50 protein-coding genes and 1 other RNA gene (1 of these 51 only partly in view) are annotated in these 56,193 nt (G+C 65.2%); 31 read left to right on the top strand and 20 right to left on the bottom strand.

Features of this window, described 5'->3' with window-relative positions; translation table 11 throughout:
• Both E3U47_RS00255 and E3U47_RS00245 read right to left on the bottom strand, forming a co-directional pair.
• Nucleotides 1-336 carry the beginning of an SfnB family sulfur acquisition oxidoreductase gene (locus E3U47_RS00255; RefSeq protein ID WP_134688947.1) on the bottom strand. It extends 906 nt beyond the left edge of the window, so the window shows 336 of its 1,242 coding nt (coding positions 1-336); its start codon is at nt 334-336; its stop codon lies beyond the left edge, outside the window.
• A 250-nt stretch (nt 337-586) separates the two neighbouring features.
• A complete protein-coding gene (locus tag E3U47_RS00245) occupies nt 587-1,567 on the bottom strand; it encodes an NADPH:quinone oxidoreductase family protein (protein WP_134688945.1) in 981 nt (326 codons plus the stop codon).
• Nucleotides 1,568-1,724: 157 nt separating this feature from the next.
• Here E3U47_RS00245 and E3U47_RS00240 point away from each other — a divergent pair, with 157 nt between their 5' ends.
• A complete protein-coding gene (locus E3U47_RS00240; protein WP_134688944.1) occupies nt 1,725-2,126 on the top strand; it encodes a flagellar basal body-associated protein FliL in 402 nt (133 codons plus the stop codon).
• On the opposite strand, the gene E3U47_RS00235 is transcribed toward E3U47_RS00240, so the two are convergent.
• The 4 genes from E3U47_RS00235 to E3U47_RS00220 form a co-directional block, all read right to left on the bottom strand.
• Nucleotides 2,127-3,236: an ABC transporter permease gene (locus E3U47_RS00235; protein WP_134688943.1), complete on the bottom strand. Its 1,110-nt coding sequence runs from the start codon at nt 3,234-3,236 to the stop codon at nt 2,127-2,129.
• 1 nt (nt 3,237) lies between these two features.
• Nucleotides 3,238-5,961 (bottom strand): ribosome-associated ATPase/putative transporter RbbA, encoded by a 2,724-nt coding sequence (gene rbbA, locus E3U47_RS00230; protein WP_134688942.1) that lies wholly within the window; start codon nt 5,959-5,961, stop codon nt 3,238-3,240.
• Nucleotides 5,958-6,917, bottom strand: coding sequence for an HlyD family secretion protein (locus E3U47_RS00225; protein ID WP_134688941.1), 960 nt, complete (start codon nt 6,915-6,917; stop codon nt 5,958-5,960). The genes rbbA and E3U47_RS00225 overlap by 4 nt, the downstream gene beginning before the upstream one ends.
• 94 nt (nt 6,918-7,011) lie before the next feature.
• Nucleotides 7,012-7,461, bottom strand: a complete 450-nt coding sequence (locus E3U47_RS00220) for an EVE domain-containing protein (RefSeq protein ID WP_134688940.1) — start codon at nt 7,459-7,461, stop codon at nt 7,012-7,014.
• Between the two features lie 176 nt (nt 7,462-7,637).
• Here E3U47_RS00220 and E3U47_RS24850 point away from each other — a divergent pair, with 176 nt between their 5' ends.
• A complete protein-coding gene (locus E3U47_RS24850) occupies nt 7,638-7,793 on the top strand; it encodes a hypothetical protein (protein WP_167659415.1) in 156 nt (51 codons plus the stop codon).
• An 18-nt stretch (nt 7,794-7,811) separates the two neighbouring features.
• Here the strand turns inward: E3U47_RS24850 and E3U47_RS00215 are convergent, their stop codons facing one another.
• From E3U47_RS00215 to E3U47_RS00200, 4 genes are all read right to left on the bottom strand, one after another.
• On the bottom strand, nt 7,812-8,420 hold the full coding sequence (locus E3U47_RS00215) for a 5-formyltetrahydrofolate cyclo-ligase (protein ID WP_134688939.1): 609 nt from the start codon (nt 8,418-8,420) through the stop codon (nt 7,812-7,814).
• 60 nt (nt 8,421-8,480) lie between these two features.
• Nucleotides 8,481-8,660: non-coding RNA, 6S RNA (gene ssrS / locus E3U47_RS00210), on the bottom strand.
• 17 nt (nt 8,661-8,677) lie between these two features.
• A complete protein-coding gene (locus E3U47_RS00205) occupies nt 8,678-8,995 on the bottom strand; it encodes a cell division protein ZapA (RefSeq protein WP_134688938.1) in 318 nt (105 codons plus the stop codon).
• The gene (locus E3U47_RS00200; RefSeq protein ID WP_134688937.1) at nt 8,992-9,201 is read right to left on the bottom strand and encodes a TIGR02449 family protein; all 210 of its coding nucleotides are present in this window, start codon (nt 9,199-9,201) and stop codon (nt 8,992-8,994) included. Before E3U47_RS00200 ends, E3U47_RS00205 begins: the two co-directional genes overlap by 4 nt.
• Before the next feature lie 153 nt (nt 9,202-9,354).
• On the opposite strand from E3U47_RS00200, the gene E3U47_RS00195 reads away from it, so the two are divergent.
• The 10 genes from E3U47_RS00195 (at nt 9,355) to gcvP (ending at nt 21,810) form a co-directional block, all read left to right on the top strand.
• Nucleotides 9,355-9,909 (top strand): YecA family protein, encoded by a 555-nt coding sequence (locus E3U47_RS00195; RefSeq protein WP_134688936.1) that lies wholly within the window; start codon nt 9,355-9,357, stop codon nt 9,907-9,909.
• Nucleotides 9,910-9,930: 21 nt separating this feature from the next.
• Nucleotides 9,931-11,265: a Xaa-Pro aminopeptidase gene (gene pepP, locus E3U47_RS00190; protein ID WP_134688935.1), complete on the top strand. Its 1,335-nt coding sequence runs from the start codon at nt 9,931-9,933 to the stop codon at nt 11,263-11,265.
• Nucleotides 11,262-12,461: a 2-octaprenyl-6-methoxyphenyl hydroxylase gene (gene ubiH, locus E3U47_RS00185; RefSeq protein ID WP_134688934.1), complete on the top strand. Its 1,200-nt coding sequence runs from the start codon at nt 11,262-11,264 to the stop codon at nt 12,459-12,461. The genes pepP and ubiH overlap by 4 nt, the downstream gene beginning before the upstream one ends.
• Nucleotides 12,458-12,940 (top strand): DUF4442 domain-containing protein, encoded by a 483-nt coding sequence (locus E3U47_RS00180; RefSeq protein WP_134688933.1) that lies wholly within the window; start codon nt 12,458-12,460, stop codon nt 12,938-12,940. The genes ubiH and E3U47_RS00180 overlap by 4 nt, the downstream gene beginning before the upstream one ends.
• A gap of 3 nt (nt 12,941-12,943) precedes the next feature.
• A complete protein-coding gene (locus tag E3U47_RS00175; protein ID WP_134688932.1) occupies nt 12,944-14,167 on the top strand; it encodes a 2-octaprenyl-3-methyl-6-methoxy-1,4-benzoquinol hydroxylase in 1,224 nt (407 codons plus the stop codon).
• A 184-nt stretch (nt 14,168-14,351) separates the two neighbouring features.
• Complete coding sequence (locus E3U47_RS00170; protein WP_134688931.1) at nt 14,352-15,353, top strand: extracellular solute-binding protein; 1,002 nt, start codon at nt 14,352-14,354, stop codon at nt 15,351-15,353.
• A gap of 160 nt (nt 15,354-15,513) precedes the next feature.
• On the top strand, nt 15,514-17,136 hold the full coding sequence (locus tag E3U47_RS00165) for an iron ABC transporter permease (RefSeq protein ID WP_134688930.1): 1,623 nt from the start codon (nt 15,514-15,516) through the stop codon (nt 17,134-17,136).
• A 124-nt stretch (nt 17,137-17,260) separates the two neighbouring features.
• Nucleotides 17,261-18,343 (top strand): glycine cleavage system aminomethyltransferase GcvT, encoded by a 1,083-nt coding sequence (gene gcvT / locus E3U47_RS00160; protein WP_134688929.1) that lies wholly within the window; start codon nt 17,261-17,263, stop codon nt 18,341-18,343.
• Nucleotides 18,344-18,392: 49 nt separating this feature from the next.
• Complete coding sequence (gene gcvH, locus E3U47_RS00155; RefSeq protein ID WP_134688928.1) at nt 18,393-18,776, top strand: glycine cleavage system protein GcvH; 384 nt, start codon at nt 18,393-18,395, stop codon at nt 18,774-18,776.
• 160 nt (nt 18,777-18,936) lie between these two features.
• Complete coding sequence (gcvP, locus tag E3U47_RS00150; RefSeq protein ID WP_134688927.1) at nt 18,937-21,810, top strand: aminomethyl-transferring glycine dehydrogenase; 2,874 nt, start codon at nt 18,937-18,939, stop codon at nt 21,808-21,810.
• Between the two features lie 85 nt (nt 21,811-21,895).
• On the opposite strand, the gene E3U47_RS00145 is transcribed toward gcvP, so the two are convergent.
• The 3 genes from E3U47_RS00145 to E3U47_RS00135 form a co-directional block, all read right to left on the bottom strand.
• Complete coding sequence (locus E3U47_RS00145) at nt 21,896-22,210, bottom strand: DUF2388 domain-containing protein (protein ID WP_134688926.1); 315 nt, start codon at nt 22,208-22,210, stop codon at nt 21,896-21,898.
• Nucleotides 22,211-22,302: 92 nt separating this feature from the next.
• The gene (locus E3U47_RS00140) at nt 22,303-23,985 is read right to left on the bottom strand and encodes a GspE/PulE family protein (protein WP_134688925.1); all 1,683 of its coding nucleotides are present in this window, start codon (nt 23,983-23,985) and stop codon (nt 22,303-22,305) included.
• 97 nt (nt 23,986-24,082) lie between these two features.
• The gene (locus tag E3U47_RS00135; protein ID WP_134688924.1) at nt 24,083-24,409 is read right to left on the bottom strand and encodes a hypothetical protein; all 327 of its coding nucleotides are present in this window, start codon (nt 24,407-24,409) and stop codon (nt 24,083-24,085) included.
• 126 nt (nt 24,410-24,535) lie between these two features.
• Between E3U47_RS00135 and E3U47_RS00130 the strand changes: the two genes are divergently transcribed.
• The gene (locus tag E3U47_RS00130) at nt 24,536-25,006 is read left to right on the top strand and encodes an Lrp/AsnC family transcriptional regulator (RefSeq protein ID WP_134688923.1); all 471 of its coding nucleotides are present in this window, start codon (nt 24,536-24,538) and stop codon (nt 25,004-25,006) included.
• Nucleotides 25,007-25,152: 146 nt separating this feature from the next.
• Here E3U47_RS00130 and E3U47_RS00125 read toward each other — a convergent pair whose 3' ends face one another.
• On the bottom strand, nt 25,153-26,532 hold the full coding sequence (locus E3U47_RS00125; RefSeq protein WP_134688922.1) for an inorganic triphosphatase: 1,380 nt from the start codon (nt 26,530-26,532) through the stop codon (nt 25,153-25,155).
• A gap of 128 nt (nt 26,533-26,660) precedes the next feature.
• Between E3U47_RS00125 and argE the strand changes: the two genes are divergently transcribed.
• Both argE and argA read left to right on the top strand, forming a co-directional pair.
• Nucleotides 26,661-27,803: an acetylornithine deacetylase gene (argE, locus tag E3U47_RS00120; RefSeq protein WP_134688921.1), complete on the top strand. Its 1,143-nt coding sequence runs from the start codon at nt 26,661-26,663 to the stop codon at nt 27,801-27,803.
• A gap of 125 nt (nt 27,804-27,928) precedes the next feature.
• Entirely contained in the window at nt 27,929-29,227 is a 1,299-nt protein-coding gene (argA, locus tag E3U47_RS00115; RefSeq protein WP_134688920.1) for an amino-acid N-acetyltransferase, read from the top strand.
• Between the two features lie 193 nt (nt 29,228-29,420).
• On the opposite strand, the gene E3U47_RS00110 is transcribed toward argA, so the two are convergent.
• Nucleotides 29,421-30,797: a glutamine synthetase family protein gene (locus tag E3U47_RS00110; RefSeq protein WP_134688919.1), complete on the bottom strand. Its 1,377-nt coding sequence runs from the start codon at nt 30,795-30,797 to the stop codon at nt 29,421-29,423.
• Nucleotides 30,798-31,464: 667 nt separating this feature from the next.
• Between E3U47_RS00110 and E3U47_RS00105 the strand changes: the two genes are divergently transcribed.
• The 7 genes from E3U47_RS00105 (at nt 31,465) to E3U47_RS00075 (ending at nt 39,763) form a co-directional block, all read left to right on the top strand.
• Nucleotides 31,465-32,823: a glutamine synthetase family protein gene (locus E3U47_RS00105; RefSeq protein WP_134688918.1), complete on the top strand. Its 1,359-nt coding sequence runs from the start codon at nt 31,465-31,467 to the stop codon at nt 32,821-32,823.
• Between the two features lie 48 nt (nt 32,824-32,871).
• Nucleotides 32,872-34,233: an aspartate aminotransferase family protein gene (locus E3U47_RS00100; RefSeq protein ID WP_134688917.1), complete on the top strand. Its 1,362-nt coding sequence runs from the start codon at nt 32,872-32,874 to the stop codon at nt 34,231-34,233.
• A 169-nt stretch (nt 34,234-34,402) separates the two neighbouring features.
• Nucleotides 34,403-35,500 (top strand): polyamine ABC transporter substrate-binding protein, encoded by a 1,098-nt coding sequence (locus E3U47_RS00095; protein WP_134688916.1) that lies wholly within the window; start codon nt 34,403-34,405, stop codon nt 35,498-35,500.
• 161 nt (nt 35,501-35,661) lie between these two features.
• Nucleotides 35,662-36,756 carry a polyamine ABC transporter substrate-binding protein gene (locus tag E3U47_RS00090; RefSeq protein WP_134688915.1) on the top strand — a complete coding sequence of 365 codons (1,095 nt, stop codon included), beginning with the start codon at nt 35,662-35,664 and terminating at the stop codon, nt 36,754-36,756.
• A 57-nt stretch (nt 36,757-36,813) separates the two neighbouring features.
• Nucleotides 36,814-37,956, top strand: coding sequence for a polyamine ABC transporter ATP-binding protein (gene potA, locus E3U47_RS00085; RefSeq protein WP_134688914.1), 1,143 nt, complete (start codon nt 36,814-36,816; stop codon nt 37,954-37,956).
• A 35-nt stretch (nt 37,957-37,991) separates the two neighbouring features.
• Nucleotides 37,992-38,873 carry an ABC transporter permease subunit gene (locus E3U47_RS00080; protein ID WP_177414182.1) on the top strand — a complete coding sequence of 294 codons (882 nt, stop codon included), beginning with the start codon at nt 37,992-37,994 and terminating at the stop codon, nt 38,871-38,873.
• Nucleotides 38,870-39,763 carry an ABC transporter permease subunit gene (locus tag E3U47_RS00075; RefSeq protein WP_134688912.1) on the top strand — a complete coding sequence of 298 codons (894 nt, stop codon included), beginning with the start codon at nt 38,870-38,872 and terminating at the stop codon, nt 39,761-39,763. The genes E3U47_RS00080 and E3U47_RS00075 overlap by 4 nt, the downstream gene beginning before the upstream one ends.
• Nucleotides 39,764-39,874: 111 nt before the next feature.
• Here the strand turns inward: E3U47_RS00075 and E3U47_RS00070 are convergent, their stop codons facing one another.
• Nucleotides 39,875-41,041: an AAA family ATPase gene (locus E3U47_RS00070; RefSeq protein WP_134688911.1), complete on the bottom strand. Its 1,167-nt coding sequence runs from the start codon at nt 41,039-41,041 to the stop codon at nt 39,875-39,877.
• A 139-nt stretch (nt 41,042-41,180) separates the two neighbouring features.
• Between E3U47_RS00070 and E3U47_RS00065 the strand changes: the two genes are divergently transcribed.
• The 9 genes from E3U47_RS00065 to E3U47_RS00025 all read left to right on the top strand — a co-directional run bounded on the left by E3U47_RS00065 (nt 41,181) and on the right by E3U47_RS00025 (nt 51,276).
• The gene (locus tag E3U47_RS00065) at nt 41,181-42,269 is read left to right on the top strand and encodes an efflux RND transporter periplasmic adaptor subunit (protein ID WP_134688910.1); all 1,089 of its coding nucleotides are present in this window, start codon (nt 41,181-41,183) and stop codon (nt 42,267-42,269) included.
• Nucleotides 42,266-43,333 (top strand): efflux RND transporter periplasmic adaptor subunit, encoded by a 1,068-nt coding sequence (locus E3U47_RS00060; RefSeq protein WP_134688909.1) that lies wholly within the window; start codon nt 42,266-42,268, stop codon nt 43,331-43,333. The genes E3U47_RS00065 and E3U47_RS00060 overlap by 4 nt, the downstream gene beginning before the upstream one ends.
• Nucleotides 43,330-46,395, top strand: a complete 3,066-nt coding sequence (locus E3U47_RS00055; RefSeq protein WP_134688908.1) for an efflux RND transporter permease subunit — start codon at nt 43,330-43,332, stop codon at nt 46,393-46,395. The genes E3U47_RS00060 and E3U47_RS00055 overlap by 4 nt, the downstream gene beginning before the upstream one ends.
• Before the next feature lie 263 nt (nt 46,396-46,658).
• Entirely contained in the window at nt 46,659-46,841 is a 183-nt protein-coding gene (gene oscA / locus E3U47_RS00050; protein WP_134688907.1) for a sulfur starvation response protein OscA, read from the top strand.
• A 47-nt stretch (nt 46,842-46,888) separates the two neighbouring features.
• Nucleotides 46,889-47,896: a sulfate ABC transporter substrate-binding protein gene (locus E3U47_RS00045; protein WP_134688906.1), complete on the top strand. Its 1,008-nt coding sequence runs from the start codon at nt 46,889-46,891 to the stop codon at nt 47,894-47,896.
• Between the two features lie 182 nt (nt 47,897-48,078).
• The gene (gene cysT / locus E3U47_RS00040) at nt 48,079-48,897 is read left to right on the top strand and encodes a sulfate ABC transporter permease subunit CysT (protein WP_134688905.1); all 819 of its coding nucleotides are present in this window, start codon (nt 48,079-48,081) and stop codon (nt 48,895-48,897) included.
• A 14-nt stretch (nt 48,898-48,911) separates the two neighbouring features.
• Nucleotides 48,912-49,784 (top strand): sulfate ABC transporter permease subunit CysW, encoded by an 873-nt coding sequence (cysW, locus tag E3U47_RS00035; protein ID WP_134688904.1) that lies wholly within the window; start codon nt 48,912-48,914, stop codon nt 49,782-49,784.
• Between the two features lie 3 nt (nt 49,785-49,787).
• Nucleotides 49,788-50,777 carry a sulfate/molybdate ABC transporter ATP-binding protein gene (locus E3U47_RS00030; RefSeq protein ID WP_134688903.1) on the top strand — a complete coding sequence of 330 codons (990 nt, stop codon included), beginning with the start codon at nt 49,788-49,790 and terminating at the stop codon, nt 50,775-50,777.
• A gap of 64 nt (nt 50,778-50,841) precedes the next feature.
• Nucleotides 50,842-51,276 (top strand): thioesterase family protein, encoded by a 435-nt coding sequence (locus E3U47_RS00025; RefSeq protein ID WP_134688902.1) that lies wholly within the window; start codon nt 50,842-50,844, stop codon nt 51,274-51,276.
• Here E3U47_RS00025 and E3U47_RS00020 read toward each other — a convergent pair.
• From E3U47_RS00020 to E3U47_RS00005, 4 genes are all read right to left on the bottom strand, one after another.
• Complete coding sequence (locus E3U47_RS00020; RefSeq protein WP_134688901.1) at nt 51,266-51,922, bottom strand: response regulator transcription factor; 657 nt, start codon at nt 51,920-51,922, stop codon at nt 51,266-51,268. The genes E3U47_RS00025 and E3U47_RS00020 overlap by 11 nt on opposite strands.
• Before the next feature lie 118 nt (nt 51,923-52,040).
• Nucleotides 52,041-52,850, bottom strand: a complete 810-nt coding sequence (locus E3U47_RS00015) for a protein-glutamate O-methyltransferase CheR (RefSeq protein ID WP_134688900.1) — start codon at nt 52,848-52,850, stop codon at nt 52,041-52,043.
• A 210-nt stretch (nt 52,851-53,060) separates the two neighbouring features.
• Nucleotides 53,061-53,540, bottom strand: a complete 480-nt coding sequence (locus tag E3U47_RS00010; RefSeq protein WP_134688899.1) for a glycine zipper domain-containing protein — start codon at nt 53,538-53,540, stop codon at nt 53,061-53,063.
• A 419-nt stretch (nt 53,541-53,959) separates the two neighbouring features.
• Nucleotides 53,960-56,173, bottom strand: a complete 2,214-nt coding sequence (locus E3U47_RS00005) for an FdhF/YdeP family oxidoreductase (RefSeq protein ID WP_256660211.1) — start codon at nt 56,171-56,173, stop codon at nt 53,960-53,962.
• Nucleotides 56,174-56,193 lie beyond the last annotated feature (20 nt).

Raw genomic sequence — 56,193 nt, 5'->3', positions numbered from 1 at the left:
CAGGATGCCGAACTGGTTTTGCGGAATCTGCCCCAGCGCCGGGTCGGCGGCGCTGATCAGGCGGAACACTTCGGCGATGGTGACGAACGACACCTCGGGGCCACCATAGGCCTTGGGCACGCTGATGCTGCCCAGGCCGCTGCGGGTGAACCGTTCGATCTCGGCCCAGGGCAGCTTGCGTTGCTGGTCACGCCTGGCCGCTTGCTCGCGGGCCACCTCGGCCAGTTCGCGGGCGGCCTGCAGGGCCTCTTCGTCGTTGCGCAGCACCTTGGCCGGCAGCAACGGCGGCGAGCTGTCGATATCGCTGTGGTATCGGGTAGTTGGCTGGCTGGACATCAGTACCGCTCCTTGGCTGCACTCAATGCCCTGGCGTTGGCCACTGGGGTGATTGTGATCCTGACCATTCCTTACCTCACAAAGTGGAAAGCGTCGCCTCAGCTGACGGCGACAGACATTTGCTGGTCCGGTGGTCCGGTCGATATACCCTATTCGTTTAGAAAAAGTTTATGAACTACCGTTTAGGAATATGAATAGAAGAACTACGGGGTCGGCCCTGGCACTGTGAGCCAGTGACAGGGCCGAAAGGTCAGCGCTGAACCGTTACCACCAGCTTGCCCGCTGCCTGGCGTTGCGCCAGACGTTCGATCGCGGCGCCGCCCTCGGCCAGCGCGTAGGTCTGCGACACCAGCGGTTTCAGCTTGCCCTCGGCATGCCAGGCGAACAACTGGCGGAAGTTGGCGGCGTTGTCCTCCGGCTGGCGCTGGGCAAAGGCGCCCCAGAACACCCCGACTACCGCCGCGCCCTTGAGCAGCGCGAGGTTCACCGGCAACTGCGGGATCGTCCCGCTGGCGAACCCCACCACCAGCAACCGGCCGTTCCACGCCAGCCCACGCATAGCCTGGTCGAACAACTCGCCACCGACCGGATCGTAGATCACATCCACGCCCTGGCCGCCGGTCAGGCGCTTGATCTCGTCCTTGAGGCTGGCCTGGCTGTAGTCGACCAGCTCGTCGGCCCCGGCCGCCTTGGCGATCGCCAGCTTCTCGGCACTGCTGGCCGCCGCAATCACCCGTGCCCCGAGGGCCTTGCCGATTTCCACCGCCGCCAGGCCGACGCCGCCGGAGGCGCCGAGCACCAGCAGGGTCTCGCTGGCCTTGAGCTGGCCGCGCTGGGTCAGGGCGTGCATCGAGGTGCCGTAGGTCATGCCGAACGCGGCGGCAGTGGTGAAGTCCATGCCCGCCGGGATCGGCAGCACGTTGTAGAACGGCACCGCCACTTGCTCGGCGAAAGCGCCCCAGCCGCTCAGGGCCATGACCCGGTCGCCGACCTTGAACGCGCCGGCCTTCTCGCCAACCGCGGCCACCACGCCGGCGGCTTCCGCCCCAGGCGAGAACGGCAGCGGTGGCTTGAACTGGTACTTGCCCTCGATGATCAGGGTATCGGGGAAGTTGACCCCGGCGGCGTGCACGTCGAGGAGGATCTCGTTCTTCTTCGGCACGGGGCTGGCGACCTCTTCCAGGACCAGGTCCCGCGCCGGGCCCAGGGCTTTGCACAACAAGGCTTTCATCAGGGCTATTCCTTTGCGTGTGGTGGCCGATAAGTGTAGGAGGGCTGCCCCCCGGGTCAACGAGCATGGCCCGCCCTGATGCACCGGCATAAGCCCGGGCTTGGGTTTGGCCGGTGCGCTGGGTAAGCTGGCGGCAACTGTATTGAGGAGCGAATTCGTGAAAGCGTGGATCTTGATGGTGCTGGCGCTGATGCTGCCAGCGGCGGCGATGGCCGAGGAAAAGGAAGGCGAGCCCAAGGTGGCCTATATCACCCTCAGCCCGCCCTTCGTTGGCAACTACGCCCTTGACGGCAATCCCAAGCTGCGGGTGTACAAGGCCGATGTCGCCCTGCGCGTGACCGGCGACAGCGCCGCCGCCGCGGTCAAGCACCATGAGCCGCTGATCCGCAACCAGCTGGTGGCGCTGTTCACCCAGCAAGGCGTGGACAACATGAGCAACGTCGAGGCCAAGGAAAAACTGCGCCAGGAAGCCCTGAAGCAGGTGCAGCAGGTGATGGAGTCCGAAGAGGGCAAGCCGATCGTCGAGGACCTGCTGTTCAACAACCTGATCGTGCAGTGATCAGGAGGCGAGGCTGCGGCGAAAGCGCGCCAGGGCCACGCCGAAGAACACCAGGCCGATCGCCGCCAGGGCTGCAATGTCCGGCCAGACCACCGCCAGCCCGGCGTCGCGGAACAGGATCGCGGCGCCGAGGCTGACGAAGTGGGTCGAGGGCGAACCCTGCATGACCCACTGCAGCCACTGTGGCATGCTGTCCAGCGGTGTGCTGCCCCCCGACAGCAGCAGCATCGGGATGATCACCGGGATCGCCAGCAGGCCGAACTGCGGTGTCGAGCGCGCCAGGGTGGCGAGGAAGATGCCCAGTGCCGTGCTGGCGAACAGGTACAGCGCAGTCACCCCCAGGAACAGCCCCATCGAGCCCGCCAGCGGCACGCCCAGGGCGCCCTTGACCACCACTTCCAGCGATATCCAGGTACAGGCCACCACCACCAGGGCGTTGCTGGCGATCTTCGCCAGCATGATTTCCAGTGCCGTCAGCGGCAGCACCAGCAGGTGGTCCAGGGTGCCGTGCTCGCGCTCGCGCAGCAACGCGGTGCCGGTAAGGATGATGGCCAGGATGGTGATGTTGTTGACGATCTGGATCACCGCCAGGAACCAGCCCCCTTCGAGGTTGGGGTTGAACAGTGCCTTCGGGTTGAGCAGTGCCGGGCTGCTGGTGCCGCGGCCTGCGTACTCGAGCAGCTCGCGTTCGAAGATCCGCCCGATGTAGCCGGCCCCCATGAAGGCCTGGCTCATGGCGGTGGCATCGACGTTGACCTGCAGCTCTGGCGAGCGCCCGGCCAGCAGGTCGGCTTGGAAATTCACCGGCAGGTTGATCACGAAGGTGTACTGGCCGCTGTCCATGGCCTGGTCCAGACGATTCGCCGGCAGTGCCACGGCGGGCTGGAACTCGGGCGGTTGCAGCGACTCGGCGAGCTTGCGCGAGAGGGTGCTGTGGTCCTCGTCGACCACCGCGACACTGGCGTTGTGCACGCCTATTACCGAGCCTGCGGCGGGCATGTAGATCGCCACGCTGAACGCGTACAGCAGGAACAGCAACAACACGCTGTCGTGGCGCAGGCTGGTGAGCTCCTTAAGACCCAGGCGCAGGGTGTGGGAGAGCCGGCTCATTTCAGGCCTCCTGCTTTTTCAGCATGATCAGGCTCAGCCCGCTGAAGGCGGCGAAGAAACCCAGCAGCGCCAGGCACTGCGGCCACAGCTCACGCAGGCCCAGTGCCTTGGTGAAGGTGCCGACGGCGATGTCGAGGAAATAGCCAGCCGGGAACAACTGGCCCATCAACGCCGCCGCGCCGTCCAGCGATGAGCGCGGCACGATCAGCCCGGAGAACTGGATGGTCGGCAGGCTGGTGAGAATCATGGTGCCGAGGATCGCGGCAATTTGCGTGCGGGTAAATGCCGAGATCAGCAAACCCAGGCTGGTGGTCGCCAGCAGGTAGGCCAGGCCGCCGCAGGCCAGGGCCAGCGGGCTGCCCTTGAGCGGCACGCCGAATAGCCAGCGGTTCATCGCCACCAGCAGCGCCAGGTTGACCAGGCTCACCGCCAGGTACGGCGCCTGCTTGCCGAGCAGGAACTCCAGGCGGGTCAGGGGCGTTGCGTAGAAGTTGGTGATCGAGCCCAGCTCCTTTTCCCGCACGATGCCCAGCGCGGTGAGCATGGCCGGGATGAAGGCCAGGATCAGCGCCATGACGCCGGGGCCGATGGCGTTCACGCTGACCACGTCCTGGTTGTAGCGAAAGCGCGTTTCCAGGCGTACCGGCTGTTGGCGCGAGACAGGATTCGGGCCGAGGGCCGCGAGCTGTTCGAGGTTGGCCTGGTGCACGGCCTCGACATAGTTGCGGCTGGTCTCGGCGCGAAACGGCATGCCACCGTCAAGCCAGGCCGCAACCACCGGCTGGCGCCCAGCGTGCAGGTCGCGGCCAAAGCCCGGCGGGATCTCCAGGGCCAGCTTGATCTCCGAGCGCTGCAAGCGCTGATGCAGCTGGCGGGCATCGCGGATCGGCGGCCGCTCGGCGAAGTAGCGCGAGCCACGGAAAGCCTCCAGGTAGGCGCGGCTCTGCGGGCTCTGGTCCTGGTCATAGACGGCGAAGGCGAGGTTCTCGACATCCAGCGAGATGCCATAGCCGAAGATCACCATCATGAACAATGCCCCCGCCAGGGCGAACGCCAGACGCACCTTGTCGCGCAGCAGCTCCTTGCCTTCGCGGCTGGCGACGGCCAGCAGGCGGCGCAGACTGAAGGCTTGGCGCAGGGCGGGCGCTGGAGCAGCGGCCTGCTCCAGCGTGGCGTCGGCTTGTGTCTGGATGGGCGCGTCCTGGGCCTGTTCGAGGCAACGCACGAAAGCGTCTTCCAAGGTGTCGCCGCCGAACTGGCTTTGCAGGGCCCGCGGGGTGTCGCAGGCCAGCACCCGGCCGGCATGCATCAGCGAGATGCGATCGCAGCGCAGGGCCTCGTTCATGAAGTGGGTGGACAGGAAGATGGTCACGCCCTGCTCGCGGGACAGCTCCACCAACAGCCGCCAGAAATCGTCGCGGGCTGCCGGGTCGACGCCCGAGGTCGGTTCGTCGAGGATCAGCACCTCCGGGCGGTGCAGTACCGCCACGGCCAGCGACAGGCGCTGGCGCAGGCCCAGGGGCAGCGCGCCGGAGGGTTGATCGGCGATGGCGCCGAGGTCGAAGCGCTCGAGCAGTTCGGCGATGCGTGGCGCGCTGTCGGGCTTGGCCAGGTCGAACAGGCGCGCGTGCAGTTCGAGGTTCTGTCGGGCGCTCAGTTCGCCATAAAGGGAAAAGCTCTGGGACATGAAGCCGACCCGCTTGCGCGTGGCCAGGTCGCCTGCGTCCACCGGGCGGCCAAGCAGGTTGGCGCTACCCTCGCTGGCCGGCATCAGCCCAGTAAGCACCTTCATGGTGGTGGTCTTGCCGCAGCCGTTGGAGCCGAGGAAACCGAAGATCTCGCCACGGCCAATGGCGAAGCTGACCTTGTTCACCGCGGTGAAGTCGCCGAAGCGCAGGGTCAGGTCGTGGGCTTCGATGGCGATCGGGCCATCGTTGGCCGGGCGCGGCGGGATGCGCAGCGGCTCGGGTTGCTCGCGGCCGGCGCCCTGGAAGTGGGTGAAGGCATCGTCGAGCTTGCCACTGGGCGTGGCCGCTACCAGCTCACGGCTCAGGCCCGCAGCCAGCAGGCGGCCGGCATCAAGCATCAGGCAGTGCTCGAACTGCTCGGCTTCTTCCATGTAGGCGGTGGCCACCAGCAGGGTCAGTTGCGGGCGCTGGGCGCGCACCTGCTCGACCAGTTCCCAGAAGCGCCGCCGCGACAGTGGGTCGACGCCGGTGGTCGGCTCGTCGAGGATCAGCAGGTCTGGCTCGTGGATCAGCGCGCAACACAACCCCAGCTTCTGCTTCATGCCGCCCGACAGCTTGCCAGCCGGGCGCTCGGCGAAGCGCGCCAGGTCGGTGGCTTGCAGCAGGCTGGCCATGCGCTGCTCGCACTCGGCGCGGTCGAGACCGAACAGGGTGGCGAAGAAGCGGATGTTCTCGGCGATCGACAGCTCCGGGTACAGGTTGTTGCCCAGCCCCTGGGGCATGAACGCGACCTTGGGGTACAGCGCGGTTCGGTGGCGACGCTGGCGAATCGAGCCACCCAGCACTTGCAGCTCGCCCTGTTGCAGGCGCTTGACCCCGGCGATCAGGCCGAGCAGGGTCGACTTGCCGGCGCCGTCCGGGCCGATCAGGCCGCAGCGAGTCCCGGCGGGCAGGCTGAAGGCCACATCCGCCAGGGCCTGGTACTTGCCGTAGCGGTGGTGGATGCCGGCGGCTAGCAGCGCGGGGGCGATGGTCATTGCAGGTTGGCCGGCCAGTCCACCTCGGCGGTGCGCACGTACCCGGCGCCGGGCATGCCCGGCTTGGCCTGGGGCACGGCGCTCGGCTCGGTCAGGCGCAGCTTGACCCGGAACACCAGCTTTTGCCGTTCGTCACGGGTCTCGACCTGTTTCGGGGTGAACTGCGCCTTGGCCGCGACAAAGGCGATCTTCGCCGGCAGGGCCTGCTCGGGCAGGGCGTCGAGCACGATCCGCGCCTGGTCGCCCACGGTCAGCCGACCGGTGGTGGCGGCGGGCAGGTAGAGATTCATGTACTGGTCGCTGGGGTCGATCAGCATCAGCACCCGGCCACCGGCACCGAGCACCTCGCCAGGCTCGGCCAGGCGCAGTTGGATGATGCCGTCGATGGGGGCACGCAGGCTGCTGTCGTCGATTTCGCTGATGAGCTGGGCGACCTGGGCCTCGGCCGCGCCAATGGCGGCCTTGATCGCCGCCAACTGGGCGCGGGCGGCGACCACGGCAGAGGTGGCGGTGTCGTAGCGAGACTGCTGCTGGTCGAGCAACTGCTGGCTGGCGAACTTGCGCTGGTAGATTTCGCGCACGCGCTTGAGCTCCTGGCTGGCCAGCAGCAGTTCGCTCTGGCGCAGCTGCACGCTGGCCTGGGCGGCGGCGTAGTTCTCGCGGGCGCGCAGCACCTCGGCCTCGGCCTGGCTGCGCTGGGCCTCCATGGTACGGGTGTCGATGCGCGCGAGCAGTTGGCCGCGGGTGACCTTGTCACCTTCGTCGACCAGCACCTCGGCCAGGCGGCCTGGGACCTTGGTGGCAATTTGCACTTCGGTGGATTCGAGGCGCCCGTTGCCCATGCTCAGGCCCTCGGGCAGGCGGTCGTGCAGGGACTTCCAGTAGCCCAGTCCACCTGCCGCCAACAGCAGTAAAACCAGGGCACAAGCGAAAATTCTGGGGGCTTTGCGGTTCATTCGGTCTGCATCCTGGGGCTTGCACGCCTTATCCTGGCGCGACGCGCTTCCTTGCGCGTTGATATTGGTCAAACCCCTGACAATAGACGCACAATCAGCTCAGCGCGAGGATCGCCGCCCATTGTTCTGCGGTCACCGGCATCACCGACAGGCGGCTGCCCTTGTGCACCAGTGGCAGTTCCTCCAGTGCCGCCTGCTGCTTGAGCAGGCCCAGGCCGAGTACCTGGCGGAAGGTCTTCACGTGCTCCACGTCCACCGCGCTCCAGGGGTTCTTCTCGGCGCTGGCCTTGGCGTCGTGGTAGTGGCTGCTCGGGTCCAGGGCCGTGGGGTCGGGATAGGCCGCGGCGCGGATGCGGGCAATGCCGGCGATCCCCGGTTGCGGGCAGCTGGAGTGGTAGAAGAAGAACTCATCGCCTACGCTCATGGCCCGCAGGAAGTTGCGCGCCTGGTAATTGCGCACCCCGTCCCAACGGGTGTTGCCCAGGCGTGCCAAGGCTTCGATGGAGAGCTCGTCGGGCTCGGATTTCATCAGCCAGTAGGCCATGGGTGCTGCTCCTGAAAAGGTTTGAAATAACTCGTAGCATGAAACCGACGGTCGGTTGGCGCCAAGGTTTGCGTGTCGCCTCATGTTGTCGGAAAATGCGCCGATTTTAAGCTATACGCTCCGGCAGCCATCAAGAAAGCCGCCGAGCCTGGACCTTTTGCCTAGGGGGGCAATCGATGAAACAACGTAAACCGGACCTGCTCTGGATTCTGGCCTTCATTTTCGGGCTGGGCGTGGTCACTACCGGTTACGCGCAAGGCTTGTGGGAGCGCAAGCTGGATGCTGCCTACCAGCAGGCGCCCGTCGATCCGGCGCAACAGCGGCAGCGCTGATCCCCTTCGCGCGCCGGCTCATTTCGGCGCCAGGTACCAGCCACGGTCCGAGACCGTGCCTTGCAAGGGTACATCCCAGCTCGCCTGGTTCAGTCGCTCGACTTTCTGGCACTCATGGGCCAGCCCCAGCAGCAGCGGTTTTTTCCAGGCCTTGCGCCGGCTCTGATAGGCCAGGCTGCGGTCATAGAAACCGCCCCCCATGCCCAGGCGTCCCCCCACTTCATCGAAACCGACCAGCGGCAGCAGGATCAGGTCCAGCGCCCAGATCGGCCGTTGGCGCTTGCGCTCGACCACCGGTTCGGCAATGCCGAACCGGTTGGGGCGCAGTTTTTCGCCGGCCTCGAAACGCTGGAACACCATGCGCGTGCGCGGCCAGGCGTGCAGCACCGGCAGGTAGACGCGCTTGCCGCGTTTGTGCGCCTCGCGCAGCAGCAACCGCGGATCGATCTCGCCATCGTTGGGCAGGTACAAGGCGATGTGCCGGGCGCGGCGGAACAAAGGGTCCTGCGCCAGTTGGCGATAAAGACCTTCGGCGGCCTGGCGTTGCTGGGCGGGGCTAAGGGCGCGACGAGCGTTGCGCAGGAGGCGGCGAAGCTGGGGGCGGGTAAGCGGCGCGGTGTCGGTCATGGCACGGGCGATCCCAGAGAAAACGAAATGCCCGCCGTGGCAGGCGGGCAGTTCTGAAGCAGGCTCCCCGACAAGACCGCTATCGGTGTAGCCCTTGAACCCGAAAGTTCAAGGTGGAGATTGCAGGGGGCGTTAAGGCTTTCCGTCGGGCGGACATGCACACCGGCCCCAGCGTGCAACCCCCGTGGTTGTGCGTATCGGCTCAGGGACATAACCGACTGGCGCATCCCCCAGGGAGTGGCGCCAGTATACCAATCTCAGTCGTTTTTGCTAACCGGATCGTCGGACAGCGCCTGATCCACGCGTTCGAGCAGTTCGCGTACCTGCTCGCGGGTGGCGCCACCGCTGGTGGCTTCCGGGCGCTCCTGGCGGTGCAGCAGCTCGTGGGTGATGTTCAGCGCGGCCATCACGGCGATGCGGTCGGCGCCGATCACCTTGCCGCTGCTGCGGATCTCGCGCATCTTGCCATCCAGGTAACGCGCGGCACCGACCAGGTTGTTGCGTTCCTCCGGTGGGCAGATGATCGAGTATTCCTTGTCGAGGATCTGCACGGTGACGCTATTGCTTGAACTCATGAGTCTTGCTCCAGGGCCTTGAGGCGCAGGATCATCGATTCGATCTTGCGTTTGGCGATCTCGTTCTTGTCGATGAGGTGGGCGCGCTCCTCGCGCCAGGACTTTTCCTGAGCTACTAAGAGTGCGTTTTGCCGTTTTAGTTGCTCGACGCGCTCGATCAGCGACTCGAACCGGCTCATCAGCGCTTGCAGGTCGTTCTCTTGCATGGGTTGCACTCGATTCGCTCCATCGTTACGCACCTGCCGATCATGCCTGCCTCGGGCCCCCGGCGGCCAGTGCTGATGGTCTTGGCGCGCCTGCCGGTGCTAGGATACAAGGTCTTCATTCTAGTCATTGCGCCGCCTGGCGCCTAGCAGACCATGCCCAATACCCAATCGCCCTACGTCGCCTTCGCCATGCTGCTGTCGAGCAATGGCCATCCTGTCACCCCCGCCGAGCTGCATGGCCTGCTGATCGGCCGCAGCTGCGCCGGCGCCGGCTTCGATGCCGATGCCTGGCTGGCCGACGCCGCCCAGCTGCTCGAGACCGAGCCCGGTGACACTGTCCGCAACGCCCTGGTCGGCCTGCAAGAGATGGTCAAGGCCGAGCTCACCGGCGAGGACGTCGCCATCGTCCTGCTGCTGCCTTCCGATGATGCCGCACTCAGCGACCGCGCCACCGCGCTGGGCCAGTGGTGCCAGGGCTTCATCACCGGTTTCGGCCTGAACGCCGGTGGCAAGGACCTGTCCACCGATGCCAAGGAGGTCCTGCAGGACCTGGTGGCCATCTCGCAGGTCCAGGAAGCGCTGGAAGAGTCCGAGGACGGCGAGAGCGACTACATGGAAGTCATGGAGTACCTGCGCGTCGCCCCGCTGCTGCTGTACACCGAGCTGGCCAAGCCCGAAGCGCCTGCGCCAAAGCCATCGCTGCACTGATCTGATCGGGGTCGTTTGCCCATGAGCCACATACCCAAGGCGGAGTACGCCCGTCGGCGCAAGGCGCTGATGGCGCAGATGGTCCCCAACAGCATCGCCATCCTGCCCGCCGCCGCGGTCGCCATCCGCAACCGCGACGTCGAGCACGTCTACCGCCAGGACAGCGATTTCCAGTACCTGAGCGGCTTCCCCGAGCCCGAGGCGGTGATCGCGCTGATCCCTGGCCGCGAGCATGGCGAGTACGTGTTGTTCTGCCGCGAGCGCAACCCCGAGCGCGAGCAGTGGGATGGCCTGCGGGCCGGCCAGGACGGCGCGGTGCGTGATTTCGGCGCTGACGATGCCTTCCCCATCAGCGATATCGACGAGATCCTCCCCGGCCTGATCGAAGGCCGCGAGCGGGTCTACAGCAACATGGGCGGCAACCCCGAATTCGACCGCCGGCTGATGGACTGGATCAACGTGATCCGCTCCAAGGCGCGCCTGGGCGCGCAGCCGCCGAACGAGTTCGTTGCCCTGGATCATCTGCTGCACGACATGCGCCTGTATAAATCGGCGGCGGAAGTGAAGGTGATGCGCGCAGCCGCGGCGATTTCCGCCCGTGCCCATGTGCGGGCCATGCAGGCCTGCCGCGCCGGGCTGCACGAATACAGCCTGGAAGCCGAGCTGGACTACGTGTTCCGCCAGGGCGGGGCGAAGATGCCGGCCTACGGCTCGATCGTCGCCGCCGGGCGCAATGGCTGCATCCTGCATTACCAGCAGAACGACGCGCCGCTCAGGGACGGCGACCTGGTGCTGATCGACGCCGGTTGCGAGATCGATTGCTATGCCAGCGACATCACCCGCACCTTCCCGGTCAGCGGGCGCTTCTCGCCAGAGCAGAAGGCCATCTACGAGCTGGTGCTCGCCGCCCAGGCCGCCGCGTTCGCCGAGATCGCCCCAGGCAAGCACTGGAACCACGCCCACGAGGCCACCGTGCGGGTGATCACCGCCGGCCTGGTGGAGCTGGGGCTGCTCAAGGGCGAGGTGCAGGCGCTGATCGACAGCGAGGCCTACCGCGCCTTCTACATGCACCGCGCCGGGCACTGGCTGGGCATGGACGTGCACGATGTCGGCGAATACAAGGTCGGCGGCCAGTGGCGCGTGCTCGAGCCGGGCATGGCGCTGACCGTGGAACCGGGCATCTACATTGGCGCCGACAACACCAGCGTCGCGAAGAAGTGGCGCGGTATTGGCGTAAGGATCGAGGACGACGTGGTAGTGACCAGACAAGGCTGTGAAATCCTCACTTCAGGCGTGCCGCGCACGGTCGCCGAAATCGAGGCGCTGATGCTTGCCGCTCGCAAGGACGCCGCATGAACCGGGTCAACCTGGCGATCATCGGTGGCGGCCTGGTCGGGGCCAGCCTGGCCCTCACGCTGCAGGGCGCGGCCAAGGCCCGCGGCTGGAAGATCCTGCTGATCGAGCCGTTCGCCCCAGGCGACAGCTTCCAGCCCAGCTATGACGCCCGCTCGTCGGCGCTGTCCTACGGTACCCGGCAGATCTACGAGCACCTGGGCCTGTGGCAAACCATCAGCCGCCGCGCCGAGCCGATCTTGCAGATCCAGGTGTCCGACCGCGGCCGCTTCGGCGCCACCCGCCTGGAAGCCCAGGAAGAAGGCGTGCCGGCGCTGGGTTACGTGGTGGAAAACGCCTGGCTCGGCCAGTGCCTGTGGCAGGCGATCGACAGCGATGTCATCCAGTGGCGCTGCCCAGCCGAGGTCAAGGCGATGCAGGCCATTGCCGGGGGCTACCGCCTGCAACTGGATGACGACACCTCGCTGGAGTGCGACCTGGCGGTATTGGCCGACGGCGGGCGTTCTGGCCTGCGCGAGCAGTTGGGCATCCATGTGCGGCGCACGCCCTACGACCAGAGCGCGTTGATCGCCAACATCACCCCCGGCGAGGCCCATGCCGGACAAGCCTTCGAACGCTTCACCGAACAAGGCCCAATGGCCTTGCTGCCGCTGCCGGAAAATCGCTGCGCGCTGGTCTGGACCCGTCAGGGGATGGACGCCAAGCGCCTGGCCGAGCTGGACGAACGCAGTTTCCTGGGCGAGCTGCAGGACGCCTTCGGCTATCGCCTCGGCGCCTTGCGCCAGGTCGGCGCCCGGCATCTCTACCCCTTGTCGCTGGTCGAGGCCGAGGAACAGGTGCGCCCGCACCTGGTGGTGCTCGGCAACGCCGCTCACAGCCTGCACCCGATCGCCGGACAGGGGTTCAACCTGTCGCTGCGCGACGTGCAATCGCTGGCCGAGGCGCTGCTGGCCGGCCCGGCGCTCCCCGGCGACCTGGCGACCCTGCAGGCCTATCACCAGCGCCAGCGCCTCGACCAGGCCCTGACCATCGGCTTCTCCGACCAGGTCACCCGCCTGTTCGGCAGCGCCCAGCCGCTGCTGGCGGCCGGACGCAACCTGGGCCTGCTCGGCCTGGACCTGCTGCCGCCGGCCAGAAGCTGGTTCGCCCGCCAGGCCATGGGCCTGGGCACCCGCCCTGACCCGCGAGGCCGGGCATGAGCGATTCGCGCAGGCTTGCGCGCCGCGCCCGAATGCTGCGCTGGCTGCTGAACCTCTACCCGCCCTACCTGGGGGCCGGCATTCATATCCAGGAAATCAGCCCGGACATGCGTAGCGTCAAGGTGCGCATGAAGCTGACGCGGTGGAATCGCAACTACGTCGGCACCCAGTTCGGCGGCAGCCTGTATGCCATGGTCGACCCGTTCTACATGCTGCTGCTCATCGAGCAACTGGGGCGCGACTACATCGTCTGGGACAAGGCCGCCAGCATCGATTTCATCGCTCCGGGCAAGGGCCCGGTGTATGCCCAATTCCACGTCGACGACGCGCTGCTGGACGAGATCCGCCAGCAGACCGCCAGCGGCAAGAAGTACCTGCCCCGGTTGCAGGTGGAGATCCGCGACGGTGCCGGCGAGCTGGTGGCGCGGGTCGACAAAACCCTATATGTGCGGCTCAAGCCGCAAGCGAGGCAGGCGTAAGGCATGGAAACGCGCGCAGATCTGTTGATTGTCGGTGCCGGTATGGTCGGCAGCGCCCTGGCGTTGGCCCTGCGTCACAGCGGCCTGGAAGTGGTCCTGCTCGATGGCGGGCCGCTGACGGTCAAGCCTTTTGACCACGAGGCGCCGTTCGAGCCGCGGGTCAGTGCCCTGTCGGCGGCCAGCCAGCGCATCCTCGAGCGCCTGGGGGCCTGGGAAGGCATCGCCCGGCGGCGGGTGTCGCCGTATTCGGACATGCAGGTCTGGGATGGCAGCGGCACCGGCGAGATCCACTTCTCGGCGGCCAGTGTGCATGCCCAGGTGCTGGGCCATATCGTCGAGAACCGGGTGGTCCAGGACGGCTTGCTGGAGCGCCTGCACGACAGCGATGTCGGCTTGCTGCCCAATGCCCGCCTGGAGCAGTTGCGCCGCTCCGGCGATGACTGGCTGCTGACCCTGGCCGACGGCCGCAAGCTGCGCGCGCCTTTGGTGATCGCCGCCGATGGCGCCAACTCGGCGGTGCGACGTCTGGCTGGTTGCCAGACCCGCGAATGGGATTACCTGCACCACGCCATCGTCACCAGCGTGCGTTGCAGCCAGGCGCACCAGGCCACCGCCTGGCAGCGTTTCACCGATGAAGGGCCGCTGGCGTTCCTGCCGTTGCGCCGCGATGGCGGCCAGGACTGGTGCTCGATCGTCTGGTCGACCACGCCGGAGCAGGCAGAACAGGCCATGGCGCTGGACGATGCGGCGTTCTGCGCGGCGCTCGAACGGGCCTTCGAAGGGCGCCTGGGCGAGGTGCTCGAGGCCGATCCGAGGGTCTGTGTGCCGCTGCGTCAACGGCATGCCAAGCGATACGTGCAGGAAGGGCTGGCGCTGATCGGCGATGCGGCCCATACCATCCATCCATTGGCGGGGCAGGGCGTCAACCTGGGCTTTCTCGATGCCGCGGTGCTGGCCGAGGAACTGGTCCGTGCCTGCGAGCGCGGCGAGCGCCTGGCGGATGTGAAGGTGCTGAGCCGCTTCGAGCGCCGGCGCATGCCGCACAACCTGGCGTTGATGGCGGCGATGGAGGGCTTCGAGCGCTTGTTCCAGGCCAATCCGCTGCCGTTGCGCTGGTTGCGCAACAGCGGCTTGAAGCTGGTGGAGCAGTTGCCCGAGGCCAAGGCGGTGTTCGTGCGTCAGGCGTTGGGGTTGTCCGGGGACCTGCCGGAGCTGGCCCGGGCTTGAGATGGCGGGGCCGCTATGCGGCCCTTTCGCGACACAGGTACTGTGCAATCCCTGTAGGAGCGGCCTTGTGTCGCGAAAGGACTGCGTAGCAGTCCCTGCAACATCTGGTAACTGCTCGGCAGATGAGTCGCAAAATGGGATTCACTACCATTTGCACCTCTAAACTCAGCGAGGAGTACCCCCGATGTTGCCCCGCAAGCCCCTTCTGGCCGCCCTGGCCCTTACTCTGTTCGGCGGTACCGCCCAGGCGGCGGACGAAGTGGTGGTGTATTCCTCGCGCATCGACGAGCTGATCAAGCCGGTGTTCGACGCCTATACCGCCAAGACCGGCGTCAAGATCAAGTTCATTACCGACAAGGAAGCGCCTTTGATGCAGCGCATCAAGGCCGAGGGCCAGAACGGCGTCGCCGACCTGCTGCTCACCGTCGATGCCGGCAACCTCTGGCAGGCCGAGCAGATGGGTATCCTGCAACCGATCAAGTCGAGCGTGATCGAGCAGAACATCCCCGCGCAGTACCGCGCCTCGTCCCACGATTGGACCGGCCTGAGCCTGCGCGCGCGGACCATCGCCTACTCCACCGAGCGGGTCAAACCGCAGGAACTGAGCACCTACGAGGCCCTGGCCGACAAGCATTGGGAAGGCCGCCTGTGCCTGCGCACGGCGAAGAAGGTCTACAACCAGTCGCTCACCGCCACCCTGATCGAGAACCACGGCGAAGCCGAGACCGAAAAGCTGGTCAAGGGCTGGGTCAACAACCTGTCCACCGACGTGTTCTCCGACGACACCGCGGTACTCCAGGCCATCGCCGCCGGTCAGTGCGACGTGGGCATCGTCAACACCTACTACTACGGCCGTCTGCACAAGGAAAAACCTGACCTGCCGGTGAAGCTGTTCTGGCCCAACCAGGGCGACCGTGGCGTGCACGTGAACCTGTCGGGCATTGGCCTGACCAAGCACGCGCCGCATCCAGAGGCGGCCAAGAAGCTGGTGGAGTGGATGACCGGCGAAGAGGCGCAAAAGCTGTTCGCCGATATCAACCAGGAGTTCCCGGCCAACCCGAAGGTGAAACCCTCGGCGGAAGTGGCGGCCTGGGGTAGCTTCAAGGCCGACAGCATCCCGGTGGAAGTCGCTGGCAAGCGCCAGGCCGAAGCCATTCGCTTGATGGATCGGGCTGGCTGGAACTGAGTTTCACCGCTTATTCTGTCGGGGCCCTCCAGGGCCCCTTCGCGGCTGAAGCCGCTCCTACAGGTTTTGTGTTGTCCGTGGTATTGCACGGTGCCTGTAGAAGCGGCTTTAGCCGCGAACGACCGCGCAGCGGTCGCCACCTGCTACCGAGACTCCAGCATTGCCCCATACCCCTCAACGCCGCTGGTACCTGCCGGTCTTCCTGGTCGCCGCCCTGGTCTTGCTGCCGCTCAGCGTCTTGCTGTTGTCATGGCAGTCGGTCGACACCCAGATCTGGTCGCACCTGCTCGACACCCAGATGAGTCGCCTGCTGGGCAATACCCTGACCCTGGTGCTGGGCGTCGGTATCGGCGTGACCGTGCTGGGGGTGAGCCTGGCGTGGCTCACCAGCCTCTGCGAATTCCCTGGCCGGCGTTGGCTGGATTGGGCGCTGATGCTGCCGTTCGCCATCCCGGCCTATGTGCTGGCGTTCGTCTTCGTCGGCCTGCTCGATTTTGCAGGCCCCGTGCAGACCGCGCTGCGCGAGGTGTTCGGGCCCATGCGCCTGCCCAGGGTGCGCTCCACCGGTGGCGTGATCACGGTACTGGTGCTGGTGTTCTACCCCTATGTCTACCTGTTGGCGCGTAGCGCCTTCCTGGCCCAGGGCAAGGGCCTGATGGAGGCGGCGCGGGTGTTGGGGCTGTCACCGTTGCAGGCCTTCTGGCGGGTGGCCTTGCCCATGGCGCGGCCGGCCATCGGCGCCGGCATCGCCCTGGCATTGATGGAGACCCTGGCCGATTTCGGCGCGGTGGCGGTGTTCAACTTCGACACCTTCACCACGGCCATCTACAAGACCTGGTACGGCTTCTTCAGCCTGTCTAGCGCGGCGCAGCTGGCCAGCCTGCTACTGCTGGCGGTGATGCTGGTGCTGTATGGCGAGCGCCGGGCCCGCGGCGCCAGCCGCAGCGGCAATGAGCGCCCGAGGGCGCAGGCGCTTTATCACTTGCGGGGTATCAAGGCGTTGGCTGCCAGTGGCTGGTGCCTGCTGGTGTTCGCCTGTGCCTTCGTCATTCCGATGCTGCAGTTGCTGGCGTGGTTCTGGCAGCGCGGGCGGCACGACCTCGACGAGCGCTATGTCGGCCTGGTCATGCACACTCTGTACCTAGGGGCCATGGCGGCGCTGATCACGGTCAGCGTGGCCATGCTTCTGGCGTTCGCCAGACGGCAGGCCCCGACTGCCGGTATCCGTGCCGGGGTCGGCCTGGCCAACCTGGGCTATGCGCTGCCCGGCTCGGTGCTGGCGGTGTCGATCATGCTGGCGTTCAGCTACCTGGACAACCAGTTGGTGATCCCGTTGTCGCAGTGGCTGGGCGGCGCGGGCAAGCCGCTGCTGCTGGGCAGTCTGTCGGCCTTGCTGCTGGCCTACCTGGTGCGCTTCATTGCCGTGGCCTACGGCCCGCTGGAAAGCAGCCTGGAGCGCATCCGTCCGTCGCTGCCGGAGGCTTCGCGCAGCCTCGGGGTCGGTGGCCCACGATTGTTTTTCAAGGTGTATCTGCCGTTGCTGGTGCCCGGTGCCCTGAGCGCCGCGTTGCTGGTGTTCGTCGACGTGCTCAAGGAAATGCCGGCCACCCTGCTGATGCGGCCGTTCGGCTGGGACACCCTGGCCGTGCGCGTGTTCGAGATGACCAGCGAGGGCGAATGGGCGCGTGCTTCGCTGCCGGCGCTGACCTTGGTGCTGGTCGGCCTGCTGCCGGTGATCGGCCTGATTCGCCGTTCGGCTCAACGCCCGGGGCAACCGCGCTGAGGGTGCCACGCGGCGCCCTTGCGGCTACAATGCGCGGCATTCGCAGCGACGGGTCCTACAAGAACAGGTGATGCTTGAACATCGCCGACCGTCGCCGCCTCGCCACGCCCGGAAGGAGAAACCCATGGGACAGCGTACGCCTCTGTATGACCTGCACCTGGCGCTTGGCGCCAAGACGGTCGATTTCGGCGGATGGGACATGCCCCTGCACTACGGCTCGCAAGTCGAGGAGCACCACCAGGTGCGCAGTGACTGCGGGGTGTTCGATGTTTCCCACATGACCGTCGTCGACATCGACGGCTGCGCCGCCACGCCCTGGCTGCAACACCTGCTGGCCAATGACGTGACGCGTCTGGAAAGCCCCGGCAAGGCCCTCTACAGCCCGCTGCTCAACGACCAGGGCGGGGTCATCGACGACCTGATCGCCTACCGCACCGAGGATGGCTACCGCCTGGTGGCCAACGCCGCCACTCGCGACAAAGTGCTGGCCTGGTTGCAGACCCGCAGCGAAGGCTTCAAGGTGAGCTTCAAGGCGCGGCCTGAGCTGGCCATTCTCGCCATCCAGGGGCCGCATGCCCGAGAAAAGGTCGCAGCTCTGCTCAGCGCCTCGCGGGCCGCGCTGATCCGCGAGCTGCGCCCGTTCGAAGGGCTGGCCGAAGGTGACTGGTTCATTGCCCGTACCGGCTATACCGGTGAAGACGGCCTGGAAATCATGCTCCCTGCCGAGCAAGCCCCGGCGTTCTACAACGATCTGGTCGGCGCCGGCATCGCCCCGAGCGGCCTGGGCGCCCGTGACACCCTGCGCCTGGAAGCCGGCATGAACCTGTACGGCCAGGACATCGACGAAGCCCACACCCCGCTGACCTCCAACCTGGGCTGGAGCGTCGCCTGGGAACCGGCGGCCCGAGAATTCATCGGGCGTGCCGGGCTGCTGGCGGAAATCGAGCAGGGCGTGAAGGAAAAACTGGTTGGCCTGGTGCTCGAGGAGCGCGGTGTATTGCGCGCCCACCAGGTGGTCCGTGTATCCGGGATTGGCGAAGGGGAGATCACCAGTGGTAGTTTCTCGCCTACGCTGAGCAAATCCATTGCCCTGGCGCGCGTGCCGATGGCCACCGGCGACCGCGCCGAGGTGGAGATCCGCGGCAAGTGGTACCCGGTGCGGGTGGTCCAGCCGACCTTCGTGCGCCATGGCAAGATCCTGATCTGAACACTTAACGGCGGGCCGACCGCTGACCCATTACGAGGAATACAAGACTATGAGCCAAATCCCCGCCGACCTGCGTTTTGCCGAAAGCCACGAGTGGGCTCGCCTGGAAGCCGACGGCACGGTGACCGTGGGCATCAGCGACCATGCCCAGGAAGCGCTGGGTGACGTGGTGTTCGTCGAGCTGGCCGAAGTCGGCAAGGTGTTCGCGGCGGGCGACGCTGCCGGCGTGGTGGAGTCGGTGAAGGCCGCTTCGGACATCTATGCCCCCGTGGGTGGTGAGGTGATCGCGGTCAACGAAGAGCTCAGCGATGCGCCGGAGCTTCTGAACTCCGAGCCTTACGAGTCCTGGATCTTCAAGCTCAAGCCAAGCGACAAGTCCGAACTGGACAAGCTGCTGGATGCGGCTGGTTACAAAGCCGCCATCGGCGAGTGACCTTGATTCGCCAGCAAGGCTGGCTCCTACCGGCGATATCCTTGTAGGAGCCAGCCTTGCTGGCGAACAGCGCCCTGCGCAACTTTTCCCCGCAATATCGGCGATCCCTTCCTAGACTTGTAAGTCTCCATGAGAACTGGTCCAGGAAGAGAAGATCGCCATGTCCCAGTCGCCATCCCTGCGTCAGCTGCATGAACCCAACGCCTTCCTGCGTCGTCACCTGGGGCCCGATGCCCAGGAGCAGCAGGCCATGCTCGAAGCCCTCGGCGTCGCCAGCCGCAACGAACTGATCGAGCAGACGGTGCCACCGGGCATCCGTTTCAATCGCCCACTCGACCTGCCGCCGGCCCTGGACGAACAAGCCGCGCTGGCCAAGCTGGCCGGCTACGCCGCGCAGAACCAGCTGTGGACCAGCCTGATCGGCATGGGCTACCACGCCACCGTCACGCCCACGGTCATCCTGCGCAACGTGCTGGAGAACCCTGGCTGGTACACCGCCTACACGCCCTACCAGCCGGAGATCGCCCAAGGCCGGCTGGAGGCGTTGCTGAACTTCCAGCAGATGGTCATCGACCTCACCGGCCTGGCCCTGGCCAATGCCTCGCTGCTCGACGAAGCCACCGCCGCCGCCGAGGCCATGGCCCTGGCCAAGCGGGTGGCGCGCAACAAGAGCAACGCCTTCTTCGCCGACGAGCATTGCCATCCACAAACGCTGTCGGTGCTCAAGACCCGCGCCGAAGGGTTCGGCTTCGAGTTGATCGTCGACACTGTGGATAACCTTGCCAAACACTCGGTATTCGGTGCCTTGCTGCAATATCCGGACACCCATGGCGAGGTGCGCGACCTGCGCCCGTTGATCGAACAACTGCACGCCCAGCAGGCCCTGGCCTGCGTGGCTGCCGACATCCTCAGCCTGGTGCTGCTGACCCCGCCCGGCGAGTTGGGTGCCGACGTGGTGCTTGGCTCGACCCAGCGCTTCGGTGTGCCCATGGGCTATGGCGGGCCGCACGCGGCCTACTTCGCCTGCCGCGACGACTACAAGCGGGCGATGCCCGGGCGCATCATCGGCGTATCACGCGATGCCCGCGGCAACACCGCGCTGCGCATGGCCCTACAAACCCGCGAGCAGCACATTCGTCGCGAGAAGGCCAACTCCAACATCTGCACGGCCCAGGTGCTGCTGGCCAACATCGCCGGCTTCTACGCCGTCTACCACGGGCCTGAGGGCTTGCAGCGCATCGCCCAGCGCGTGCATCGGCTGACGTTCATCCTCGCCGCCGGCCTCGAAGCCAAAGGCATCAAGCGCCTCAACCAGCACTTCTTCGACACCCTGACCCTGGACGTCGGCGGCACCCAGGCGGCGATCATCGAAAGCGCCGAGGACGCCCGCATCAACCTGCGCATTCTCGGGCGCGGGCACCTGGGGCTGAGCCTGGACGAGACCTGCGACGAAGCCACGGTGCTGAAGCTGTTCGATATCTTCCTTGGCGTCGACCACGGCCTGGACATTGCCGCCCTCGACCAGCAGGCCCTGCCCGAAGGCATCCCCGGCGCGCTGGTGCGGCGCACACCGATCCTGCAGCACCCGGTGTTCAACCTGCACCACAGCGAAACCGAGATGCTGCGCTACCTCAAGCAACTGGAGAACAAGGACCTGGCGCTCAACCAGTCGATGATTCCACTGGGCTCGTGCACCATGAAACTCAATGCCAGCAGCGAGATGATCCCCATCACCTGGCCCGAGTTCGCCCAGCCCCACCCATTCGCCCCGGCAGCGCAGGTAGAGGGCTACAAGGCGATGATCGACGAGCTGGAAACCTGGTTGTGCGCCATTACCGGCTTCGACGCCATCTGCATGCAGCCCAACTCCGGTGCCCAGGGCGAATACGCCGGGTTGATGGCGATCACCCGCTATCACCGCAGCCGCCATCAGCCCGGGCGCACGATCTGCCTGATCCCGTCGTCGGCCCACGGCACCAACCCGGCCTCGGCGCAGATGGCTGGCATGGACGTGGTGATCGTCGAGTGCGACGAGGCGGGCAACGTCGATCTCGAAGACCTCAAGGCCAAGGCGCGCGAGGCTGGCGAGCGACTATCGTGCCTGATGGTCACCTACCCCTCGACCCACGGGGTGTACGAGGAAGGCATTCGCGAGATCTGCGAGGTGGTGCACCAGCATGGCGGCCAGGTGTACATGGATGGCGCCAACCTCAATGCCCAGGTGGGCCTGGCGCGGCCGGCGGATATCGGCGCCGACGTGTCGCACATGAACCTGCACAAGACCTTCTGCATCCCCCATGGTGGCGGTGGCCCGGGCATGGGGCCGATCGGTATCCGCGCCCACCTCAAGCCGTTCGTCGCCAGCCATCCGGTGGTGCCGGTGCCGGGGCTCGATCCGAACATCAGCGCGGTCAGCGCCGCGCCCTGGGGCAGCGCGAGCATCCTGCCGATCAGCTGGATGTACATCGCCATGATGGGGCCGCAGTTGGCCGATGCCAGCGAGGTGGCGATTCTCTCGGCCAACTACCTGGCCAGCCAGCTGCGCGACGCCTTCCCGGTGCTCTATCGCGGGCGCAACCAGCGCGTGGCCCATGAATGCATCCTCGACCTGCGCCCGCTCAAGGCGGTCACCGGCATCAGCGAGGAAGACGTGGCCAAGCGTCTGATGGACTACGGTTTCCATGCCCCGACCATGTCGTTCCCGGTACCGGGCACGCTGATGGTCGAGCCCACCGAAAGCGAGTCGAAGGCCGAGCTGGACCGTTTCGTCGAGGCGATGCTGGCGATCCGCGCGGAAATCGCCGAAGTGCAGGAGGGCAACTGGCCGGCCGAGGACAATCCGCTCAAGCATGCGCCGCACACCCTGGCCGACGTGCTGGCGCCGTGGAACAGGCCCTATGCGCTCGAGCAGGGCATCGCCCCCAGCGCTCACGCGCGCCAGCACAAGTACTGGCCGGCGGTGAACCGGGTCGACAACGTGTATGGGGACAGGAATCTGTTCTGTGCGTGCGTGCCGGTGGAGGCATATCGCTGAGAGGGGAACCATCCCCTGTAGGGGCCGCTTTGCGGCCCTTTCACGACGCAAGGCCGCTGCTGCAGGGGGTGTTTGTTTCGAGGGATTACTCGGCCACGGCGTTCTTGGCCAGGATGGCGTTGGCCAGTTCCATGTCGCTGGCCTGGACGCCCGGGTTATCGGTGCGTACCTGGCGGATCGCGGCTTCCAGGAACGGCCCGCGAATGGCGCCGTCACTGGCGACGAAGCTGCCGGCATCGTCCTGGGCGGCGACGATCAGCTTGTGGTCCTTGAAGGTCAGGTAGGTCGAGGCAGTGGTGGCGCCGGAGGAGATGATGTTGCGCCAGAACGTGTCGGCCATGGCGCAGCCAATGGGCAGCGAGAACAGGACGGTGGCTGCGATGGCTGTTTTGAAACGCATGATGAATCACCTCGGTGGATGAGGGCGGTTGAGATGCTGCTTTGATCGTCTGCGTTGGCCGCAAGTTCCCGCCCATAAAGGGGATTTGTTACTTATCCACAGACGCGCAAGACCTCCTCCAGGCAGGTCCTGCCCTGGGCGACCCGCTCTCGACCATGCCGTCGCAGATCTAGCAGGCCGTCTAGCTCGGCCTGTTGCCGCAGGCCGGCAAGGTCGCAGGCCGGGGTGATCCGCTCACGTAGCGCGGTACTGACCTCAAGCAGCTCGAACAGCCCGGTACGGCCATGGAAGCCGGTGCCCCGGCATCGAGGGCAGGGCTGCTCGCCGTGCTGGCCAGGGTTGTGGCAAAGAGGGCACAAAGTGCGCACCAGGCGCTGGGCCATGACCCCGAGCAGGGTGGCCTTGACCAGGTAGTCGGCCACGCCAAGCTCCAGCAGGCGGGTGATCGCGCCGCAGGCATCCTGGGTGTGCAGGGTCGAGAGCACCAGGTGCCCGGTGAGCGCCGCCTGCACGGCCACCTGGGCGGTTTCCCGGTCGCGGATTTCACCGATCATGATGATGTCCGGGTCCTGGCGCAGCAGGGCGCGGGCACCGCTGGCGAAATCCAGTTCCAGGCTGGGCTGAACCTGCAACTGGTTGATCAGCGGCTCAAGACGCTCGATCGGGTCTTCGATGCTGCACAGATTGACCTGGGGTGTGGCCAGGTACCGGAGGCTGGCATAGAGGGTGCTGGTCTTGCCCGAGCCGGTTGGGCCAGTCACCAGCAGGATGCCCTGGCGTTGCCGCAGCAGGGCCAGCCACTGCGCCAGTATAGGGCCCTCCAGGCCGAGGGCTTCGAGGCTGACGTGCAGTTGCTGGGGATCGGACAGGCGCAGCACCAGCTTCTCGCCGAACGGCGTGGGCAGGGTGGACAGGCGCAACTCCACCTCGGACCCACTGGGCAGGCGGGTTTTCAGGCGGCCATCCTGCGGCCGGCGTTTCTCGGCGACGTTCATCCGCCCCAGATGCTTCAGGCGGCTGACCATCGCCAGGCTGACACCGGCTGGGAACGCGTACACCGCATGCAGCAGGCCGTCGATACGCAAGCGCAGATGGCCCTGTTCGCGGCGGGGCTCCAGGTGGATATCGCTGGCGCGCTGTTCGATGGCGTACTGCAGCATCCAGTCGACGATGTGCACGATATGGGCGTCGTCGGCGCTGGCCTGCGGCTGCTTGCTGCCCAGTTCGAGCAGGTGCTCCAGTTCGCCCAGGCGCGGCGACGGGGCAAGGCCCGCGCCGCGCACCGACTGGGCCAGGCCGAGGAAGGTTGGACGTAGCTGGCGAATCTGCCGCGGGCTGGCCAGGACCCGGCGTACGGTTTTGCCCAGGCTGCGGCGCAGGTCCGTTTCCCATTCGCGTTGATAAGGCTGGGCGCTGGCCACCGTGATGCTGTGTTCGTCCACGGCCACGGCGAGGATGCCGTGGCGCTGGGCAAAGGCGGCAGGCATCAGCCCGGCGACCCGTACCAGGTCGACCTGCAAGGGGTCGATCAGCACAAAGGGCTGGCCAACCTGTTCGGCCAGCCAGCGGCATAGGGTGTCCAGTTCCAATGGCCGGGTTGGGTGTCGCGGGTCTGGCGGGGCGAGGTCGGCGATCAGTTCCAGGGGGTGGTCGCCAGGCTGGGCCTCGGCGCGTTCCAGTACCGCCAGGGCCGTAGCGGGGGTGATCCGTTGCTGTGCCAGCAAGGCGTCCAGCAGGCGGTTGAGATCGAGGAAATGGTTATCGTTGGCGAGCATGGGGGTGTCCTTGCCGGAGTGCGAAGGCTTGGGCAAGGCTAGCTGGACAGCGCGGCGGAGGCCGGGGCAAAGGGTTTCTGGACGTTGCGCGCCACCTTCAGCGGTGAGCAACCTCCGACAGCTGCGGCAGGTTCGCCAGGCACACTTCGCTGACACAGACCAGGTTGCGCAGTTTCTGGGCGATCACTTCGGCGCGGTGCCAGCTCAGGCCGCCGACGCCGATGGCCACGTCCAGCAGGTCGTCGCATTGGCTGACGTTGACGCTGTGCGGGGTAAGGAACTGCAAGGCGAACAGGTTGAGCACACGGCACAGGCTGTCCGGTTCGGCATCGGCATGCAGGCGGTAATGCACGGTGCAGTGGACTGTGGTGGCGGCCCAGGCGTCGAGGCGGGGCGAGGTGAGGGGCCGTTCGAGTGCGTTCATGCTGGGTCTCCGCGGAAGTGGAGAAATTCTTGCAGTTCAGGCGGGGCATTTCTTCGCTATGATTTAGCTAATTTCGTGACTTGGCGAATAGTTTTATTCGCCAAAATTTATTTTGGAGAATTGATCATGCTTGGCGAATTGGACGCTTATGATCGGCGTATTCTGGAATTGCTGCAGGAAGACGCCTCGTTATCCAGCGCGCAGATCGCCGAGCGTGTGGGCCTGTCGCAGTCACCCTGCTGGCGGCGTATTCAACGCCTGAGGGAGGAGGGGGTGATTCGTGGGCAGGTGACCTTGCTGGATCGCAAGAAGGTCGGGCTGAACACGCAGATCTTCGCCGAGGTGAAACTCAATGCCCACGGGCGTTCGAACTTCGCCGAGTTTACCGAGGCGATTCGCGGCTTCCCTGAGGTGCTGGAGTGCTATGTGCTGATGGGCGCGGTGGACTTTCTACTGCGCATCGTGACCTCGGATATCGAGGCATATGAGCGGTTTTTCTTCGAAAAGCTATCGAACGTGCCGGGGATCCAGGAGGTGAACTCGATCGTGGCGCTGTCAGAGATCAAGAGCACCACCAGCCTGCCGTTGGGACGCTGAGCTCGGCGTCTGGTTCGCCAGCAAGCTGGCTCCTACGGGGACAGGATTGCGCGCAATCACACCGTAGGAGCCGGCCTTGCCGGCGCCATCCACCGCGGCGCCTGGTTCGCCAGCAAGGCTGGCTCCTACGGCGGCAGGATTGGCTATCAGGCCTTGAGCAGCAGCTTCCAGGCGCGGTTCTGCTCGACGGCGCGGGCCTGCTCGATGCGGGCTTCCAGTAGCTCGCTCTTGTCCTCTTCGCCCAGCGGCTGTTCGGCCAACTGGTGCAGCTTGTTCAGCTCACCGTACAGGCGGTCCAGCTGCGGCAGTTCGAGCACCTGGCGGGCGTGGTGCAGCCAGGCCTGGATGCCTTCGATGCGTGGCAACTGCTCGGCCAGGTCCTCGGGCCGCTGCACGTACAGGGGCAGCTTCAGCGCGCGGGCTTCCTCGCCGAGCTGATGTTGCAGCCAACTGGCCAGCTGTGCCTTGCCCTGGCGTTCGCCGCGGCCCTTGCGCTCCACGGTCCAGGCCCGGGCATTGAGCCAGCGTGCGGTCTCCAGCGAAAACTGGCCCCAGCGCACGTCTTCGAGCTCCTCGGCGAACTGCTCGGGTGCGGCGCGGCGGATGTCTTCGTCATCGTTGCCGGCCAGCACCAGGGGGCGCCAGTCTTCCAGCAGCGCGTCTAGGCTGCTGCGCAGCGCGCGGGTGGTCGGGCGCGGCGCGGCCTGGCCCAGGCTGGCGGTGAGCGCGCGCAGTTCGGCCAGGCAGCTCACCCAGTCCTGCAGCAAGCGCCAGTGGCCGTTGTGGCGATACTGCTCGGCCAGGCGCTGGCTGCTGCCCAGCAGTTGCCAGGCAAGGGCGGCGTAGGCATCGTCCAGCGGCATTTCGGCGTCCAGCTCGGTGGCCGGCAGGCCCAGTTCGTAGCTGTCCGGTTCGAGCAGGCGGTAGCCGCGCTCGGCCTTGCTGATGTCGCAGGGCATCAGCGCCAGGCTCGCCGACAGTTCGGCGGCCAGTTCCAGCAGCGCCTCCGGGGCGCCCTCGCGCAGTTCGAGCTCCAGCTCGCAGATGGCTTCCTTGCGCTTGCCGGCAACGACGAAGCCCTGGTCGATGGCAGCCTCGATCACCACCTTGGCCTTGCCGCGGCCCCAGGCGATCTCGGCGTACTCGCGGGTGAAGTCGGTGGTGAACAGTGGCTTGATGGTCTTCTTGTCGAGCTCGGCCAGTTGTTCAGGCCAGCAGCTGTCGTCGAGCTTCTTCAGGTCCAGCTTGACCTTGTCCAGCTGCCATTCGAATTCGTTGCGCTCGGACAGGCCCGCCACGCTCTGGCCACGGCACTTGAGGGTCTGGATGATGACCTCGCCGTCACGGCGCAGGCGCAGGGCGACTCGGGCGGCGGACAGGTCGCGCGCCGGGGTGTCGAAGTACTGGTTGAGCAGTTCGCGGGTCTGCCAGCCGGACTTGTTGCGCTTCTTCAGCAGAGGGTGCTCGCGCAGGGCGGCAAGGGTCTCGCGGCTGGCGCGGAGTTTGAGTTCGGTTTCTTTGTGCATCGCGGGCTCGGAAGGAGGGGCATCGTTGTCGGGCAGTCTACCGCACTTGTGCCAAGAGGATTCTGCGGATTGCCAGGTGAAGGGGCGGCATTGCTATGATGCCCCTCATGCTTTCGAGGAGTTCGCGCATGCCGTTGCCGTCGCTGAAAGACCAGTTCGCCGCCCTGATCGCCACGCCCTCGGTCAGTTGCACCCAGGCTGCGCTGGACCAGTCCAATCGCCCGGTCATCGAGCTGTTGGCCGGCTGGCTCGGCGACCTGGGCTTTGCCTGCGAGATCCAGCAGGTCACGCCCGGCAAGTTCAACCTGCTGGCCAGTCGCGGCAGTGGCCCTGGCGGCTTGGTGCTGGCCGGGCACAGCGACACCGTGCCCTACGACCCACAGCTGTGGAGCAGTGACCCGCTCAAGCTGACCGAAACCGATGGTCGTTGGGTGGGCCTGGGCAGTTGCGACATGAAAGGCTTCTTCGCCCTGGTGATCGACGCGGTGATCCCGCTGCTCGAACACGACTTCAAGCAACCGTTGCTGATCCTCGCGACCTGTGACGAAGAAAGCTCCATGTCCGGCGCCCGGGCATTGGCCGAAGCCGGCCAGCCGCTCGGACGTGCAGCGGTGATCGGCGAACCCACCGGGCTCAAGCCGATCCGCATGCACAAGGGCATTCTCATGGAGCGCATCGACATCCTCGGGCGCAGTGGCCATTCGTCGGATCCCAGCCTGGGCCGCAGCGCCATGGAAGCCATGCATGCGGTGATGGCCGAACTGATGGACCTGCGCCGCGGTTGGCAGGAAAAGTACCGCAATCCCCAGTTCAGCGTGCCTACCCCGACCCTGAACTTCGGCTGCATCCACGGTGGCGACAACCCCAACCGCATCTGTGGCCAGTGTGCCCTGGAGTTCGACCTGCGACCGCTGCCAGGCATGGATGCAGAGCCGTTGCGCGCCGCCATTCGGGCCAAGCTGCAACCGCTGGCCGAGCGTCATGACGTGCGTATCGACTACGCGCCGCTGTTCCCCGAGGTGCCGTCGTTCGAGCAGGCCGCCGACAGCGAACTGGTGCAACTGGCCGAACGCCTGACCGGCCACCGCGCGCAAGCTGTGGCCTTCGGCACCGAAGCGCCTTATCTTCAGCAGCTTGGTTGCCAGACCATCGTGCTCGGCCCGGGCGACATCGCTTGCGCCCACCAGCCCGGCGAATACCTGGAAATGTCACGTATCGAGCCTACCGTGCGTCTATTGCGTGAGATGATCCGGCACTATTGCCTGAGCTAAACGTCCATTGACCTGATTCGTTCCTGTCTAGAGGAGACCGCGCGTGACCGCAAGCCTGTTCCGACGATGACTTTCGAACGTTGTGCGCCTTTTCGTTCTCCGTTCACTTATCCACAGGCCCTGTCATGCCCGATTACGTCAACTGGCTGCGCCATGCTTCGCCCTATATCAACGCCCACCGCGACTGCACCTTCGTGGTCATGCTGCCCGGCGACGGCGTTGAACACCCCAATTTCGGCAATATCGTCCACGACCTGGTGCTGCTGCATAGCCTTGGCGTGCGCCTGGTGCTGGTCCACGGCTCGCGGCCACAGATCGAAAGCCGCCTGGCCGCTCGTGGCCTGACCCCGCATTACCACCGTGGCATGCGCATCACCGATGCGGCGACCCTCGATTGCGTGATCGATGCGGTCGGCGCGCTGCGCCTGGCCATCGAGGCGCGCCTGTCGATGGACATGGCGGCTTCGCCGATGCAGGGTTCGCGCCTGCGGGTCGCCTCCGGCAACCTGGTGACCGCGCGGCCGATCGGCGTGCTCGAAGGGGTCGACTACCATCACACTGGCGAAGTGCGCCGGGTCGACCGCAAGGGCATCAGCCGCCTGCTCGACGAGCGCTCCATCGTGCTGCTGTCGCCGCTGGGCTATTCGCCGACCGGCGAGATTTTCAACCTGGCCTGCGAGGACGTCGCCACCCGCGCCGCCATCGAACTGGGCGCCGACAAGCTGCTGCTGTTCGGTGCCGAGCCGGGCTTGTTGGATGAACGTGGGCAACTGGTGCGCGAACTGCGTCCGCAGCACATCGGCCCGCACCTGTTGCGCCTGGGCAGCGACTACCAGGCCGAATTGCTCGATGCCGCCGCCGAGGCCTGCAAGGGCGGTGTGGCGCGCAGCCACATCGTCAGCTACGCCGAGGACGGCGCCTTGCTCACCGAGCTGTTCACCCGTGGCGGTGGCGGCACGCTGGTGTCCCAGGAGCAGTTCGAGGTGGTGCGCGAGGCGACCATCGAGGATGTCGGTGGTTTGCTCGACCTTATCAGCCCGCTGGAAGAGCAGGGCATTCTGGTGCGGCGTTCCCGCGAGGTGCTGGAGCGTGAGATCGAGCAGTTCAGCGTGGTCGAGCGCGAGGGCATGATCATCGCCTGCGCGGCGCTGTATCCGATTGCCGATTCCGAAGCTGGCGAGCTGGCGTGCCTGGCGGTGAACCCGGAGTACCGGCATGGTGGACGAGGTGACGAGTTGCTCGAGCGTATCGAGACGCGGGCGCGGCAGTTGGGGCTCAAGACCCTGTTCGTGCTGACGACCCGTACCGCGCACTGGTTCCGCGAGCGCGGGTTCGCCCCTTGTGGCGTGGAGCAACTGCCAGCGGCGCGGGCTTCGCTGTATAACTATCAGCGTAATTCGAAGATTTTCGAGAAGTCGTTGTAATGGCTGGCACGGTCCCTTTGTAGGAGCGGCCTTGTGCCGCGAAAGGGGGGCGCAGCGCCCCCAGGATCTCGAGTACGCCCAAGATCGCCGGGGCCGCTGCGCGGCCCTTTCGCGGCACAAGGCCGCTCCTACAGGGGAATCGTGTGCGCCTAGGCCCAATGAAAAACGCCGCCCTTGTGGGCGGCGTTTTCGTTTACACGGTGTGCAGGTACCAGTTGTACTCGAGGTCGGAGATCGAATGTTCGAACTCCTCCAGCTCGCTCTCCTTGCACGCGACGAAGATGTCGATGTACTTCGGATCGATGTACTTGTTGAGGATCTCGCTGTCGTCCAGCTCGCGCAGGGCATCGCGCAGGTTGTTCGGCAGGCTCTGCTCCAACTGCTCGTACGAGTTGCCTTCGATCGGCTCGCCCGGCTCGACCTTGTTGACCAGGCCGTGGTGCACGCCGGCCAGCACGGCCGCCATCATCAGGTACGGGTTGGCGTCGGCGCCGGCCACGCGGTGCTCGATACGCACCGCGTCCGGCGAGCCGGTCGGTACGCGCAGGGCCACGGTACGGTTGTCCAGGCCCCAGCTCGGCGCGTTCGGCACATAGAACTGGGCGCCGAAACGGCGGTACGAGTTGACGTTGGGGCAGAGGAACGCCATCGAGGCGGGCAGGGTCTCGAGCACACCGCCGACAGCGTGACGTAGCGCGGCGTTCTGCTCGGGATCCTCGCTGGTGAAGATGTTGTTGCCATCTTTGTCCAGCACGGAGATGTGAACGTGCAGGCCGTTGCCTGCCTGGCCCGGGTAGGGCTTGGCCATGAACGTGGTGTCCATTTCATGGTCGTAGGCGATGTTCTTGATCAGGCGCTTGAGCAGCACCGCATAGTCACAGGCCTTGAGCGGGTCGGCGACATGGTGCAGGTTGACTTCGAACTGCGCCGGGGCGCTTTCCTTGACGATGGCGTCGGCAGGAATGCCTTGTTCCTTGGCGCCCTCGAGGATGTCCTGCAGGCAATCTGCGTATTCATCGAGGTCGTCGATCAGGTACACCTGTGTCGACTGCGGGCGCTTGCCCGAGATCGGCGAGCGTGGCGGCTGCGGACGGCCGTTCACGTTCTCCTGGTCGATCAGGTAGAACTCCAGCTCGAATGCCGCGCAGATGGTCAGGCCGAGGTCGTCGAACTTGCTCACCACCTGGCGCAGCACTTCACGCGGGTCGGCGAAGAACGGCTCGCCTTCGATCTCGTGCATGGTCATCAGCAACTGGGCGGTCGGGCGTTTCTGCCACGGCTCGTTGCACAGTGTGTCTGGAATCGGATAGCAGATACGGTCGGCATCGCCGATGTCCAGGCCAAGGCCGGTGCTTTCGACGGTGGAACCGTTGATATCCAGGGCGAAGAGGGAGGCCGGCAGGTTGATGCCTTTCTCGTAAACCTTGTGGAGGCTGGTGCGCTCGATGCGCTTGCCGCGCACCACACCATTCATATCTGCAATCAGAAGGTCAACGTAGAGAACCTCAGGATGTTCCTTAAGGAACGCGTTCGCTTCGTTAAGCTGAACGGCACGCGGGGGTACCGACATGATGCAACACCTTTGTTGTTAAAAATATCAATCAAGGGGGGCTTGCAACCCCAGTCAATCGGAAAGACCAGGTGAAGTCAAGCCAGCCCCATGATGCCCTTAAATGGCACATCTACGGCAGTTTTGCCGCATATCGGGGCGTGCCATTATCCGCTATTTTCGTGCTGAAGGGTTATCTCGAGCAGGCCGTGTTTTATTTTTTACGGAAGAGTTGTGTAAAAAAATGAACGAGGCTAAGCTCGGCAACAACCCAGAACACAATAATACGAGGGTCACATGGTCCGCCTGCCGAGACCTGCCAGCGCCGCATGCACGGTGCGTTCAGGTACATCTCCCGGTTGCCGTCCGGTCATTGCGCGCCTGCATCGAAGGGGCGTCGCGCTGGCCGCAATAATTGACGGTTCGCATAAAAAGGCCATGCCTCGTAACGCTTTAGCGCAGCACTTCCTTTCCGTTCACCCTTCGCCCCGTACCTGCGGCCACGCCCAGCGCGCGTATTCGCCGCCGCTCTGCGCGGGGGGTTTTGCTTTAGCCAGCCACAGCATCCAGAATCAAGGCGCGGGCCTGTCCAGGCCCCTCGGCGTCGCACGCGCCGACTTTGCCCGACGCCCGGCGTCAGTGGCGGCCGGTTCTGCGCAACCGGGCCACATTACCTCCTGAGGTATTTATGAGTACCAACCTCGACCAGCTCACCGATTGGTTGAAAGAGCACAAGATCACTGAAGTGGAATGCCTGATCAGCGACCTGACCGGCATTACCCGCGGCAAGATCTCGCCCACCAACAAGTTCATCGCCGAAAAGGGCATGCGCCTGCCCGAGAGCGTGCTGCTGCAGACCGTGACCGGCGACTACGTCGACGACGACATCTATTACGAATTGCTCGACCCGGCCGACATCGACATGATCTGCCGGCCCGACGAGAACGCGGTGTACCTGGTGCCCTGGGCCATCGAGCCGACCGCCCAGGTGATCCACGACACCTATGACAAAAAGGGCAACCCGGTCGAGCTGTCGCCGCGCAACGTCCTCAAGAAGGTCCTCAAGCTCTACGCCGACAAGGGCTGGCAGCCGATCGTCGCGCCAGAGATGGAGTTCTACCTGACCAAGCGTAGCGAAGATCCGGACTTCCCGCTGCAACCGCCGGTGGGCCGTTCCGGTCGCCCGGAAACCGGGCGCCAGTCGTTCTCCATCGAAGCCGCCAACGAGTTCGACCCGCTGTTCGAAGACGTCTACGACTGGTGCGAACTGCAGCAGCTGGACCTCGACACGCTGATCCACGAGGACGGCACGGCGCAGATGGAAATCAACTTCCGTCACGGCGACGCGCTGCACCTGGCCGACCAGATCCTGGTGTTCAAGCGCACCATGCGCGAGGCCGCGCTCAAGCACAACGTGGCCGCCACCTTCATGGCCAAGCCGATGACCGGTGAGCCGGGCAGCGCCATGCACCTGCACCAGAGCGTGGTCGACGTGGCCACCGGCAAGAACATCTTCTCCAATGCCGATGGCAGCATGAGCGAGCTGTTCCTGCATCACATCGGCGGCCTGCAGAAGTTCATCCCCGAGGCGTTGCCGCTGTTCGCCCCCAACGTCAACTCGTTCCGCCGTTTCCTGCCCGACACCTCGGCGCCGGTGAACGTCGAGTGGGGCGAGGAGAACCGTACCGTGGGCCTGCGCGTGCCAGATGCCGGCCCGCAGAACCGCCGTGTCGAGAACCGCCTGCCGGGCGCCGACGCCAACCCCTACCTGGCCATCGCCGCGAGCCTGCTGTGCGGCTACATCGGCATGGTCGAGGGCATCGAGGCCAGCGCGCCGGTACAGGGCCGTGGTTACGAGCGACGCAACCTGCGCCTGCCGCTGACCATCGAGGACGCCCTGGAGCGCATGGAGAACAGTCGGGCGCTGGAGCAGTACCTGGGCAAGAAATTCATCGCCGGCTACGTCGCCACCAAGCGCGCCGAGCACGAGAACTTCAAACGCGTGATCAGCTCCTGGGAGCGAGAGTTCCTGCTGTTTGCTGTGTGATCAACCCTGAGGCCGCCTGTTGGCGGCCACCGGAAAATGGAGAGGCACATGAGCGTCAACAACCCGCAAACCCGTGAATGGCAAGCCCTCAGCGGCGAGCACCACCTGGCTCCGTTCAGTGACTACAAGCAACTGAAGGAGAAGGGGCCGCGCATCATCACCAAGGCCCAGGGTGTGCATTTGTGGGACAGCGAGGGGCACAAGATCCTCGACGGCATGGCCGGCCTGTGGTGCGTGGCGGTCGGCTATGGCCGGGAAGAACTGGTGCAGGCGGCGGAAAAACAGATGCGCGAGCTGCCGTACTACAACCTGTTCTTCCAGACCGCCCACCCGCCGGCACTGGAGCTGGCCAAGGCGATCACCGAGGTGGCGCCCAAGGGCATGACCCATGTGTTCTTCACCGGTTCCGGTTCCGAGGGCAACGACACCGTGCTGCGCATGGTCCGCCACTACTGGGCGCTCAAGGGCAAGCCGAGCAAGCAGACCATCATCGGCCGCGTCAACGGCTACCACGGCTCCACCGTGGCTGGCGCCAGCCTGGGTGGCATGAGCGGCATGCACGAGCAGGGCGGCCTGCCGATCCCGGGCATCGTGCACATCCCGCAGCCGTACTGGTTCGGCGAAGGCGGCGAGATGACCCCGGACGCCTTCGGCGTGTGGGCGGCAGAGCAGTTGGAAAAGAAAATTCTCGAAGTCGGCGAGGACAATGTCGCCGCCTTCATCGCCGAGCCGATCCAGGGCGCCGGTGGCGTGATCATCCCGCCTGAGACCTACTGGCCGAAGGTCAAGGAGATCCTCGCCAAGTACGACATCCTGTTCGTCGCCGACGAAGTGATCTGCGGCTTCGGCCGTACCGGCGAGTGGTTCGGCTCCGACTACTACGACCTGGCCCCCGACCTGATGACCATCGCCAAGGGCCTGACCTCCGGTTACATCCCCATGGGCGGTGTGATCGTGCGTGACAAAGTGGCCCAGGTGCTCAGCGAAGGCGGCGACTTCAACCACGGCTTCACCTATTCCGGCCACCCGGTGGCGGCGGCGGTGGGCCTGGAGAACCTGCGCATCCTGCGTGACGAGCAGATCGTCGAGAAGGCCCGCAGCGAGGTGGCACCTTACTTGCAAAAACGCCTGCGGGAGCTGCAGGACCACCCACTGGTGGGCGAAGTGCGCGGCCTGGGCCTGCTCGGCGCGATCGAGCTGGTCAAGGACAAGGCCACTCGCAGCCGTTACGAGGGCAAGGGCGTGGGCATGATCTGCCGCAACTTCTGCTTCGACAACGGCCTGATCATGCGCGCGGTGGGCGACACCATGATCATCGCGCCACCGCTGGTGATCAGCCGCCAAGAGGTGGACGAACTGGTGGAAAAGGCGCGCAAGTGCCTGGATTTGACGTACGAAGCGATCAAATGACGGTCTGCTAGGCTGGCGAGGTGACATTAAGTCCGTTACAGGCGCTGCTTTTGTTGAAACAGCGCCTTGTAACTTGCCAGACTAACGGCTGTTTCAGTCGCCCAGCGCGTGACCCGTGGGGCCTGGCTGCTGAACAGATGGCTTGATAATAAATTCTGGAGCATAACGCATGAAGAAAATGGGCAAGACGCTGCTGGCCGCCGCCCTGATGGGCGCCATGGCCACCGCTGTTCAGGCTGAAGACAAGGTGTTGAACGTCTACAACTGGTCGGACTACATCGCGCCGGACACCATCGCCAAGTTCGAGAAGCAGTCCGGCATCAAGGTCAAGTACGACGTGTTCGACAGCAACGAAACCTTGGAAGCCAAGTTGCTGGCCGGCAAGTCGGGCTACGACATCGTGGTGCCGTCCAACAACTTCCTGGCCAAGCAGATCAAGGCTGGCGTCTACGAGGAGCTGGACCGCTCCAAGCTGCCCAACTGGAAGAACCTCGACGAAGACCTGCTCAAGGCCGTCGGCGACGCCAGCGACCCAGGCAACAAGCACGCGTTCCCGTACATGTGGGGCTCCATCGGCATCGGCTACAACCCCGAGAAGGTCAAGGCCGTGCTGGGCGTGGACAAGATCGACTCGTGGGACGTGGTGTTCAAGCCCGAGAACATCGCCAAGCTCAAGAGCTGTGGCGTGAGCTTCCTCGATGCGCCGACCGAAATGCTCCCAGCCGCCCTGCACTACCTGGGCAAGCCGAGCAACAGCACCAAGAAAGAAGACCTGAAGGCCGCCGAGGACCTGTTCCTGAGCATCCGTCCTTCGATCACCTACTTCCATTCCTCCAAGTACATCGGTGACCTGGCCAACGGCAACATCTGCCTGGCCGTCGGTTACTCAGGTGACCTGGAGCAGTCCAAGGCCCGCGCCCACGAAGCCGGCGACAAGGTCAAGCTGGACTACATCATTCCGAAAGAAGGCGCCGGTACCTTCTACGACATGGTCGCCATCCCCAAGGATGCCGAGCACAAGGACGCTGCCTACAAGTTCATGGACTTCCTGATGCAGCCTGAAGTCATGGCCGAAATCACCAACGCCGTGCGCTTCCCGAACGGCAACAAGGCCGCCACCGCCTTCGTCGACAAGGACATCACCAGCGACCCGAGCATCTACCCGCCGGCCGAGGTGAAGAAACAGCTGTACGCGATCGCCGCCCCCGAGGCTGCCGCCCAGCGTGTGATCACCCGCAGCTGGACCAAGATCAAGTCGGGCAAGTAAGCCCGATGCGGCAACCTCTGGGCCGGGCTTTTCCGGCCCAGAGGCCAGTAAAGGCAAATAAGTTTGCGGCATCCACGCCGTGAAGGTAAGTTGCGCGCCGGTTTTGCGTGTGCGGCCGAGTTCTACTGCCCGCAAAGGCACTGATTGTGAGGACCACCCACTTGTCTATTTCTGTTTTTCGCCAGGCCTTGATGGCCGGAGCGGGTCTGACGCTGGCTTGCAGCGTCCAAGCGGCGCCCACGGTGCACATCTACAACTGGTCCGACTATGTCGGCCCCACCACCCTCGCCGATTTCCAGAAGGAAACCGGCATCGAGCCCCGCTACGACGTGTTCGACAGCAACGATACGCTGGAAGGCAAGTTGCTGGCCGGGCGCAGCGGCTACGACGTGGTCGTGCCGACCAACCATTTCCTTGGCAAGCAGATCAAGGCGGGCGCGTTCCAGAAGCTCGACCGTGACCTGCTGCCCAACTATGCCAACCTCGACCCGTTGCTGATGAAGCGTCTGGAGAAGAACGATCCGGGCAACCAGTACGCTGTCCCCTACCTGTGGGGCACCAATGGCATCGGCTACAACGTCGACAAGGTCAAGGCGGCGCTGGGTATCGACAAGATCGACTCCTGGGCGGTGCTGTTCGAGCCCGAGAACATGAAGAAGCTCAGCAAGTGCGGGGTGGCCTTCCTCGACTCGGCCGACGAAATGCTGCCGGCGGTGCTCAACTACATGGGGCTGGACCCCAACAGCAGCGATCCCAAGGACTACCAGGCGGCCGAGCGGAAACTGCAGGCGGTACGTCCTTATGTGACCTACTTCCACTCCTCGAAATACATCACCGATCTCGCCAATGGCGACATCTGCGTGGCCGCTGGTTTCTCCGGCGACGTGTTCCAGGCCAAGGCCCGCGCTGAAGAAGCGAAGAAGGGCGTCAAGCTGGCCTACGCCATTCCCAAGGAAGGCGGCAACCTCTGGTTCGATGTGCTGGCGATCCCCAAGGACGCCCGCAACGTCAAGGAGGCGCACGCCTTCATCAACTATTTGCTGAAGCCTGAGGTGATCGCCCAGGTCAGTGATTACGTCGGTTACGCCAACCCGAACCCCAAGGCTGGCGACCTGATGGACCAGGCCGTGAGGACTGACGCCGCGGTTTACCCACCGCAGGAAGTGCTGGACAAGATGTTCGTCAACGCCGAGTTGCCACCCAAGGTGCAACGTTTGATGACCCGTAGCTGGACCAAGGTCAAGTCGGGCAAGTAACAATCCAGGCCCGCCAGCGCAGCGGCGGGCACACAAATCTTGTTGGGAGTTTCACTCATGGCAGTTGCCTCCGGTGCCTATAAGAAAGCCCTCGAGGGTGGCCAGCAACCCAAGCAGGTGCTGGTCAAGATCGACCGGGTCACGAAAAAGTTCGACGAAACGGTAGCCGTGGACGATGTGTCCCTGGAAATCCGCAAGGGCGAGATCTTCGCCTTGCTGGGCGGTTCCGGTTCCGGCAAGTCCACCTTGCTGCGCATGCTGGCCGGCTTCGAGCGTCCGACCGAAGGGCGGATCTTCCTCGACGGCGTCGACATCACCGACATGCCGCCCTACGAGCGGCCGATCAACATGATGTTCCAGTCCTACGCACTGTTCCCGCACATGACCGTGGCGCAGAACATCGCCTTCGGCCTGCAGCAGGACCGGATGCCCAAGGCCGAGATCGACGCCCGCGTGGCCGAGATGCTCAAGCTGGTGCACATGACCCAGTACGCCAAGCGCAAGCCGCACCAGTTGTCCGGTGGCCAGCGCCAGCGCGTGGCCCTGGCCCGTTCGCTGGCCAAGCGTCCCAAGCTGCTGCTGCTCGACGAGCCGATGGGCGCGCTGGACAAGAAACTGCGCTCGCAGATGCAGCTTGAACTGGTGGAGATCATCGAGCGCGTGGGCGTGACCTGCGTGATGGTGACCCACGACCAGGAAGAGGCCATGACCATGGCCCAGCGCATCGCCATCATGCACCTGGGCTGGATCGCCCAGATCGGCTCGCCCGTGGATATCTACGAAACGCCGACCAGCCGCCTGGTCTGCGAGTTCATCGGCAACGTCAACCTGTTCGAAGGTGAAGTGATCGACGACGCCGAAGGCCACGCGATCATTGCCAGCCCCGAGCTGGAGCGCAAGATCTACGTCGGCCACGGGGTCACCACCTCGGTCGAGGACAAGCACATCACCTACGCCCTGCGCCCGGAAAAGCTGCTGGTGACCACCACCCAGCCTGAATTCGAGCACAACTGGTCGCGCGGCAAGGTCCACGACATCGCCTACCTGGGTGGCCACTCGGTGTTCTACGTCGAGCTGCCCACCGGCAAGATCGTCCAGTCGTTCGTCGCCAACGCCGAGCGCCAGGGCACCCGCCCGACCTGGGACGACGAAGTCTACGTGTGGTGGGAAGACGACAGCGGCGTGGTACTGCGGTCATGAAGCTGCGCAAGCTCAAGCGAGCGTTCCAGCGCATCGTGCCGGAGGGGCGGCACCTGGTGATCGGCGTGCCGTTCATCTGGCTGTTCCTGTTCTTCATGCTGCCGTTCTTCATTGTGTTGAAGATCAGCTTCGCCGAAGCCGACGTGGCGATCCCGCCGTACACCGAGATCTACACCTACGTCGAAAGCAAGATCCAGTTGGTGCTGAACCTGGCCAACTATGGCCTGCTCACCGAGGACGAGCTGTATATCTCGGCCTACCTCGGCTCGTTGAAGGTGGCGTTCTTCAGCACCCTGCTGTGCCTGTTGATCGGCTACCCGATGGCCTACGCCATCTCCAAGGCCCGCAAGGAATCGCAGACCGTCCTGCTGCTGCTGATCATGATGCCGACCTGGACCGCGATCCTGATCCGCGTCTATGCCTGGATGGGCATCCTCAGCAACAACGGGCTGCTCAACAGCTTCCTGCTGTGGCTGGGGCTGATCGACCAGCCGCTGCAGATCCTCAACACCAACCTGGCGGTGTATATCGGCGTGGTCTATTCGTACCTGCCGTTCATGATCCTGCCGTTGTACGCCAACCTGGTGAAGCACGACGAGAGCCTGCTCGAGGCCGCCTCGGACCTGGGCTCGAGCACCTTCAACAGCTTCTGGAAGATCACCGTGCCGCTGTCGAAGAACGGCATCATCGCCGGCTGCATGCTGGTGTTCATTCCGGTGGTGGGCGAGTTCGTCATCCCTGAGCTGCTCGGCGGCCCGGAAACCCTGATGATCGGTAAAGTGCTGTGGCAGGAGTTCTTCAACAACCGCGACTGGCCGGTGGCGTCCGCCCTGGCGGTGGTGATGCTGGCGATCCTGATCGTGCCGATCCTGCTGTTCAACCGTAGCCAGGCCAAAGAAATGGAGGGCCGCGCATGAAACGCTTCAGTTTCTCCAAGCTGATGCTGGTGCTCGGCTTGCTGTTCATCTACCTGCCGATGCTGATCCTGGTGATCTACTCGTTCAACGCCTCGAAGCTGGTGACGGTGTGGGGCGGCTGGTCGGTCAAGTGGTACGTCGGCCTGCTCGACAACTCGCAACTGATGGGCTCGGTGATGCGCTCGCTGGAGATCGCCCTGTACACCGCGGTGGCGGCGGTGGCGCTGGGCACCCTGGCGGCGTTCGTGCTGACCCGGGTCACCCGCTTCAAGGGCCGCACGCTGTTCGGCGGCCTGGTCACCGCGCCGCTGGTGATGCCCGAGGTGATCACCGGTCTGTCGCTGTTGCTGCTGTTCGTGGCCATGGCGCAGATGATCGGCTGGCCGCAGGAGCGCGGCATCGTCACCATCTGGATCGCCCACACCACGTTCTGCGCCGCCTATGTGGCGGTGGTGGTGTCGGCGCGCCTGCGCGAGCTGGACCTGTCCATCGAGGAGGCGGCCATGGACCTGGGCGCCAAGCCGTGGAAGGTGTTCTTCCTGATCACCATCCCGATGATCGCGCCGTCGCTGGCGGCGGGCGGCATGATGTCGTTCGCCCTGTCGCTGGATGACCTGGTGCTGGCCAGCTTTGTCTCCGGCCCTGGCTCGACCACGCTGCCGATGGAAGTGTTCTCGGCCGTGCGCCTGGGCGTGAAGCCGGAGATCAACGCCGTGGCCAGCTTGATCCTGCTGTCGGTTTCGCTGGTGACCTTCCTGGTCTGGTACTTCAGCCGTCAGGCCGAAGAGCGCCGCCGCCGGGCGATCCAGCTGGCGATCGAAGAGGGCGCAGCGGCGAACGTGTCGCAGCCCCAGGCCCGTCGCCCGGCCTCGGCCGCCGCGCAGGCCTGAACCAGGTGATACCGTAGGAGCCGGCCTTGCCGGCGAACACCGGCATAGCCGGTGCCATGCACCGCGGTGCCTGGTTCGCCAGCAAGGCTGGCTCCTACGGCTTGCGTCTGATCAGCCCTGATCCGGCCAGTACCAGGCCGGTTCATCGAGCAGGCCCTGGCCGACGATGCCGGTCTGCCCCAGGGTCTTCTCCAGGTGGATCGAGTTGCAGTCCTGATCTTCCTCCAGCGCCGCCACCAGACGTGGCGCGTGCGACACCACCCACACCTGGCAGTGCCGCGCCGCGCGACGGATCAGCCGGGCCAGCGCCGGCAGCAGGTCCGGGTGCAGGCTGGTCTCCGGCTCGTTGAGCACCATCATGCTCGGCGGGCGCGGCGTGAGCAGGGCGGCCACCAGCAACAGATAGCGCAAGGTACCGTCGGACAGTTCCGCGGCGCTCAGCGGGCGCAGCAGGCCGGCCTGATGAAAGCGTAGACCGAACAGGCCACCGGGTTGGGCGTCGACGCTTAGCCGGGCGCCGGGAAAGGCATCGCCGACCGCATCCTGCAGCGCCTGCAGGTCGCCAATTTCGTCGATGGTCTGCAACGCGGCGGCAAGGTCACGCCCATCGTGGTGCAACACCGGCGTGCGCGTGCCCAGCCGGGGCTGGCGGGCAGGGGCTTGGGCATCGGTCCTGAAATGGTCGTAGAACCGCCAACTGCGGATTCGTTCGCGCAATTGCAGCACCTCGGGCGAGCCTTGCAGGCTGCCGACCTGGTCGAACAGGCTGTCGAATTCGGTCATGTGCTGGTGCAGCACTTGCCACTGGCGGCCGTCGCGCGCCTTGACCATCGCCGCGTTGCGCTGCACCAGCTGGCTGGCGGGGCGACACAGCGGCCCGGCCCAGATGGTCTCCTGCTTGATCTGCGGGTCGAGGGCGAACTTCGACTTGCTGGGTTCGGGCAGGCCGAGGCTGATCGCGTAGCCGAAATCCTCGCTGGCGAACCCCATCTTCAGGCGTTTGGCGTGCTGGCGCGGGCCACCTTCGACGGGCACCTCGCCGCTGCGCATGCGGCGGGTGAGCGTTTCGGGGCCGGCCCAGAAGGTGGACTCCAGCCCGCCTTCGGCCGCCAACGCATTGACCACGCCGCCGCGGGCGGTTTCAGCCAGCAGGCGCAGGGCCTTGTACAGGTTGGACTTGCCGCTGCCGTTGGCCCCGGTAATCACGTTCAAGCGCCCCAGCGGCATCACCAGTTGGTTGATCGAGCGGTAATTGGCAATGGCCAGGGTGTTGAGCATGGGCGGCATCCTTGAGCGGTCGGACGGCAGTATCGCCGATCCCGCCTCGCTTTGTTGAACCCTGGCCAATGCCGTTTGTCGATCCCTGATCTACGCTTTCAAACGCATCCCTTTCAGCTGAGAGAAGCAAGGAGCCTGCATGACGCTAGAGCGTGTGCCGCTGGTCGTTTGCCTGGGGCTGCTGTCCGTGCTTTCAGGCTGTGGCAAGGAGGAGGTCGGCCAGGTACTGCCCCGGGTCGCGGTGCAACAGGTGCAAGCCACCGATTTCGCCGCCCGGGTCACCCTCACCGGTGACGTGCAGGCGCGGGTGCAGACCGACCTGTCATTTCGCGTGGGCGGCAAGATCATCGCGCGCAGTGTCGATGTCGGTGACCACGTCAAGGCCAATCAGGTACTGGCGCGCCTGGACCCCAAGGACCTGCAGAACAACGTCGATTCGGCCAAGGCCGAGGTCTTCGCCGAACAGGCCCGGGTCACCCAGACCAGCGCCGCGTTCGTGCGTCAACAAAAGCTCCTGCCCAAGGGCTACACCAGTCAGAGCGAATACGACTCCGCCGAAGCCGCGCTGCGCAGCAGCCAGAGCGCGCTCAAGGCCGCCCAGGCGCAACTGGCCAACGCCAACGAGCAGTTGAGCTACACGGCATTGGTGTCCGAAGCCGATGGCGTGATCACTGCGCGCCAGGCCGAGGTCGGCCAGGTGGTGCAGGCAACCATGCCGATCTTCGGCCTGGCGGTCGATGGCGATCGTGACGCGGTGTTCAATGTCTATGAGTCGCTGCTGGTGGCGCCCAGCAGCGAGAAGAACTTGACCATCAGCATGATCGACAATCCCGCCATCACCGCCCAGGGCCATGTACGCGAGATCACGCCGACGGTCTCGGCCCAGAGCGGCACGGTGCAGGTCAAGGTGGCCCTGCGCGATGTGCCCAAGGGCATGGCCCTGGGTGCGCCGGTGACCGTTTCGGCCAGTGCCCATGGCAAACCGAGTGTCGAGCTGCCCTGGTCTGCCCTGACCAAGGCCCTGAGCGAGCCCGCGGTGTGGGTGGTCGGCGAGGGCGACAAGGCGCAATTGCGCAAGGTCCAGGTGGCACGCTACCTGACCGGCAAGGTGGTGATCAGCCAGGGGCTGGAGGCCGGTGAGGTGGTGGTGGTCGGGGGCGGCCAGTTGCTGAACCCTGGTATTCAGGTCGAGAAGGTCGACGCCAGAAACACAGGAGTCGCGCCATGAGGCCGTTGCTGCCAATGTTCTCTGCCTGCTTGTTGCTGGCCGCCTGTGGCGGCGAGGACGTCCCGCCCGAACCCGTGCGGCCGGTGCTGTCAACGGTGGTCGAACCCCAGGTGCAAGCCCAGCTTGGGCGGTTTGCGGGGAACATCCAGGCACGTTACGAGAGCACCCTGGGGTTCCGCGTATCCGGCCGTATCGCCCGACGCTGGCTGGATGTCGGCGCACAGGTCAAACCAGGCGACACCCTGGCCACCCTCGACCCGACCGACCAGCAGAACCAGCTGCGCGCCGCCGAAGGTGACCTGGCGCGGGTCCAGGCGCAATGGATCAACGCCCAGGCCGATGCCCATCGCCAGCAACAGCTGTATGACCGCGGGGTCGGCGCCCAGGCCCAGTTGGACATCGCCCAGACCAACCTGAAGACCACCGGCGCGTCGCTGGAGCAGGCCCGCTCGGCGGTCAACCAGGCGCGCGACCAGCTCGACTACAGCACCTTGCGCACCGACCATGCGGCGGTGATCACCGCCTGGCAGGCCGAGGCCGGGCAGACCGTCAGCGCCGGCCAGGCGGTGCTCACCCTGGCCCGCCCGGACGTGAAGGAAGCGGTGATCGACCTGCCGATCTACCTGGCCGAGCAACTGAACCGCAACCTCACCTTCACCGTCGCCTCGCAGCTCGACCCGAGCATCAACACCACCGCGACCCTGCGTGAGCTGGAGCCGCAGGCCGATGCCACCACCCGTACCCGCCGCGCGCGCCTGACCCTGGCCGCTACCCCGGAGGCATTCCACCTGGGGACCGCGGTCAGCGTCACCCTGACCTCGGCGGTGGCGCCGCGCAGCGAGTTGCCGCGCTCCGCGCTGCTCGAGCGCGATGGCAAGACCCTGGTCTGGGTGGTCGACCCGCAGGGCAAGACCGTGGCCACCCGCGACGTCACCCTGGCCGAGCGTGGCGCCGACAGTGTCATCCTGTCCTCCGGCGTGCAACCCGGTGAGCGCGTCGTCATCGCCGGGGTGAACAGCCTCAAGCCCGGCCAGAAAGTCACCTTCGACGAGGACGCACGATGAAAGGAAGCTTCAACCTCTCCGAATGGGCGCTCAAGCACCAGTCCTTCGTCTGGTACCTGATGTTCGTCGGCTTGCTGATGGGCGTGTTCTCCTATTTCAACCTGGGCCGAGAGGAAGATCCGTCCTTCACCATCAAGACCATGGTGATCCAGACCCGTTGGCCGGGCGCGACCCAGGACGAGACCCTGTACCAGATCACCGACCGGATCGAGAAGAAGCTCGAGGAGCTCGACTCGCTCGACTACGTGAAGAGCTACACCCGTCCCGGTGAATCGACGGTCTACGTGTACCTGCTCGACACCACCAAGGCCAAGGACATCCCGGATATCTGGTACCAGGTGCGCAAGAAGATCCAGGATATCCGTGGCCAGTTCCCGCAGGGCGTGCAGGGCCCTGGCTTCAACGACGAGTTCGGCGACGTGTTCGGCTCGATCTACGCCTTCACCTCCGACGGCTTGAACCTGCGCCAGCTGCGCGACTACGTGGAGCAGGCCCGCGCCGAGGTGCGCGAGGTTCACAACATTGGCAAGATCGAGCTGATCGGCACCCAGGACGAAGTGCTCTACCTGAACTTCTCCACCCGCAAGCTGGCGGCGCTTGGCATTGACCAGCGGCAGGTCATGGAGGCCCTGAAATCGCAGAACGCGGTAACCCCCGCAGGGGTGATCGAGGCCGGGCCGGAACGTATCTCGGTGCGCACGACCGGGCAGTTCGCCTCGGAGAAAGACCTGGAGACGGTCAACCTGCGCATCAATGACCGCTTCTTCCGCCTGGCTGACATCGCCGATATCGAGCGTGGCTATGTCGACCCGCCGGCGCCGATCTTCCGCTACAACGGCAAGCCGGCCATTGGCCTGGCCATCGGCATGAAGGCGGGCGGCAACATTGAAGTGTTCGGTGCGGCGCTGAAGAAGAAGATGGACAGTATCGTCGCCGAACTGCCGATCGGGGTCGGCGTGCACACGGTGTCCGACCAGGCGGTGGTGGTCAAGCAGGCGGTCGGCGGCTTCACCAGCGCGTTGTTCGAGGCCGTGGTGATCGTGCTGGTGGTGAGTTTTGTCAGCCTCGGTATTCGCGCGGGGCTGGTGGTGGCGTGCTCGATTCCCCTGGTGCTGGCCATGGTGTTCGTGTTCATGGAGTACAGCGACATCACCATGCAACGGATCTCGCTGGGGGCGCTGATCATCGCCCTGGGCCTGTTGGTGGACGATGCGATGATCACCGTGGAGGTGATGGTCACGCGCCTGGAAATGGGCGAGACCAAGGAGCAGGCGGCGACGTTCGCCTATACCTCGACGGCCTTCCCGATGCTCACCGGCACCCTGGTGACCGTGGCCGGTTTCGTGCCCATTGGCCTCAATGCCAGCTCCGCAGGCGAGTACACCTACACCTTGTTCGCGGTGATCGCCGTGGCCTTGTTGGTGTCCTGGGTGGTGGCGGTGTTCTTCGCCCCGGTGCTGGGGGTGCATATCCTCAGCAGCGAAAAGCTCAAGCCCCATGAGGCCGAGCCCGGGCGGGTCGGCCGGGCGTTCGAGCATGGGCTGCTGTGGTGCATGCGCCACCGTTGGGTGACGGTGATCGGCACCATCGTGCTGTTCGGGCTGTCGGTGCTGGGCATGCGTTTCGTGCAGAACCAGTTTTTCCCATCGTCAGATCGTCCGGAGATCCTGGTCGACCTCGACCTGCCGCAGAACGCCTCGATCGAGGAAACCCGCAAGGTGGTCGACCGCCTGGAGGCGAAGATCAAGGACGACCCCGACCTGGTGCGCTGGAGTACCTACATCGGCCAGGGCGCGATTCGCTTCTACCTGCCCCTCGACCAGCAGTTGCAGAACCCCTATTACGCCCAGCTGGTGATCGTCAGCAAGGGCTTCGAGGAGCGCCAGGGCATGATCGAGCGCCTGCAGAAACTGCTGCGCGAGGAGTTCGTCGGCATCGGCAGCAACGTCCAGTCGCTGGAGATGGGCCCGCCGGTGGGGCGGCCGATCCAGTACCGGGTCAGTGGCAAGGACATCGACCAGGTGCGCCGTTACGCCATCGAACTGGCCACGGTGCTCGACGGCAACGAACATATCGGCGACATGATGTACGACTGGAACGAACCCGGTAAGGTGCTGCGCATCGAGATCGCCCAGGACAAGGCCCGCCAACTGGGGTTGTCGTCCGAGGACGTGGCCAATGTGATGAACAGCATCGTCAGTGGCGTGCCGGTCACCCAAGTCAACGACAACATCTACCTGGTCGACGTCGTCGCCCGTGCCGAGGACAGCGAGCGGGGCTCACCCGATACCTTGCAGAACCTGCAGATCGTCAACCCCAGCGGCGTATCCATTCCCTTGCTGGCCTTCGCCACCGTGCGCTACGAGTTGGAGCAGCCGTTGGTGTGGCGTCGCGACCGCAAGCCGACCATCACCATCAAGGCCTCGGTGGTCGGCGATATCCAGCCGACCAACCTGGTGGCGCAGCTCAAGCCGAAGATCGACGAATTCGCCAGCAAGCTGCCCCCCGGTTACGGCGTGGCCACCGGCGGTACGGTGGAGGAGAGCGGCAAGGCCCAGGGACCGATCGCCGATGTCATCCCGTTGATGCTGTTCCTGATGGCAACCTTCCTGATGATCCAGTTGCACAGCGTGCAGAAGCTGTTCCTGGTGGTCAGCGTGGCGCCGCTGGGGCTGATCGGCGTGGTGCTGGCGCTGGTCCCCACGGGCACGCCGATGGGCTTCGTGGCGATCCTCGGTATTTTGGCCCTGGCCGGGATCATCATCCGCAACTCGGTGATCCTGGTGACCCAGATCGACGAGTTCGAGGAACAAGGCTATTCGCCCTGGGACGCGGTGGTGGAGGCGACCAACCACCGGCGCCGGCCGATCCTGCTGACGGCGGCGGCGGCGAGCCTGGGCATGATCCCCATCGCCCGGGAAGTGTTCTGGGGGCCGATGGCCTACGCGATGATTGGCGGCATCATCAGCGCAACGCTGCTGACGCTGTTGTTCCTGCCGGCGCTGTACGTGGCCTGGTACAAGATCCGCGAACCGGAGCACAGCTCCAAAACCCAACACTGACCCCTGTAGGAGCGGCCTAGCGTCGCGAACGGGCTGCGCAGCAGCCCCGGCAGTCTTGCATGATGCAGAGATCCTGGGGCTGCTGCGCAGCCCTTTCGCGACGCTAGGCCGCTCCTACAGAAATGCTGCTTATCGTTGGTTATATAAACATTCTTAAACAGTATTTTTAAGAATATCCGCGCCTCTCTAGTATGGCTTTCACGCCAGGCGCAAATCCCCCTTCAGAACCTCTGCCCGGCACCCTTACTCACAGGAGAACGAGCATGAGTGCATCTCTGCGCAGCATCGACGGTCAGGACGAAACCACCATCCTGCGGGAAATCCAGAGTGCCCTGCGCGACCTGCGCTTCGGCGCGGTGGAGATCACCGTGCACAACGCCCAGGTGGTGCAGATCGAACGCAAGGAGAAGTTCCGCCTGCAGCAGCCCGGCAACAAGTCCGGCTGATACCGCATCACTTCAAAACTAGAAAAATGCCAATCGGGAGCTTCACCATGTCCATCCGCCGTTATGCCCTGGCCGCCCTGGCCAGCGCTGTTTTTGCCGGTTCCGCGATCGCCAAGGACTACGAACTGCTGAACGTGTCCTACGACCCGACCCGCGAGCTGTACCAGCAGTACAACGCCGAGTTCATCCAGCACTGGCAGGCCGCCCACCCAGGCGACAAGGTGAAGATCCAGCAATCCCACGGTGGCTCCGGCAAGCAGGGCCGGGCGGTGATCGATGGCCTGCGCGCCGATGTGGTGACCCTGGCCCTGGCCGGTGACATCGACGAGATCGCCAAGCTCGGCAAGACCCTGCCCGAGGACTGGCAGAAGCGCCTGCCGGACGCCAGCACCCCCTACACGTCGACCATCGTGTTCCTGGTGCGCAAGGGCAATCCGAAAGGTATCAAGGACTGGGGCGACCTGATCAAGAAGGATGTCTCGGTAATCACTCCCAACCCGAAGACCTCCGGTGGCGCCCGCTGGAACTTCCTCGCCGCCTGGGCCTATGGCCTGAAGACTGGCGGCAGCGAAGACAAGGCCAAGGAGTACGTGCAGGCGCTGTTCAAGCATGTGCCGGTGCTGGACACCGGTGCCCGTGGCTCGACCATCACCTTCGTCAACAACGGCCAGGGCGATGTGCTGCTGGCCTGGGAAAACGAAGCCTTCCTGGCGCTGAAGGAAGACGGCGGCAGCGACAAGTTCGAGATCGTCGTGCCGTCGCTGTCGATCCTGGCCGAGCCGCCGGTGGCGGTGGTGGACAAGAACGCCGAGAAGAAGGGTAACGAGAAGATTGCCGAGGAGTACCTCAAGCACCTGTACAGCCCGGCCGGGCAGAAGATCGCCGCGCAGAACTTCTACCGCCCGCGTGACGAGAAGGTCGCCGCCGAGTTCGGCAAGCAGTTCCCGAAACTGGACCTGGTGACCATCGACAAGGACTTTGGTGGCTGGAAGACTGCACAGCCGAAATTCTTCAACGACGGCGGTGTGTTCGATCAGATCTATCAGGCACAGTAAGGGCCAAGGAAAAGCGGGGCCGCTGTGCGGCCCAATCGCCGGCAAGCCGGCTCCTACAGGGGCTCGCGTTTTCTGTAGGAGCCGGCTTGCCGGCGATTGGGCTGCACAGCAGCCCCAGGATTCAGAAGCCTGCACCGGCCCGGCATAACCGCCGGGCCTCGTGCGTTCAACCAGGGACCTTTATGTCACGTCGCATTTCCCCCGTCATACCCGGCTTCGGGCTGACACTGGGCTACACCTTGGTGTACCTCAGCCTGATCGTGCTGATACCGCTGGCGGCCATGTTCATTCATGCCTCGCAGCTCACCTGGGAGCAGTTCTGGAACATCGTCAGCGCGCCACGGGTCATCGCCGCGCTGAAGCTGAGTTTCGGCACCGCCCTGTTCGCCGCCATCATCAATGGTGTGATCGGCACCCTGCTGGCCTGGGTGCTGGTGCGCTATACCTTCCCCGGGCGCAAGGTCATCGACGCCATGATCGACCTGCCGTTCGCCCTGCCCACCGCCGTCGCCGGTATCGCGTTGACCGCCCTGTATGCCCCCTCGGGCTGGGTCGGCCAATTCGCCACCGACCTCGGTTTCAAGATCGCCTACACGCCGCTGGGCATCACCCTGGCGCTGACCTTCGTCACCCTGCCGTTCGTGGTGCGCACGGTGCAGCCGGTGCTGGCGGACATCCCCCGCGAAGTCGAGGAGGCCGCCGCCTGCCTTGGCGCTAAGCCCTTGCAGGTGTTTCGCCATGTGCTGGCGCCGGCGCTGCTGCCGGCCTGGCTCACCGGCTTTGCCCTGGCTTTCGCCCGGGGTGTCGGCGAGTACGGCTCGGTGATATTCATCGCCGGCAACATGCCGATGAAGACCGAGATCCTGCCGCTGCTGATCATGGTCAAGCTCGACCAGTACGACTACACCGGCGCCACCGCCATCGGCGTGCTGATGCTGGTGGTTTCCTTCATCCTGCTGCTGCTGATCAACCTGCTGCAGCGGCGCATCGAAACCCCTTGAAGGAGGCCCCGGTAATGTCTTCGTCTTCCCTTGGCGCGACCGCCGCCGCCAACGCCGCCCGGCGTGGCAGCGCGACCTCGCGCCGTGTGCTTATCACCCTGGGCTGGATCGTCTTCGCGCTGTTCCTGCTGCTGCCGCTGGTGATCGTGGTATCCCAGGCGCTGAAGAACGGCTTCGGCACCTTCTTCGAGGCGATCTTCGAGGCTGACGCGCTCTCTGCGCTGAAGCTGACCTTGCTGGCGGTGCTGATCTCGGTGCCCCTGAACCTGGTGTTCGGGGTGTCCGCGGCCTGGTGCGTGAGCAAGTACAGCTTCCGCGGCAAGAGCATCCTGGTGACCCTGATCGACCTGCCGTTCTCGGTGTCGCCGGTGATCGCCGGCCTGGTCTACGTGCTGATGTTCGGCGCCCAGGGCCTGTTCGGCCCGTGGTTGCAGGACCACGACATCCAGATCGTCTTCGCCCTGCCGGGCATCGTCCTGGCGACCATCTTCGTTACCGTGCCGTTCGTCGCCCGTGAACTGATCCCGCTGATGCAGGAGCAGGGCACCCAGGAGGAGGAGGCCGCGCGCCTGCTCGGCGCCAACGGCTGGCAGATGTTCTGGCACGTGACCCTGCCGAACATCAAGTGGGGCCTGATCTACGGCGTGGTGCTGTGCACCGCGCGGGCCATGGGCGAGTTCGGCGCGGTGTCGGTGGTGTCCGGCCACATTCGCGGCGTCACCAACACCTTGCCGCTGCACGTGGAGATCCTCTACAACGAGTACAACCATGTCGCGGCCTTCAGCGTGGCCAGCCTGTTGCTGATCCTGGCGCTCTTCATCCTGCTGCTCAAGCAGTGGAGCGAGAACCGTATTAACCGCCTGCGCCACAGCGCCGCGGAGGAATGATTCATGTCGATCGAAGTACGTAACGTCAGCAAGCGCTTCAACAGCTTCCAGGCCCTGGACAACATCAACCTGGATATCCACAGCGGCGAACTGGTGGCCTTGCTCGGCCCGTCCGGCTGCGGCAAGACCACCCTGCTGCGGATCATCGCCGGGCTCGAGACCCCGGATAAAGGCAGCATCGTGTTCCATGGCGAGGATGTGTCGGGCCACGATGTGCGTGATCGCAACGTCGGTTTCGTGTTCCAGCACTACGCGCTGTTCCGCCACATGAGTGTGTTCGACAACGTCGCCTTCGGCCTGCGCATGAAGCCCAAGGGCGAGCGCCCGAGCGAGAGCAGGATCGCCGAGAAGGTCCACGAGCTGCTGAACATGGTCCAGCTCGACTGGCTGTCCGACCGTTATCCCGAGCAGCTCTCCGGTGGCCAGCGCCAGCGGATCGCCCTGGCTCGTGCCCTGGCGGTGGAGCCCAAGGTGCTGTTGCTCGACGAACCGTTCGGCGCGCTGGATGCCAAGGTGCGCAAGGAGCTGCGCCGCTGGCTGGCGCGGCTGCACGAGGACATCAACCTGACCTCGGTGTTCGTCACCCACGACCAGGAAGAAGCCATGGAAGTCGCCGACCGCATCGTGGTGATGAACAAGGGCGTGATCGAGCAGATAGGTTCGCCTGGCGAGGTGTACGAGCAGCCGGCCAATGACTTCGTCTACCACTTCCTCGGCGATTCCAACCGCCTGGCGCTGGCCGAGGGGCAGCATGTGTTGTTCCGCCCACACGAGGTGTCGCTGTCGCGCCATGAAACCGAGGGGCACCATGCCGCCGAAGTGCGTGATATCCGCCCGCTGGGCGCGACCACCCGGGTCACCTTGAAAGTAGAAGGGCAGAGCGAGCTGATCGAGGCCGAGGTGGTCAAGGACCACGACAGCCTGACCGGGCTGGCGCGGGGCGAGACGTTGTTCTTCCGGCCGAAGGTGTGGCAGAAGGTGGCGGATATCTGAGCCGAGCGTGGCCGGGGGGATGGTAAGCTGCCACGACTCGTCGAAGACAGCCCAGGATGTTGCCATGACCGAATCGCCGCAACGCGACGCTTTCTCTCACTTCCACCCCATCCTCACCCGCCCGCAGGACAACGACCTCAACGGCCACCTCGCCGGTTCCACCGTGCACGGCTTCTTCGAAACCGCCATCCAGGCCTTCCTGGTGGAGCAGGCCGAACTGGACCTGCGCGACGGCGAGCTGGCCGCTTTCGTGGTCAGCTCGGCGGCCGATTTCTTCGCCTTGCCGGGCTTCCCGGATGTGCTCGAGGTCGGCCTGGGGGTGACGCGTCTGGCCGGCAGCACGGTGGAGTTCCGCCTGGCGTTGTTCCGCCCCGGCGAGGCCGAGGCCTGCGCGGCGGGCACCCTGGTCCAGGTGTTCATCGAGCGTGCCTCGGAACGGCCGGCAGTGCTGCCCGAGGCGTTGCAACTGATCCTCGCCGGGCTGTCGCTCAATCGTTGAGGCGGATGATCCCTTCGCGCACGGCGAACAACACCAGCCCAGGCACATCGTGGATCTGCAGGCGGTGCATGATCTGCGAGCGGTGGGCTTCGACGGTCTTGATGCTCAGGCCCAGGCCGTCGGCGATGGAGCGGGTGGTCTCGCCGCGGGCGATCAGGCGCAGGATCTCCAGCTGGCGGGTGGTCAAAGGCTGAGCCGGGGCCTGGGTGGTGGTGCGCTTGCGGCTGTGCTTGAGGGCCTGGCCTATGACCATCGGCAATACCGCCGAACACAGGTACTGGCCACCGCCACGCAAGATCTGCAGGGCTTGTTCGAGCTCGACCACCGGCGCGTTCTTCAACAGGAAACCGTGGGCGCCCAGTTGCAGGCAGTTCATCACATGGTCCAGCTCCGAACGCGCCGAGAACATCAGCACCCGGCTGCCGGGCACACGGATGAACAGCTCCTGCAAGGCCTGCTGGCTGTCCAGTTCGCCACTCATGTCGAGTACCACGATGTCGGGCTTGAGCTTTTCGGCCAGGCTCACGGCGGCAATGGCATCGCCGGTGTCGCCCACCACGACGAAGTCTTTCTTCTGCTCGAGCAGGGCGCGCAGCCCGGCGCGAAAGAGCGGCGATTGGTCGGCAAGGAGGATTCGGCAGGGCATGGATAAAGGCCTGTTTCGCAAGGGAAGGGGGGCGGCAGGCTGGCTCGATCCCAAAGCGCACTGCCGCGCGGGCGCGCGATCAGTCCTTGTCTGCCGAGCGGCGCGGCAGTACCTCTGATCATAGGCGCTCGAACACTGACGGCAGCAGTGGCCGCAGCGGCAGGTCCAGCCCGTGAATGCTCTCGCTGTGGCTGATGATCAGCAGCCCGCCCGGGCGCAGGTGCCCCAGCAGGCGTGGCAACAGCTTGGCCTTGTATGGCGGCGCCAGGTTCGCCAGCAGGTTGCGCAACAGGATGGCATCGAAGCTGCCAAGGTGAGCCGGCAAGGCACGGATCAGGTTGATCGCCTCGAAGCGTACCCGCTCACGCAGCGCAGACGCGATGCGCAGGCGCCCCGCCGTCTCGCCGACCCCGCACAGACAATGGCGGGCCAGCCAGCCTTCGGGGAAGTAGCGGGCCTGGGCGATGTCGTAGATGCCCGTGGCGGCGCGCGCCAGCAACTGAGGGTCGAAGTCGCTGGCCAGCACCTGCCAGCCCGGCAGCCGCGAGCTTTGCGCGGCGACCATGGCCAGGCTCCAGGCCTCCTCGCCGGTGGCACAGGCGGCGCTCCACAGGCGCGGCGGATGTTCCAGCGTGGCCAGCCAGTGGGCCAGGCATTCGAAGTGGCGGTGTTCACGGAAAAAATAACTGTCGCGGGCAACCAGCAGGCGCAGCAGGTGCTCGAGCTCGCCCGGGCCAGCGTGGCTGTCGAGCACTGCCAGGTACTGCTCGAACTGCGTCAGCCGCAGGGCCTTGAGCCGCTGGTGCAGGCGGGCAGCCACGCCGGTGCGGCGGTCATCGCCCAGGTGCACGCCGGTGGCTTGTTCGACCCGTTGGCGAATGTTCGCAAAACCGGCTTCGCTGAGCAGGGGCGGGCGGCGACCAGGCATCGGTCAGGTGTCCCTGGCCTGGGCCGAACAGATCGGATCGATGACGATCACGCGCATTCCCTGCGTCCTGTGCATGGTTTGAAGGGCGGATGATAACTAGTGGCTAGTAGCCTCCATATCGGGGTGGCCCTTAATCCCCTGGCGCAGGCAGCAACGAAAAGGCCCCGCCGGTGAGGGCGGGGCCTTAGGTGCCAGGCGTAAGGCTGGCGATCAGTCGCGCCAGTGACGCTTGTGCTTGCGGTGGCCGTAGTGGTGGCCACGGTCATAGTGGCGGCGGTCGTCGTCATAGCCACGACGGTAGCGACGCTCATGGCGCTCGTCTTCGTCGGCTTTGTTGCCCATGTAGTTACCCAGTGCGCCACCGGCGCCACCGCCGGCCGCGGCACCGATATAGCTACCGGTGGTGCCGCCCATGGAGCGACCGACCACGTTGCCGCCGGCCGCGCCCAGGGCGCCACCGATGGCGGCTTCGCCACGCTGGCGCTTGTCCGCGCCCAGGGCACCGCCGGCTGCGCCACCCAGGCCGGCGCCAATGGCGCCGCCGGTGCTACCACCGATGGAGTTGCCCACCACGGAGCCCAGTACCCCACCCAATGCGCCGCCAATGCCGGCCTCGGTGGTGCCGCCTGCCATGGCAACGCCGCTGAGCAAGCTGAAAGACAACAACAGAATCGAGGAGTACTTCTTCATCAAGAGAGCCTCAAGGGGATGACGAGGCGGAATGTGAGGCTCGGCGAATGGGCTTGCAACGGAAATCCGACGAGTAGCACGAGTTGTACACAATTCTCTAACTTATTGAATTATGTATGAAACTTTCTCGATTTTCGGCGGTCTGAGGTATTTATGACCAAGCCCTGAGCCGTTGCGGACCAGGGCTTTTTTGTGGGTGGCGTTCAAGGGGCTTGGCGGTCCCTTGTAGGAGCGGCCTTGCGTCGCGAAAGGGCCGCGCAGCGGCCCCGGCCATCTACACGGCGCAGCTGAAATAGGCGGCGCAGTTGAAACTACGTGATGCAGCTGAAACTACGCGGCGCCGCTGAAATCTAGGGCCGCTGCGCGCCCCATCGCGACACAAGGCCGCTCCTACAGGGACCGTGCGTCTGGAGCACGGTTCAGACAATACGCCCGTCGTCCCGCGCACGCTCCAGCTTGATGGCGATGAACTTCGAAGTTGGCGTATGGCTGCCATCGCCGATGCTCTCCAGCGGCACCAGTGGGTTCACCTCTGGGTAATAGGCCGCCGCCTGCCCGGCCGGGATATCGAACGCCAGCAAGGTAAAGCCGTGTACCCGGCGCACATGCTCGTCGCCCCACAGCGAGACGATGTCGACCTTCTGCCCTGGCTGGAAGCCCAGGCGCACGATATCGGCCTCGTTGGCGAACAGCACGTCGCGCTGGCCGCGCACGCCGCGGTAGCGGTCGTCCATGCCGTAGATGGTGGTGTTGTACTGATCGTGCGAGCGCATCGACTGCAGGATCAGGTCGGGCACCTGGCCGCTGGCGCGCACGCGCTCATCGAGCAGGCTGTCGGGCAGCAGGTTGGCCTTGAAGTTGGCGCGGCCGCTGGCGGTCTTCCACTGGCGGCTGCCAGCGCTGTTGCCCAGGTAGAAGCCGCCTGGCAGTTCCAGGCGCTGGTTGAAGTCGGCAAAGCCCGGGATGGTGTCGGCGATCAGGTCGCGGATGCGTGCGTAGTCCGCCACCAGCCAGTGCCAGTCCACCGGCTGCTTGCCCAGGGTGGCGGCGGCGATGCCGGCCACCACCGCCGGCTCCGAGCGCATCTGCCGCGATAGCGGCTTGAGCTGGCCGTTGGAGGCGTGGACCATGCTGAACGAGTCTTCCACCGTCACCGCCTGTGGGCCTTCGCCCTGCAGGTCTATATCGGTGCGGCCCAGGCACGGCAGGATCAGTGCCTGCTTGCCGTGCACCAGGTGGCTGCGGTTGAGCTTGGTGCTGATGTGCACGGTCAGCTCGCAGTTGCGCAAGGCTTGGGCGGTTCGCTCGGTGTCCGGGGTGGCCTGGGCGAAGTTGCCGCCCAGGCCGATGAACACCTTGGCCCGGCCTTCGAGCATGGCGTGGATCGCCTCCACCGTGTTGTGGCCGTTGTGGCGGGGCACGGCAAAGCCGAAGCGCTGTTCCAGGGCATCGAGCAGGGCCACCGGTGGGCGCTCGTTGATGCCCATGGTGCGGTCGCCTTGCACGTTGCTGTGGCCACGTACCGGGCACAGGCCGGCACCTGGCACGCCGAGGTTGCCGCGCAGCAGCATGAGATTGACGATTTCCTGGATGGTCGGCACCGAATGGCGGTGCTGGGTGATGCCCATGGCCCAGCACATGATCACCCGCTTGCCTTTGCAGTACATGCGCGCCGACAGTTCGATGTCGGCCAGGGCCAGGCCCGATTGCGCCACGATCTGTTCCCAGGGGGTGGCATCGACCACCGCCAGGTAGTCGTCCACGCCATGGCCGTGTTCGGCGATGAAGCCGTGGTCGAAGATCGCCGGTTCGCCCTTGGCCTGTGCTTCGCGTTCCCACTGCAGGAGGAACTTGGCCATGCCGCGCAGCAGCGCCATGTCGCCGCCCAGGGCCGGGCGGAAGAACGCGGTGTTGGTCGGGCGGTCGCTGTTGGTCAGCATCTCCAGCGGGTTCTGCGGGTGCTGGAAACGTTCCAGGCCACGCTCTTTGAGCGGGTTGACGCACACCACCTGGGCGCCGCGCTTCACCGCGTCGCGCAGCGGATCGAGCATGCGCGGGTGGTTGGTGCCAGGGTTCTGGCCCCAGACGAAGATCGCGTCGGCGTGTTCGAAGTCATCGTAGGTGACGGTGCCCTTGCCCACGCCGACGCTCTGGCCCAGGGCCACGCCGCTGGCTTCGTGGCACATGTTCGAGCAGTCCGGGAAATTGTTGGTGCCGTAGGCGCGCACGAACAGCTGGTAGAGGTAGGCCGCCTCGTTGCTGGCCCGGCCCGAGGTGTAGAACTCGGCCTGGTCGGGGCTGGTCAGGTCGTTCAGGTGACGGGCGATCAGGGCGAAGGCCGCGTCCCACTCGATCGGCTGGTAGCGGTCGCTGAGCGGGTCGTAGACCATCGGCTCGGTCAGCCGGCCCTGGTACTCGAGCCAGTAGTCGCTCTGCGTGAGCAGCGCGCTGACGCTGTAGCGGGCGAAGAACGCCGCGTCGACGCGGCGTTTGGTGGCTTCCCAGTTGACCGCCTTGGCGCCGTTCTCGCAGAACTTGACCATGCCGCTCTCGGGCGAATCGCCCCAGGCGCAGCCGGGGCAATCGAAGCCGCCGTTCTGGTTGGTCTTGAGCAGGGCGCGGATGTTCTTCAGGGCGTTGTCGCTGCCGACCC

It is taken from the genome of Pseudomonas sp. RIT623, from assembly GCF_004519305.1.
GTDB lineage: Bacteria > Pseudomonadota > Gammaproteobacteria > Pseudomonadales > Pseudomonadaceae > Aquipseudomonas.
The sequence above is the reverse complement of the archived record's forward strand: the minus strand, read 5'-3'. Positions and strand labels throughout refer to the sequence as shown.

What these genes read in the sequence shown, in the direction of transcription:
- E3U47_RS00245 (WP_134688945.1), bottom strand. Translation starts at nt 1,567, where the DNA reads ATGAAAGCCTTGTTGTGCAAAGCCCTGGGCCCGGCGCGGGACCTGGTC.
- E3U47_RS00235 (WP_134688943.1), bottom strand. Translation starts at nt 3,236, where the DNA reads ATGAGCCGGCTCTCCCACACCCTGCGCCTGGGTCTTAAGGAGCTCACC.
- rbbA (WP_134688942.1), bottom strand. Translation starts at nt 5,961, where the DNA reads ATGACCATCGCCCCCGCGCTGCTAGCCGCCGGCATCCACCACCGCTAC.
- E3U47_RS00225 (WP_134688941.1), bottom strand. Translation starts at nt 6,917, where the DNA reads ATGAACCGCAAAGCCCCCAGAATTTTCGCTTGTGCCCTGGTTTTACTG.
- E3U47_RS00220 (WP_134688940.1), bottom strand. Translation starts at nt 7,461, where the DNA reads ATGGCCTACTGGCTGATGAAATCCGAGCCCGACGAGCTCTCCATCGAA.
- E3U47_RS24850 (WP_167659415.1), top strand. Translation starts at nt 7,638, where the DNA reads ATGAAACAACGTAAACCGGACCTGCTCTGGATTCTGGCCTTCATTTTC.
- E3U47_RS00215 (WP_134688939.1), bottom strand. Translation starts at nt 8,420, where the DNA reads ATGACCGACACCGCGCCGCTTACCCGCCCCCAGCTTCGCCGCCTCCTG.
- E3U47_RS00205 (WP_134688938.1), bottom strand. Translation starts at nt 8,995, where the DNA reads ATGAGTTCAAGCAATAGCGTCACCGTGCAGATCCTCGACAAGGAATAC.
- E3U47_RS00200 (WP_134688937.1), bottom strand. Translation starts at nt 9,201, where the DNA reads ATGCAAGAGAACGACCTGCAAGCGCTGATGAGCCGGTTCGAGTCGCTG.
- E3U47_RS00195 (WP_134688936.1), top strand. Translation starts at nt 9,355, where the DNA reads ATGCCCAATACCCAATCGCCCTACGTCGCCTTCGCCATGCTGCTGTCG.
- pepP (WP_134688935.1), top strand. Translation starts at nt 9,931, where the DNA reads ATGAGCCACATACCCAAGGCGGAGTACGCCCGTCGGCGCAAGGCGCTG.
- ubiH (WP_134688934.1), top strand. Translation starts at nt 11,262, where the DNA reads ATGAACCGGGTCAACCTGGCGATCATCGGTGGCGGCCTGGTCGGGGCC.
- E3U47_RS00180 (WP_134688933.1), top strand. Translation starts at nt 12,458, where the DNA reads ATGAGCGATTCGCGCAGGCTTGCGCGCCGCGCCCGAATGCTGCGCTGG.
- E3U47_RS00175 (WP_134688932.1), top strand. Translation starts at nt 12,944, where the DNA reads ATGGAAACGCGCGCAGATCTGTTGATTGTCGGTGCCGGTATGGTCGGC.
- E3U47_RS00170 (WP_134688931.1), top strand. Translation starts at nt 14,352, where the DNA reads ATGTTGCCCCGCAAGCCCCTTCTGGCCGCCCTGGCCCTTACTCTGTTC.
- gcvT (WP_134688929.1), top strand. Translation starts at nt 17,261, where the DNA reads ATGGGACAGCGTACGCCTCTGTATGACCTGCACCTGGCGCTTGGCGCC.
- gcvH (WP_134688928.1), top strand. Translation starts at nt 18,393, where the DNA reads ATGAGCCAAATCCCCGCCGACCTGCGTTTTGCCGAAAGCCACGAGTGG.
- gcvP (WP_134688927.1), top strand. Translation starts at nt 18,937, where the DNA reads ATGTCCCAGTCGCCATCCCTGCGTCAGCTGCATGAACCCAACGCCTTC.
- E3U47_RS00145 (WP_134688926.1), bottom strand. Translation starts at nt 22,210, where the DNA reads ATGCGTTTCAAAACAGCCATCGCAGCCACCGTCCTGTTCTCGCTGCCC.
- E3U47_RS00140 (WP_134688925.1), bottom strand. Translation starts at nt 23,985, where the DNA reads ATGCTCGCCAACGATAACCATTTCCTCGATCTCAACCGCCTGCTGGAC.
- E3U47_RS00135 (WP_134688924.1), bottom strand. Translation starts at nt 24,409, where the DNA reads ATGAACGCACTCGAACGGCCCCTCACCTCGCCCCGCCTCGACGCCTGG.
- E3U47_RS00130 (WP_134688923.1), top strand. Translation starts at nt 24,536, where the DNA reads ATGCTTGGCGAATTGGACGCTTATGATCGGCGTATTCTGGAATTGCTG.
- E3U47_RS00125 (WP_134688922.1), bottom strand. Translation starts at nt 26,532, where the DNA reads ATGCACAAAGAAACCGAACTCAAACTCCGCGCCAGCCGCGAGACCCTT.
- argE (WP_134688921.1), top strand. Translation starts at nt 26,661, where the DNA reads ATGCCGTTGCCGTCGCTGAAAGACCAGTTCGCCGCCCTGATCGCCACG.
- argA (WP_134688920.1), top strand. Translation starts at nt 27,929, where the DNA reads ATGCCCGATTACGTCAACTGGCTGCGCCATGCTTCGCCCTATATCAAC.
- E3U47_RS00110 (WP_134688919.1), bottom strand. Translation starts at nt 30,797, where the DNA reads ATGTCGGTACCCCCGCGTGCCGTTCAGCTTAACGAAGCGAACGCGTTC.
- E3U47_RS00105 (WP_134688918.1), top strand. Translation starts at nt 31,465, where the DNA reads ATGAGTACCAACCTCGACCAGCTCACCGATTGGTTGAAAGAGCACAAG.
- E3U47_RS00100 (WP_134688917.1), top strand. Translation starts at nt 32,872, where the DNA reads ATGAGCGTCAACAACCCGCAAACCCGTGAATGGCAAGCCCTCAGCGGC.
- E3U47_RS00095 (WP_134688916.1), top strand. Translation starts at nt 34,403, where the DNA reads ATGAAGAAAATGGGCAAGACGCTGCTGGCCGCCGCCCTGATGGGCGCC.
- potA (WP_134688914.1), top strand. Translation starts at nt 36,814, where the DNA reads ATGGCAGTTGCCTCCGGTGCCTATAAGAAAGCCCTCGAGGGTGGCCAG.
- E3U47_RS00075 (WP_134688912.1), top strand. Translation starts at nt 38,870, where the DNA reads ATGAAACGCTTCAGTTTCTCCAAGCTGATGCTGGTGCTCGGCTTGCTG.
- E3U47_RS00070 (WP_134688911.1), bottom strand. Translation starts at nt 41,041, where the DNA reads ATGCTCAACACCCTGGCCATTGCCAATTACCGCTCGATCAACCAACTG.
- E3U47_RS00065 (WP_134688910.1), top strand. Translation starts at nt 41,181, where the DNA reads ATGACGCTAGAGCGTGTGCCGCTGGTCGTTTGCCTGGGGCTGCTGTCC.
- E3U47_RS00060 (WP_134688909.1), top strand. Translation starts at nt 42,266, where the DNA reads ATGAGGCCGTTGCTGCCAATGTTCTCTGCCTGCTTGTTGCTGGCCGCC.
- E3U47_RS00055 (WP_134688908.1), top strand. Translation starts at nt 43,330, where the DNA reads ATGAAAGGAAGCTTCAACCTCTCCGAATGGGCGCTCAAGCACCAGTCC.
- oscA (WP_134688907.1), top strand. Translation starts at nt 46,659, where the DNA reads ATGAGTGCATCTCTGCGCAGCATCGACGGTCAGGACGAAACCACCATC.
- E3U47_RS00045 (WP_134688906.1), top strand. Translation starts at nt 46,889, where the DNA reads ATGTCCATCCGCCGTTATGCCCTGGCCGCCCTGGCCAGCGCTGTTTTT.
- cysT (WP_134688905.1), top strand. Translation starts at nt 48,079, where the DNA reads ATGTCACGTCGCATTTCCCCCGTCATACCCGGCTTCGGGCTGACACTG.
- cysW (WP_134688904.1), top strand. Translation starts at nt 48,912, where the DNA reads ATGTCTTCGTCTTCCCTTGGCGCGACCGCCGCCGCCAACGCCGCCCGG.
- E3U47_RS00030 (WP_134688903.1), top strand. Translation starts at nt 49,788, where the DNA reads ATGTCGATCGAAGTACGTAACGTCAGCAAGCGCTTCAACAGCTTCCAG.
- E3U47_RS00025 (WP_134688902.1), top strand. Translation starts at nt 50,842, where the DNA reads ATGACCGAATCGCCGCAACGCGACGCTTTCTCTCACTTCCACCCCATC.
- E3U47_RS00020 (WP_134688901.1), bottom strand. Translation starts at nt 51,922, where the DNA reads ATGCCCTGCCGAATCCTCCTTGCCGACCAATCGCCGCTCTTTCGCGCC.
- E3U47_RS00015 (WP_134688900.1), bottom strand. Translation starts at nt 52,850, where the DNA reads ATGCCTGGTCGCCGCCCGCCCCTGCTCAGCGAAGCCGGTTTTGCGAAC.
- E3U47_RS00010 (WP_134688899.1), bottom strand. Translation starts at nt 53,540, where the DNA reads ATGAAGAAGTACTCCTCGATTCTGTTGTTGTCTTTCAGCTTGCTCAGC.